44 protein-coding genes and 1 tRNA gene (1 of these 45 running past the window's edge) are annotated in these 57,671 nt (G+C 56.7%); 12 read left to right on the forward strand and 33 right to left on the reverse strand.

From position 1 onward, the window contains the following. Positions 1 to 317 precede the first annotated feature (317 nt). Positions 318 to 6,218 (forward strand): EAL domain-containing protein, encoded by a 5,901-nt coding sequence (locus H6F75_RS14765; RefSeq protein WP_190753236.1) that lies wholly within the window; start codon positions 318 to 320, stop codon positions 6,216 to 6,218. A gap of 140 nt (positions 6,219 to 6,358) precedes the next feature. Here the strand turns inward: H6F75_RS14765 and shc are convergent, their stop codons facing one another. Beyond that, a complete protein-coding gene (gene shc, locus H6F75_RS14770; protein ID WP_190753237.1) occupies positions 6,359 to 8,329 on the reverse strand; it encodes a squalene--hopene cyclase in 1,971 nt (656 codons plus the stop codon). A gap of 139 nt (positions 8,330 to 8,468) precedes the next feature. Continuing rightward, on the reverse strand, positions 8,469 to 9,032 hold the full coding sequence (locus H6F75_RS14775; RefSeq protein ID WP_190753238.1) for a Uma2 family endonuclease: 564 nt from the start codon (positions 9,030 to 9,032) through the stop codon (positions 8,469 to 8,471). Positions 9,033 to 9,127: 95 nt separating this feature from the next. Here H6F75_RS14775 and H6F75_RS14780 point away from each other — a divergent pair, with 95 nt between their 5' ends. Beyond that, positions 9,128 to 10,297, forward strand: a complete 1,170-nt coding sequence (locus H6F75_RS14780) for a glycosyltransferase (RefSeq protein ID WP_190753239.1) — start codon at positions 9,128 to 9,130, stop codon at positions 10,295 to 10,297. 65 nt (positions 10,298 to 10,362) lie between these two features. Here H6F75_RS14780 and H6F75_RS14785 read toward each other — a convergent pair whose 3' ends face one another. The 4 genes from H6F75_RS14785 to H6F75_RS14800 all read right to left on the reverse strand — a co-directional run bounded on the left by H6F75_RS14785 (position 10,363) and on the right by H6F75_RS14800 (position 14,693). Then, positions 10,363 to 10,815 carry a PIN domain-containing protein gene (locus tag H6F75_RS14785; RefSeq protein WP_190753240.1) on the reverse strand — a complete coding sequence of 151 codons (453 nt, stop codon included), beginning with the start codon at positions 10,813 to 10,815 and terminating at the stop codon, positions 10,363 to 10,365. Beyond that, positions 10,812 to 11,096, reverse strand: coding sequence for a hypothetical protein (locus H6F75_RS14790; protein WP_190753241.1), 285 nt, complete (start codon positions 11,094 to 11,096; stop codon positions 10,812 to 10,814). Before H6F75_RS14790 ends, H6F75_RS14785 begins: the two co-directional genes overlap by 4 nt. A 148-nt stretch (positions 11,097 to 11,244) precedes the next feature. Then, positions 11,245 to 11,916: a hypothetical protein gene (locus H6F75_RS14795; RefSeq protein WP_190753242.1), complete on the reverse strand. Its 672-nt coding sequence runs from the start codon at positions 11,914 to 11,916 to the stop codon at positions 11,245 to 11,247. Beyond that, complete coding sequence (locus H6F75_RS14800) at positions 11,916 to 14,693, reverse strand: efflux RND transporter permease subunit (RefSeq protein ID WP_190753243.1); 2,778 nt, start codon at positions 14,691 to 14,693, stop codon at positions 11,916 to 11,918. Before H6F75_RS14800 ends, H6F75_RS14795 begins: the two co-directional genes overlap by 1 nt. Positions 14,694 to 14,831: 138 nt before the next feature. Between H6F75_RS14800 and H6F75_RS14805 the strand changes: the two genes are divergently transcribed. The 3 genes from H6F75_RS14805 (at position 14,832) to H6F75_RS14815 (ending at position 17,403) form a co-directional block, all read left to right on the forward strand. Beyond that, entirely contained in the window at positions 14,832 to 16,490 is a 1,659-nt protein-coding gene (locus tag H6F75_RS14805) for a cyclic peptide export ABC transporter (protein ID WP_190753244.1), read from the forward strand. A 308-nt stretch (positions 16,491 to 16,798) separates the two neighbouring features. Beyond that, entirely contained in the window at positions 16,799 to 17,017 is a 219-nt protein-coding gene (locus tag H6F75_RS14810; protein WP_190753245.1) for a DUF2281 domain-containing protein, read from the forward strand. A gap of 2 nt (positions 17,018 to 17,019) precedes the next feature. Then, positions 17,020 to 17,403: a type II toxin-antitoxin system VapC family toxin gene (locus H6F75_RS14815; protein ID WP_190753246.1), complete on the forward strand. Its 384-nt coding sequence runs from the start codon at positions 17,020 to 17,022 to the stop codon at positions 17,401 to 17,403. A 100-nt stretch (positions 17,404 to 17,503) separates the two neighbouring features. Here H6F75_RS14815 and H6F75_RS14820 read toward each other — a convergent pair whose 3' ends face one another. The 3 genes from H6F75_RS14820 to H6F75_RS14830 are packed head-to-tail and all read right to left on the reverse strand — an operon-like array spanning position 17,504 to position 20,872. Further along, the gene (locus H6F75_RS14820) at positions 17,504 to 18,592 is read right to left on the reverse strand and encodes a sulfotransferase (protein ID WP_190753247.1); all 1,089 of its coding nucleotides are present in this window, start codon (positions 18,590 to 18,592) and stop codon (positions 17,504 to 17,506) included. Positions 18,593 to 18,600: 8 nt separating this feature from the next. After that, positions 18,601 to 19,989 (reverse strand): aspartate aminotransferase family protein, encoded by a 1,389-nt coding sequence (locus H6F75_RS14825; protein WP_190753248.1) that lies wholly within the window; start codon positions 19,987 to 19,989, stop codon positions 18,601 to 18,603. A 37-nt stretch (positions 19,990 to 20,026) separates the two neighbouring features. Then, entirely contained in the window at positions 20,027 to 20,872 is an 846-nt protein-coding gene (locus tag H6F75_RS14830) for a phytoene/squalene synthase family protein (RefSeq protein ID WP_190753249.1), read from the reverse strand. 398 nt (positions 20,873 to 21,270) lie between these two features. On the opposite strand from H6F75_RS14830, the gene hpnH reads away from it, so the two are divergent. After that, complete coding sequence (gene hpnH, locus H6F75_RS14835; RefSeq protein ID WP_190521168.1) at positions 21,271 to 22,281, forward strand: adenosyl-hopene transferase HpnH; 1,011 nt, start codon at positions 21,271 to 21,273, stop codon at positions 22,279 to 22,281. Positions 22,282 to 22,344: 63 nt separating this feature from the next. Here the strand turns inward: hpnH and H6F75_RS14840 are convergent, their stop codons facing one another. The 5 genes from H6F75_RS14840 to H6F75_RS14860 all read right to left on the reverse strand — a co-directional run bounded on the left by H6F75_RS14840 (position 22,345) and on the right by H6F75_RS14860 (position 28,944). After that, entirely contained in the window at positions 22,345 to 23,541 is a 1,197-nt protein-coding gene (locus H6F75_RS14840) for an MFS transporter (protein WP_190753250.1), read from the reverse strand. A gap of 224 nt (positions 23,542 to 23,765) precedes the next feature. Next, positions 23,766 to 23,945 carry a hypothetical protein gene (locus tag H6F75_RS14845; protein WP_190753251.1) on the reverse strand — a complete coding sequence of 60 codons (180 nt, stop codon included), beginning with the start codon at positions 23,943 to 23,945 and terminating at the stop codon, positions 23,766 to 23,768. Between the two features lie 90 nt (positions 23,946 to 24,035). Further along, complete coding sequence (locus H6F75_RS14850) at positions 24,036 to 26,297, reverse strand: family 1 glycosylhydrolase (protein WP_190753252.1); 2,262 nt, start codon at positions 26,295 to 26,297, stop codon at positions 24,036 to 24,038. 17 nt (positions 26,298 to 26,314) lie between these two features. Beyond that, positions 26,315 to 27,592 (reverse strand): UDP-galactopyranose mutase, encoded by a 1,278-nt coding sequence (glf, locus tag H6F75_RS14855; RefSeq protein ID WP_190753253.1) that lies wholly within the window; start codon positions 27,590 to 27,592, stop codon positions 26,315 to 26,317. A 23-nt stretch (positions 27,593 to 27,615) separates the two neighbouring features. Further along, a complete protein-coding gene (locus tag H6F75_RS14860; RefSeq protein ID WP_190753254.1) occupies positions 27,616 to 28,944 on the reverse strand; it encodes a glycosyltransferase family 1 protein in 1,329 nt (442 codons plus the stop codon). Between the two features lie 899 nt (positions 28,945 to 29,843). Here H6F75_RS14860 and galE point away from each other — a divergent pair. Then, a complete protein-coding gene (gene galE, locus H6F75_RS14865; protein WP_190753255.1) occupies positions 29,844 to 30,851 on the forward strand; it encodes a UDP-glucose 4-epimerase GalE in 1,008 nt (335 codons plus the stop codon). Between the two features lie 117 nt (positions 30,852 to 30,968). Here galE and H6F75_RS14870 read toward each other — a convergent pair whose 3' ends face one another. The 13 genes from H6F75_RS14870 to H6F75_RS14930 all read right to left on the reverse strand — a co-directional run bounded on the left by H6F75_RS14870 (position 30,969) and on the right by H6F75_RS14930 (position 44,925). After that, positions 30,969 to 31,307: a signal peptidase I gene (locus H6F75_RS14870; RefSeq protein ID WP_190753256.1), complete on the reverse strand. Its 339-nt coding sequence runs from the start codon at positions 31,305 to 31,307 to the stop codon at positions 30,969 to 30,971. 52 nt (positions 31,308 to 31,359) lie between these two features. Then, a complete protein-coding gene (locus tag H6F75_RS14875) occupies positions 31,360 to 32,364 on the reverse strand; it encodes a glycoside hydrolase family 43 protein (protein WP_190753257.1) in 1,005 nt (334 codons plus the stop codon). Between the two features lie 83 nt (positions 32,365 to 32,447). Further along, positions 32,448 to 33,254, reverse strand: a complete 807-nt coding sequence (locus H6F75_RS14880) for a phytanoyl-CoA dioxygenase family protein (protein ID WP_190753258.1) — start codon at positions 33,252 to 33,254, stop codon at positions 32,448 to 32,450. Between the two features lie 414 nt (positions 33,255 to 33,668). Continuing rightward, positions 33,669 to 34,517, reverse strand: coding sequence for an MBL fold metallo-hydrolase (locus tag H6F75_RS14885; RefSeq protein WP_190753259.1), 849 nt, complete (start codon positions 34,515 to 34,517; stop codon positions 33,669 to 33,671). Between the two features lie 132 nt (positions 34,518 to 34,649). Next, the gene (hflX, locus tag H6F75_RS14890; protein ID WP_190753260.1) at positions 34,650 to 36,395 is read right to left on the reverse strand and encodes a GTPase HflX; all 1,746 of its coding nucleotides are present in this window, start codon (positions 36,393 to 36,395) and stop codon (positions 34,650 to 34,652) included. Between the two features lie 38 nt (positions 36,396 to 36,433). Next, a complete protein-coding gene (locus H6F75_RS14895) occupies positions 36,434 to 36,649 on the reverse strand; it encodes a hypothetical protein (RefSeq protein WP_190753261.1) in 216 nt (71 codons plus the stop codon). Positions 36,650 to 36,655: 6 nt separating this feature from the next. Continuing rightward, complete coding sequence (galK, locus tag H6F75_RS14900) at positions 36,656 to 37,714, reverse strand: galactokinase (protein ID WP_190753262.1); 1,059 nt, start codon at positions 37,712 to 37,714, stop codon at positions 36,656 to 36,658. Positions 37,715 to 37,716: 2 nt separating this feature from the next. Continuing rightward, the gene (locus tag H6F75_RS14905; protein ID WP_190753263.1) at positions 37,717 to 38,820 is read right to left on the reverse strand and encodes a M24 family metallopeptidase; all 1,104 of its coding nucleotides are present in this window, start codon (positions 38,818 to 38,820) and stop codon (positions 37,717 to 37,719) included. 238 nt (positions 38,821 to 39,058) lie between these two features. Further along, complete coding sequence (galT, locus tag H6F75_RS14910; protein WP_190753264.1) at positions 39,059 to 40,159, reverse strand: galactose-1-phosphate uridylyltransferase; 1,101 nt, start codon at positions 40,157 to 40,159, stop codon at positions 39,059 to 39,061. After that, positions 40,071 to 42,044, reverse strand: coding sequence for a glycoside hydrolase family 2 TIM barrel-domain containing protein (locus tag H6F75_RS14915; RefSeq protein WP_190753265.1), 1,974 nt, complete (start codon positions 42,042 to 42,044; stop codon positions 40,071 to 40,073). Before H6F75_RS14915 ends, galT begins: the two co-directional genes overlap by 89 nt. A 522-nt stretch (positions 42,045 to 42,566) precedes the next feature. Next, positions 42,567 to 42,638, reverse strand: a tRNA-Thr gene (locus H6F75_RS14920). A 112-nt stretch (positions 42,639 to 42,750) separates the two neighbouring features. Beyond that, a complete protein-coding gene (locus H6F75_RS14925) occupies positions 42,751 to 43,272 on the reverse strand; it encodes an NYN domain-containing protein (protein WP_073611208.1) in 522 nt (173 codons plus the stop codon). Positions 43,273 to 43,896: 624 nt separating this feature from the next. Continuing rightward, the gene (locus H6F75_RS14930) at positions 43,897 to 44,925 is read right to left on the reverse strand and encodes a DNA/RNA non-specific endonuclease (protein ID WP_190753266.1); all 1,029 of its coding nucleotides are present in this window, start codon (positions 44,923 to 44,925) and stop codon (positions 43,897 to 43,899) included. A 293-nt stretch (positions 44,926 to 45,218) separates the two neighbouring features. Here H6F75_RS14930 and sodN point away from each other — a divergent pair, with 293 nt between their 5' ends. Both sodN and sodX read left to right on the forward strand, forming a co-directional pair. Beyond that, positions 45,219 to 45,692, forward strand: a complete 474-nt coding sequence (gene sodN / locus H6F75_RS14935; protein WP_190753267.1) for a superoxide dismutase, Ni — start codon at positions 45,219 to 45,221, stop codon at positions 45,690 to 45,692. Between the two features lie 129 nt (positions 45,693 to 45,821). After that, positions 45,822 to 46,193, forward strand: coding sequence for a nickel-type superoxide dismutase maturation protease (gene sodX / locus H6F75_RS14940; protein ID WP_347710654.1), 372 nt, complete (start codon positions 45,822 to 45,824; stop codon positions 46,191 to 46,193). 11 nt (positions 46,194 to 46,204) lie between these two features. On the opposite strand, the gene H6F75_RS14945 is transcribed toward sodX, so the two are convergent. After that, the gene (locus tag H6F75_RS14945; protein ID WP_190753268.1) at positions 46,205 to 46,801 is read right to left on the reverse strand and encodes an HAD family phosphatase; all 597 of its coding nucleotides are present in this window, start codon (positions 46,799 to 46,801) and stop codon (positions 46,205 to 46,207) included. A gap of 407 nt (positions 46,802 to 47,208) precedes the next feature. Between H6F75_RS14945 and H6F75_RS14950 the strand changes: the two genes are divergently transcribed. Next, positions 47,209 to 47,739 carry a DUF4149 domain-containing protein gene (locus H6F75_RS14950; RefSeq protein ID WP_190753269.1) on the forward strand — a complete coding sequence of 177 codons (531 nt, stop codon included), beginning with the start codon at positions 47,209 to 47,211 and terminating at the stop codon, positions 47,737 to 47,739. An 86-nt stretch (positions 47,740 to 47,825) separates the two neighbouring features. Here the strand turns inward: H6F75_RS14950 and H6F75_RS14955 are convergent, their stop codons facing one another. The 3 genes from H6F75_RS14955 to mdh form a co-directional block, all read right to left on the reverse strand. After that, a complete protein-coding gene (locus H6F75_RS14955) occupies positions 47,826 to 48,809 on the reverse strand; it encodes a DnaJ C-terminal domain-containing protein (RefSeq protein WP_190753270.1) in 984 nt (327 codons plus the stop codon). A gap of 169 nt (positions 48,810 to 48,978) precedes the next feature. Further along, entirely contained in the window at positions 48,979 to 50,328 is a 1,350-nt protein-coding gene (locus H6F75_RS14960; RefSeq protein WP_190753271.1) for a cytosine deaminase, read from the reverse strand. Positions 50,329 to 50,762: 434 nt separating this feature from the next. Continuing rightward, on the reverse strand, positions 50,763 to 51,734 hold the full coding sequence (gene mdh, locus H6F75_RS14965) for a malate dehydrogenase (RefSeq protein ID WP_190753272.1): 972 nt from the start codon (positions 51,732 to 51,734) through the stop codon (positions 50,763 to 50,765). Positions 51,735 to 52,071: 337 nt separating this feature from the next. Here mdh and H6F75_RS14970 point away from each other — a divergent pair, with 337 nt between their 5' ends. Continuing rightward, entirely contained in the window at positions 52,072 to 53,343 is a 1,272-nt protein-coding gene (locus H6F75_RS14970) for an EAL domain-containing protein (protein WP_190753273.1), read from the forward strand. 16 nt (positions 53,344 to 53,359) lie between these two features. Here the strand turns inward: H6F75_RS14970 and H6F75_RS14975 are convergent, their stop codons facing one another. Beyond that, positions 53,360 to 53,878 carry a host attachment protein gene (locus H6F75_RS14975; protein WP_190753274.1) on the reverse strand — a complete coding sequence of 173 codons (519 nt, stop codon included), beginning with the start codon at positions 53,876 to 53,878 and terminating at the stop codon, positions 53,360 to 53,362. Positions 53,879 to 54,234: 356 nt separating this feature from the next. Further along, on the reverse strand, positions 54,235 to 55,560 hold the full coding sequence (locus H6F75_RS14980; protein ID WP_190753275.1) for a PhoH family protein: 1,326 nt from the start codon (positions 55,558 to 55,560) through the stop codon (positions 54,235 to 54,237). A 360-nt stretch (positions 55,561 to 55,920) separates the two neighbouring features. Here H6F75_RS14980 and proS point away from each other — a divergent pair, with 360 nt between their 5' ends. Next, positions 55,921 to 57,671: the 5' portion of a proline--tRNA ligase gene (gene proS, locus H6F75_RS14985; protein ID WP_190753276.1), read on the forward strand. 64 nt of this gene lie beyond the right edge of the window; only the first 1,751 of its 1,815 coding nucleotides appear in the window; its start codon is at positions 55,921 to 55,923; its stop codon lies off the right edge, out of view.

Raw genomic sequence — 57,671 nt, forward strand, 5'->3', positions numbered from 1 at the left:
ATGGCGTCGATGACCTTTTGCCTCAAATCGAGGCTGTAGGGTTTGGGCATAGCACTTGGAGGAAAATGTCTCTGCTTATAGCTTACGTCCTAACTCACATGGCTGTAGCTATATTTGAAGCGCCATCTTTCGTTTTTGGGTGCCTAACAACGAGCAGGGTTTCTAACCAGTAATCAACATTACACATTTATCTGGCAAGAGTGATTTAAGAGCGCTAGCCTTGACTATGGGCTTAAATCAGGGGGCGGATAAGCTCCACCCTGCCCGGTATCGCCTCACGGTAGACAAGACCGGGAAGACTAGGAAGAGCATTCAATTTGACTCATCCGATGATTGAGCTGCCTGGATACCAAGTCTTAGATCAGCTGCACGTCGGGGTTAAGAGCTTAGTCTACCGCGGGCGGCGGGTGGCTGATGGCCAGACGGTGGTGATCAAGGTGTTGCGCAGTGAGCGGCCAACGCCGGACGAGCTGATGCAGTTTCGTCATCAGTTTGCGATCGCCCGCAGCCTCCACGCGCCCAACATCGTGCGGCCCTACGAGCTGCGGCCCTACCGCCAGAGCTACGCGCTGATTTTAGAAGATTTCGGCGGCATCTCCCTCAAGCAGTGGCTGGAGCAACGCCGGGATGAGGGTAGGGGCGAACTGGGGCTGCTAGAGTTTCTCGACATTGCCCAGCAGCTCGCCGATATCCTGAGGCATCTAAACGACCAGGGCATTATTCACAAAGACATCAAACCTAGCAACCTGCTGATTCATCCCCAAACCCGGCAGGTGAAGCTGACCGACTTTAGCCTCGCCTCTCGCCTGCCGCGCGAGGCAATTTTCGGACAGCGCCACAGCCTGCTAGAGGGCACCCTGGCCTACATTTCGCCTGAGCAGACCGGGCGCATCAATCGCGGCGTCGACTACCGCACCGACTACTACTCCCTCGGCATCACCCTCTACGAACTGTTGACCGGACAAGTGCCCTTCAGCGCCGACACCCTGATGGGCCTGGTGTATTGCCACATTGCCAAGGCCCCGCCGCCGCTCGCCAGCGTGAACCCGAGCGTACCGGCGGTAGTAGCGGCCATAGTGAGCCGGCTGATGGCAAAAAATCCGGAGGATCGCTACCAGAGCGCAGTGGGCCTACACCACGACCTCGAACGGTGCCGCCACCAGCTCGAGCAGACGGGGCAGATTGTTGCCTTTGCGATTGGGCAGCGCGATCGCAGCCATCGCTTTCTAATTCCCGAAAAGCTCTACGGTCGAGGGCAAGCCGTGGCGGCGGTGCTGGCCGCCTTTGAGCGCGTCAGTGCGGTTGGGTCGACCGACAGCGAGATTGTGCTGGTTGCGGGCTACTCGGGGGTGGGCAAAACGGCCGTGGTCAATGAAGTGCAGCGGCCGATCGCCCGTCAGCAGGGCTACTTCATTCAGGGTAAGTTTGATCAGTTTAAGCGCAATACCCCCTTTGCGGGCTTTTTGACCGCTCTGCAAGCGCTGATGCAGCAGTTACTCAGCGAACCTGAGGCACAGCTTCAGGCCTGGCGCACCAGCATTTTGACCGCCCTAGGCCCCAACGGCCAACTGCTGATTGACGTCATTCCTGAGCTGGGACAGATTATCGGGCCTCAGCCCCCCGTGGTAGAACTCTCCGGCCAGGCGGCACAGCATCGCTTTAATCGGCTATTTCAGAACTTTGTTCGGGTGTTTGCCGCACCTCAGCATCCCCTGGTAATGTTTTTAGACGACTTGCAGTGGGCCGATCTAGCCTCGCTTCAGCTGATGAACCTGCTGGTCGGCGACCTCCAGTGTCCTCACCTGCTGCTGATTGGGGCTTACCGCGACAACGAGGTGAGCCCGGCCCACCCGCTGATGCTGACCCTAGACACCCTGCGCCAGGGCGGGGCCACCATCAATACCATTACCCTAGAGCCGCTGTCGGCTCTGAGCATCAACCAGTTGGTGGCCGATACCCTGGTCTGTCCAGTGCTTCTGGCCCAGCCCCTGGCCAATTTGGTCTACCAAAAGACCGGCGGTAACCCGTTTTTTGCCACCCAGTTTTTGCGGGTCTTGCACCAGGAGGGCATCATCGTTTTTGACCCGGTACAGGGGGCCTGGCAGTGCGATCTGGGGCAGGCCCGCCGCGCGGCCATCAACGAGGATGTGGTGACATTTATGGCCCAGCAGCTGCAAAAGCTGGGGCCTTCCACCCAGGCCGTGCTGAAGCTGGCGGCCTGCATCGGCAACCCGTTTAATTTGGGCACGCTGGCGCTGGTGTCGGAGCTGCCCGAAACTGACGTGGCGATCGCCCTGTGGAGCGCCCTAGAACTGGGGCTAGTGCTGCCCCAAAGTGAGCTCTACACTCTGTTTTTAGAGCCGGAAGGGAGCCTAGAGCCAGCCCTGCTGCCCCTAGACCGATCGAATCTGAACTACCGATTTCTGCACGATCGCATTCAGCAGGCTGCCTATTCGCTGATTCCGGCCGATCAGCGCTCCCAGACCCATCTCACTATCGGTCGGCTGCTCTGGCACAAATCGTCCTTGGCCCAGCGCGACGAGCAGCTGTTTACCATCGTCAACCACCTCAATGAGGGGCAATCGCTGCTGACGGCCGCCGCCGAACGGGAACAGCTGGCCCAGCTTAATTTGCAGGCGGGTCGTAGAGCCAAAACGGCCACGGCCTACTCGGCAGCGCTGGACTATCTGCGCCAGGGTATTGCCCTGCTGCCAGCCAATACCTGGGGGCAGCAGTACGATCTGACCCTGACCCTGCACCAAGAGATCACCGAAGTCGCCTACCTCTGCACTGACTTTGAGCAGATGGAGCATTGGGCCGACCTCACTATTCGCCACGGCTACAACCTGCTCGATCAGCTGCCTGCCTATGAGATGCGGCTGCTGGCCGACCGCGCCCAGGGCAACTATCTGGCTGCGGTGCGCACCGGGCTACAGGTGCTGCGTGTTTTAGAAGTTGACTTTGCAGAACAGCCCACTCCGGCTGAGGTGCAGCAGGCTCTGGCCAACACCCGCCAGCTCTGGGCCGGGCAGGACCCCCTCAGTCTGCTGGCTCTGCCGAGGATGGCGGCGGTGCAGCGGCTGGCAGCCATGCAGATCATGACCAAGCTCACCGCCCCGACCTACCGGGCGCTACCGGCCCTGATGCCCATGCTGATGGCCAAGCAGGTAGAGTTTTCCATCCGCTTTGGCAACAGCCCCATCTCAATTTTTGCCTACGCGGGCTACGGCATGGCGCTCTGCAGCATGGGTGAGATCGAGCTAGGTTATGGGTTCGGCCAGCTGGCGCTGGGGCTGCTAGAGCAGCTCCAGGCCACCACTGGCGAGAGCCGAGCCGGGTATCTGGTGCACAACTTTATCTGCCACTGGCGTGACCCCCTGCGGCAAAGCCTGCCCGCCTTTGTGCAGGCCTACCAGAGTGGGCTGGCGACGGGCGATCTGGAATGTGTTGTGCTCAACGCCCAGGCCTATAGCCACTATGCCTATTTTGCCGGGCAGCCCCTGGAGGATTTGGCAGCGGAGATGGCCGCCTACCGCCAAACCCTGCGTCAGCTCAAGCAGGTGTCGCTGAAGTGTTTAGAAATTGTGCAGCAGACGGTGCTCAACCTGCTGGGGGAAGGGAACCCCTGGTGCTTGAGTGGGTCGGTATACGATGCGGAAGCGTCGGTGCGGTTTCACCTGGAGCACAGCGATCGCACCTCCCTTTTCCACTACCACTTCAATCAGACGGTGCTCTACTACCTGTTTGGGCAGATTGAGTCGGCGGCCCAGGAGTCCGATCAGGTAGCCGCTTATCTGGATGGGGGGCGGGCTCAGTTTCCCTTTGCCCTCTACGCCTTCTACGATGCCCTGATCCAGCTAGCGCTTTGGGACCAGACCGCTGCTGACCACGCCACCCGATGGCCGCGCATTCAGCAGCAGCAGGAAAAGCTGACCCAGTGGGCCGACTCTGCGCCCAGCAACCACCGCCACCGCTGGCAGCTGGTTGAGGCTGAAATTGCCCGAATCGAAGGCCGCTACCTGGAGGCGATGGAGGCCTACGATGGGGCGATCGCCACCGCCAAAACCCACGGGTTTATTCAGGATGAAGGACTGGCGAACGAACTGGCGGCTCGGTTTTACCTGGCCTGGGGGCGAGCCAACCTAGCCCAGCCCTACCTGCGTGCGGCCTACCACGCCTACGCCCACTGGGGGGCAAAGGCCAAAACTCAACAGCTCGAAGCCCTCTACCCCGAGGTGTTGCAGGCGACGGCGGGGCTGCCCGCGCCGGGGGTGCTCAGCGCCAGCGATGAGATCAGCAGTTGCACTAGCGATACCGCCGCCCTTGATTTGGCCGCCGTGGTTCAGGCGTCCCAGGCTATCTCCCAGGAGCTGCGGCCCGATTATCTGATCGTCACCCTGATGCAGCTGGTTCTAGAAAATGCCGGGGCCGAGCGCGGAGCCTTAATTTTGCGCCAGGCCGATCAGCTCGTGGTGGTAGCCCAGTGCCTCAGCGGCGAAACCTGCCGGGTGGATCTGGTGCCCCTGCAAACCAGCCGCCGCCTGCCGGTGAGCCTGATTCACTTTGTCGATCGCACGGCTGCCCCTCTGGTGATTGACGACATGCGAGTTGAGCCGCGCTTTGCCGCCGATCCTTACCTGGTGCACCATTCCCCCAAATCGGTGTTGGGGCTGCCGCTAATTCAAAAAAACCAGACGATGGGCGTGCTTTACCTGGAGAATAGTCTAACTACGGGAGCGTTTACCCGCGATCGCATCCAGGTGTTAGACATTCTCTGTGCCCAGGCGGCCATTTCCTTTGAGAATGCCAATCTCTACCAAAACCTGGAGCTGAGCAACCGCACGCTACAGCAGTCGCTCGAGAATTTGCAAAAAACCCAGGCGCAGCTGATCCAGGCCACCGATAAGCTTCAGCATGACGCCCTCTACGACGGCCTCACCAACCTGCCCAATCGCGCCTGTTTCCTCAATCTGCTCAAACACGCCATTCAGATGAGCACCCAACACCCCAAACGGCTCTATGCGGTGCTGTTTATGGATCTCGATCGGTTCAAAAACATCAACGACAGCCTCGGCCATTTGGTCGGCGACGAGTTTCTCAAGTTGGCCAGTCAACGGCTGCAACACTGTGTAGGTGCCGCCGCCGTGGTAGCGCGGTTTGGCGGTGACGAATTTGCCATCTTGCTCGAAGATTTGCCGCACCCTGACGATGCCCTGGCGGTCGCTCAGCGCATTCAAGACCAGTTTTCGCTGGCCTTTCGGGTGAGCGATTACGAAGTCTTTTCTACCGCCAGCACGGGCATTACCTACAGCACCCTCAACTATCAGGTGGCCACCCACGTGCTGCGCGATGCCGACATTGCCCTTTACCAGGCCAAGGCCAAGGGCAGAAACCAGTACGTGGTGTTTGACCCCGCTATGCAAACCCAGATCACCCAGCGGCTCCAGCTGGAGAGTGACCTGCGGCGAGCCATTGAGGCCCAAGAATTTTGTCTCCACTACCAGCCGATCATTTCTCTAGCTACCGGTCAGGTGCGCGGATTTGAAGCCCTAGTGCGCTGGCAACACCCCACCCGAGGGCTAATTTCTCCCCTAGAGTTTATTCCAGTGGCCGAAGAAACCGGGCTGATTGGCCCCATCGGCTGGTGGGTGTTAGAAACCGCCTGTCAGCAGCTCAAGCATTGGCAGGCGAACTCCCATGCGGTGCCGCTAACCATGAATGTCAACCTGTCCGCCATGCAACTGAAGCAGCCTGAGCTGATCGAGCGTCTCGAGGCAGTGCTCCAGGCCACCCAAATTCCCCGCCATTGTCTCAAATTAGAGATTACCGAAAGCTGCATCCTCGACACCTTCACCTCCGAGGCTCAGTCGCTCAAGCACCTCAAGGCTCTGGGCGTGCGGCTCTGCATCGACGACTTCGGCACGGGCTACTCGTCCCTCAGCCGCCTGCATGAATTTCCCATCGACACCCTCAAAATTGACCGCTCCTTTGTGCAGCGCCTGAGCCCCGTGGGGCTAGACCCCCAAACCTCCTTGGAGACGGTGCAGATGATTCTCACCCTGGCCCACAGCCTGGGTATGGACGTGGTTGCTGAGGGTATTGAAACCGCCGCCGAACTCGACATTCTCAAAGCTCTAGGGTGTGAATCTGGCCAAGGCTATTGGTTTGCCCCGCCCCTAGCTACAGCGTCTGCGGCACAGTGGCTGCACCTCGGCTGAGGGAGAGTAGTAGTTTGCTAAGCTAAAGGTGACCGGTTAGTAGGGGCTCAAGGTTCAGGGTCTCAGGTGCAAGGCAGGTCGTGAACCCGACACCCAATACCCTAAACCCCGGCTGTTAGAGCCTGTCACAATCAGCTTGGTCAGGAATTAGGGGCATAGTTGAGGTGATAGTGGCCTAGGGCCATCAGCGGAAAATGGTGGCGGTAAAGGTGATAGCGAATATAGAAATGGCGGGGAAAGCCGGTGCCGGTAAACTCCTGCTCGTCCCACGTGCCCTCAGGGGTCTGAGTTTGAATCAAGTAGCGAATGCCCTTGTGAATGGCCGACTTGGCGGCGGCACTAGAACTATCGGCGTCGATTAACCCTAGCAGCGCCCAGGCCGTTTGAGAGGGCGTGCTCGGCCCCTGGCCCTTGAGAGCGGGGTCATCGTAGCTGCGGCAGGTTTCGCCCCAGCCGCCGTCGGGGTTTTGGCAGCTGACGAGCCAGTTAACCCCGCGTGCGATTGCCCCTTGACAACGCTCTGGCGCAATTAACGCTAGGGCCGATAGCGCCCCGCTGGTGCCGTAGAGGTAGTTGACACCCCAGCGGCCAAACCAGCTGCCGTCGGCCTCCTGTTCGTCGAGCAGAAAGGCTAGGCCTCGTTCGAGTCGCTGAGCGGTGAGGTCGCTGGCGTAACGGCTGGCAAGGTTGGGTTCACGGCAGAGGCGACCGTGCATCTCCAGCACTCGGGCGGTGATGTCGGCGGTGCTGGGATCGATCATGGCCTTGAGGTCGCCGTAGGGAACGGCGTTGATCCAATCCTGATCGTTGTTGATGTCGAAGGCGGCCCAGCCCCCGGTTTCGCACTGCATGGTGGCTACCCAGCGCACGGCGCGGGCGATCGCCTCTCGCTTCAGCGCCTCGTCGGGCAGGGTGACGTCTTGCAGAGCCATAGCGACCACCGCTGTGTCGTCCACATCGGGGTAGAAGCGGTTCTCAAACTCAAAGGCCCAGCCCCCCGGCTTGCCCTGGGGATTTTTCACCACCCAGTCGCCGTAGTCAAGAATTTGCTTGTCGAGCAGCCATTCGCCCGCCTGCACCAGGCTGGGGTGGTCGGGGGCGAGGCCCGAGTCGGTGAGCGATCGCATTCCCAAGGCCGTGTCCCACACGGGGGAGACGCAGGCCTGCACCCAGTAGGTGTCGTCAGTCTCCACAGCAAAGTTGTCGATCGCCTTCAATCCGCGCCGCACTACCGGGTCGTTTACGTCGTAGCCGAGGCAGCGCAGGGCCAGCATCGAGTTCAGCATGGCGGGAATAATGCCGCCCCAGTCACCGGTGGCTTCCTGCCGTTCTAGAATCCACTGCTCGGCTTTGCGAAGGCCCTCGTCGCGAAAGGGGGTGAAGTTGATGGATTCTGCAAACTTAAACGCGCCATCCAGCCAAACAAAAATATCGCTCCAATCGCCAGCTTTAGGCAGTTCCCAGCGCACGTTGGCGATGCCCTCAGCGTAGAGTTCGTCCAGGTTGACGGCGGGCTCAATGACGTAAACCGGCTTTTGGTCAAAGACAATCAGCAGCGGCACGGTGCTGCCCCGAGCCCAGCTGGAGAGTTCGTAGATGGTGAAGGGCGAGGGTGACTCTAGCAGCATCACCCAAGCGGGCAGAGAGGGCAGGCCACGCCAGTCGTAGCAGCCGATCAGCGCCAGGTGCAGCTTAGTGAAAATGCGGGTTTTGCTGATGCCGCCGCGCTTGAGAATAAAATCTTTTGCCTTTAGCAGGGCCGGATCGCTGGCGGGCACGCCCAGCACCCGCAGCGCTGTATAGGCCTCGACGGAGGTGCTGAGGTCGCCACCGTCGCCGTAGAACAGTTCCCACCCGCCGTGGTCGCGTTGGTGCGATCGCAAATAGTGCTCCGCCTTGGCCAGGGGGCGAGCACTGTCGGTGCCCCAAATCTTGTGCAGCAGAATGATTTCGGCGGTAATGGTGACGTTAGACTCTAGCTCGGCCCACCAGTAGCCGTCAGGGTGCTGTAGGGCCAGCAGGTAGTTTTGCGCAGCGGCGATTCCCTCAGGGATCGCGTCGCGAGTCGCCGAATCAAGCCCGGTTAGCTGCTGCGGTTCTTGCGTCTGCATTCACACCCCTCACGTTAGAAATCTGCGGTCAAAACGCTATGGTCACTGGGGCAGCATAATGCAAATGCTCCCGCCAGGGAAAGATCAGGGACTTGTAACTAGGCTGTGGCCCGACATGCGCAGCAATTGACTAAGCCATTTAGAAAAAGCTGCCTATTTGACAGGAAAACCCTGGCAGCAGCGGTGATTCGAGATTGTCCGTTGCCAGTAGCGTGCCAATTCGCTGGAGCTGAGCGGCTTGACGGCGGTAGACTTCAACCTGTCGCAGCCGCCAGTTGGTAATCCAATATTCCTGCACGCCCTGTTGGGAATAGAGTTTGAGCTTGGCTTCGCGGTCGCGCCGCTCGTTGGTACTGCCTTCAGAGAGCACTTCCACAATTAGCTCGGGTGCACCGCGCAGATGGCCCTCGTCATCCATTAGGGCGGCTAGGCGATCGTGGGAACCCCAAATCACATCGGGAATGACGTTGTCGGTATCGGTAAAAATTAGTCCTGGAGTAATCAGCGGCTCACCCAAACCACTCTCGTCTGAACAACTCAATAACTGAGCATAAATTCGGCCAATGGCGCGTTGGTGACCAGAATGAGGGGCGCGAGTCACGAACAGCTCTCCATCAATGATTTCATAGCGCTTCCATTCGTCGGCGGCCAAAACCTCCAGATCGGCAGCTGTCCAGCGAATTTTGGGAGTGGCCTGAGACATGGGAGCCTCCTAGAGTTGCCTTTTGCTTTAGCTTAGCGTCGTCAGCCAGCGCGATCGCCTCTATGATGCGTAAGAATTAATCGCAGACAATGGGAATGGCAATCTTAGCGTTGAGCTTGACGAGTCTGGCGCTCCTGATCTGGATTGGGATGCTGCTGTTCTGGGGGCAGTTTTGGCGCGCTGACCAGCGGCTTGATGGTGATCTGGTGCCACTGGCTGCTTGGCCCAAGATCGCGGTGGTGATTCCAGCCCGCAACGAGGCGGAGCTAATTGGGGTGGCGGTGCGATCGCACCTCAGCCAAACCTATCCCGGCAGCCTGCAAGTATTGCTGGTGGATGATCAGAGCACTGATGGCACGGCAGCGGTGGCGCAGGCAGCGGCGACTGCGGTAGACCAGTGCGATCGTCTCACGGTGCTCTCGGGCGCAGCCCTTCCCGCTGGCTGGGCTGGCAAGCTTTGGGCGATGGAGCAAGGGTTTCGCTACCTAGCGTCGCAGCCTACCCTACCCGACTACGTGCTCTTTACTGATGCCGACATTGAGCACGATGCTGCCAGCCTGCAACAGCTGGTGGCTAAGGCCGAGCGCGATCGGCTTGACTTGGTATCGCTGATGGTGCAGCTCCGCTGTGAAAGCTTTTGGGAACGGCTGCTGATTCCGGCGTTTATCTTCTTTTTTCAAATGCTCTACCCCTTCCCCTGGGTGAACAATCCTCAAAAACAGACGGCGGCAGCAGCGGGAGGTTGCGCTCTGATCCGCTTCAGCGCCCTTCAGCGCATCAACGGGCTTCAGTCCATTCGCCAGGCCCTGATTGACGACTGCGCGTTGGGAGCAGCGGTCAAGGCCAATGGCCCAATCTGGCTCGGCCTCAGCACCACCATCCACAGCCTGCGCCCCTACCCCGATCTGCACAGCATCTGGACGATGATCACCCGCAGCGCCTACACCCAGCTCAACTACTCACCGTGGCTGCTGATCGGTACGGTCTTTGGCATGCTGTTGGTCTATCCGGTCGCTCCCCTAGGGGTAGTTTTGGGAGTGATCTGGGGCGACCCTGCCCTGGCGCTGACGGGGTTGGCGGGATGGCTGCTGATGGCTCTAGCCTATTGGCCAACGCTGAAGCTCTATGGCGGCCAGCGATCGCTGGCGCTGGCGCTGCCGTTGATTGCTCTGCTCTACACGCTGATGACGTTAGATTCGGCACGGCGGCACTGGGCGGGGCAGGGCGGGGCCTGGAAGGGACGGGTTTATAGCGATCTGGGGTAGGGGTTAGCTTCGGTAGTTTACGCAAGGCGATGATCGAAGCTACTAGCTTAGGATGGTGGATATGGTTAAGTAGGGGAAATATCCTGCCACAAACTAGCTGTAATAAACCTAGATAGATGACCTATGTTTGTCGTTGCAATCACCACATCTGTAATGCCTAATGTCATAGCCTGAGCGATTAGAATCATGTCACCATCAATCGTTTTATCGCCTGCTGTCGGCTGTCCCTGCTGCCGAGCCTGTGCCCAGAGTTCAGCTCCTTGACGCATAGAAGCGGTTGTAATCGGCAAATATTCAAGCAGCTGGGACAAACTATTTAACCGTGCAAGCCCTTTCTTTTTGTTCGCCCGTAGTAGCTCACGACGAACTTCATAGTCCGCAATTTCTGGAACAATAATACGGTTTCCTGCCTTGATATGAGATTGAAGCCACTGATTACAAGCGACACCCTGAGGGGAGAACCTTGGATTAGTAATTAGCCCAATTGGGCCTGTATCTAATACGACGGCCCAATTCACCAAGTAATACCTTTCATCTCAAGCGGGAACAACTTGCGACCGGAAAGTCGATCTTCATCTAGTACCTGGAGCAAATGTTGACCTGTAGTCTGTTGATCTTCAACATCCTCATCTTCGATCCAGGACTGAAGTATGTCGACAGCTTCAGCCCCTTTCTGTTGGAGCAGAATTAATTGGGTCAGAAGTTGCAGCGTCATAGCCTCAACCGATAGACCTTTTTGCTCGGCTTCCTGTAAAAGGTACTGCTCTAGTTCAAAGGGAAGGTCCAGGATTAAGGTCATAGGTCTTTTGAGACACTTTCATTAATTAATTTTAACTCTGCTTAGCTGAAGCAGCGAATCCATTCCTGTCTCAGCCTTGAGGTTGCTAACTCGGCATCATAGGCATTGGCCATAATTATCTTTGGATCCTCTACTTTAGAAGCGGTCTTCACTGTTGAAATAGGAGCAGCGTGACCTGCTCCAGGGCTTTGAGCGCTTGGATTGAGCCGCTAATAAACTTTAGAGCCGCAATGGGGCGTTTCAAAAAGCTGCGGGCAAGAGTGTCAGCGCGAAGGCTACCGTCCGGGCCGATCGCACCCGAAATATCCGGCAAATCGTGGCTACAATCGTCGCTAATTACTCGTAGAACGGCGACTTTGGCCTGGGGCATGGCCTCCAGCAGTACGGCACTTTCCATATCGACTACATCGGCCTGGTAGCGATCGCCCAGCTGCCGTTTTTCATTGACTGTGGTGATGACGCGATCGCACGTTACCCCCTTCCCCACTGGGGCACCAAGGTGTTGGGCTAGCTCATCGGTGAGGATGCGATCGCACTGATAGCCCTTCGAACTATCCCCCTCAGCAGCATCCCAAACCTGCTCAAGCAAAATGGCGTCGCCGACCGAATGCTGGGGCGACAGGCTACCGCCCAGGCCCATCAGCAGAATCTCCTGGGTAGCGAAGCGAGAGTTGTCTTCCCAGCTTTCTAAAAAGGCCCGAAACGCCACTGGTCCCGCCGGAACGGCAACCACCGGGGGTGCATGGGGAACCGCCTTCAGGCCCCGCATCACCGCCTGATATTCGGCCCCAGCGGGCACAAGAATCACCTGAATTGGCATTAGGCTGACCGTTTAGTGAGCTTGAGCCAGCCATCTTCGAGCAGGGTGTAGAGCACCGGCACCACCACCAGACTCAGCAGGGTTGAGGTTAGCAGCCCGCCAATAATGGCTACGGCCATGGGCTGCCGCAGCTCGGCCCCCGCCCCAAAACCGAGGGCGATCGGCACCATACCCAACACCGACGAAACGGTGGTCATAAGAATGGGGCGCAGCCGCACCAAGCCCGTTTGTTTAATGGCGTCAGTGCGCTCAAGCCCGGCTCGGCGCAGTTGGTTGATGTAATCCAGCAGCAAAATCGCATTTTTGCTGAGCAATCCCAGCAAAAATAGCAGGCCCAACAGCGAGACAATGCCAAAGTCGCTGCGGGTGATCCACAGGGCCAGCGTTGCCCCAACTACCGAGAGCGGCAGTGACAAGCCCACCACCGCCGGTTCTAGCAACCGCCCAAAGGGCACTAACAGCACCAGCAGCATGCAGATCACGGCCAAAATTAGGATACGGCCAAAACTACCCAGTACTTCCCCAGCCCGGGCCGAGTCGCCCGCCAGGTCGATGCGCACACCGGGAGGCACCACCGATTCCGCAATTTCTACTACCTGGGCGGTAGCGTCGCCCAGGGCATTGCCGTCACTCAGGTTGGCGCTCACGATGGCGACCCGCTCCCCATTCTGACGGCTGATCTCTACGATCGCATCGGCGGTGTTCTCGGCTCCCGAAATGCGCACATCGGCAAAACCGGGTAGCGCTTTCATCTGGGCCTGAATTTCAGCGGCGGCGGTTTGCAGCGCCGTCAGGTCTTCGCCCACTAGGGCCACCTGGAGGGGTTTTTCGCCGCCGGTATCGACAAACTGAAGGTCTTCAACGCTGGTTTCCAAGCCCGCCCGCGTGGGCAAATCCTGGCGGAGCTGAGCCTGCACGGCGGCGGTGTCGCGATCGCGCCCCTCCCGCAGCTGAATGTATAGACTGCCCTCGTTGGGGCGCCCCCGGCCGCCTACGGTAGTCAACACCGACTCGACTTCGGGCAGCTGAGCCACCGCCGCCTCCAGGTCATCAGCCTGCTGGAGGGTCCGTTGCAGGAGCTGCGATCGCCCTGCTGCTGCTGCCGCCTCTGCTGCTGCCGCCGCCTGTGGTGCACTCAGACCCGTTGGTAGCTGTCCGGGCGGTGCTAGCTGAGCTCCACCGGGGCGCTGGGGCAGGGGCACCCGGTAGTTCAGCAAAAACTGCCCCTGGTCGAGCTGGGGAATAAACCCCTGGGGAATCAGCGGAATAATTGCAATGCCTGCGACCAGGCTGGCGATCGCCAGCCCCACCACAATCCAGGGATGGCGCAGCGACCAGGCGAGCAAGTGGCTGTACTGCCGCTCTAGCCAGGTGCTCCTCCCCGTCTCCGCTAGGAGTGCGGCAACTGCGGGATTCGCGGGCTCGGGAACAGCGGGCTCAGGAACAGCGGGCTCAGGGGTAGCGGGGGCAGCGGCCTGGGGCGAGCCAGCGGCCTTGAGCCAATACACCGCCAGCACTGGGTTCAGGGTGCGCGCCACCAGCAGCGAGAACAGCACTGCCGCCGACACCGTCAGGCCAAAGGGTTTAAAGAACTGTCCTACGGTGCCGCCCATCAGCGCCACGGGCAAAAATACAGCCACGATGGTCAGCGTCGAGACCGTCACCGTCAGCGCAATTTCGTCTGTTGCCTGCAGAACTGCCTGTTGCGGAGTCGCCCCCGCTTCCAGGTGGCGCATGATGTTTTCGACCTCAACGATCGCATCGTCGACAATGATGCCAATCACGATTGCCAGCGCCAGCAGCGTAATGGTCTCCAGGTTAAAGCCATAAATGGCCATCACGATCGCCGTGCCCAGCAGCGACAGCGGAATCGACAGCGCCGTAATCACCGTGGCCCGCCAGCTGCGCAAAAAAGCCAAAATTACCAGCACCGCCAGCACGATCGCCTCCACCAGCGCATCGATGGTAGCCTCGGTCGACGCGCGAATGAATTCAACCTGGGTGGCGGCCAGGGCAATTTCTATCTGGGGCTGCTGCTCGCGGATCTCTGCGATCGCCGTCTCAACGCGATCGACCACCTCCAGGGTGTTGGCCTCGCCCTGCTTCACCACCTGCACCGCCAGTGCCGCTTCCCCGTTAAACCGAATTAGCGTTGGCGGGTTTTGTAGCTCTGCCAAAAAACTGCCCTCACCGCTGGCGGCGGCTCGGCTGCCAGTGCCGCGCAGGTCTACCCGCAGCACCCCAGGAATATCGCGCAGCGTCGGCAAGATTTCACCTTCAACCAGTGCCGCCAGCTCAGCCGGGGGCAGCTCTTCACTGGTCAGGGCATAACTAATCGCTGTCGCCTCGTTCAAGTTGAGCGGAATAATCTCATAGTCAAACCCGGCCGCCAGATCAGTCTGGTCAATGGCCTGCTCGACTGCAGCGGTGGTCTCCTCCAGCGCGGCGTTCACCTCAAAATTTAGCCGCAGAATCGCCCGCCCCGGCGAGGTGGTTGAGTCGAGGCGAGACAACCCGGCCAACGGTTGCAGCTGGGCCTCCAATGGCACGGTGAGCTCGGCTTCTGTCTCAGCTGCCGTCTCAATGGGGGCAGTAGCGTTGACGAGCACCACCGGAAAGGTGATGTCGGGAAACAAGGCATACTTCAGAGAGCTAAACGCAAACAGCCCAGCCACCCCAATCACAATCCAGCAGAAGAGCGTCAGCCCCTTGTTGCGCAGGGCAAATCGAGAGAGATTTAATCGTTCTCGCAGCTGGTTGAGGTTGAGGCGGGGCATCACTTTAGATCGGAGAGAAACGCAGATATCATAGCTTGTTCAACCGGTTGATCAGCCCGGGCTTGGGCCTGTCGCCCGCAGCGCCGATCGCCATCCAGGCTCCCAAACTTTGGGTGCACCACCATTTGCGAGACTGCCATGAGCTTAGTTTTATTTCTCTTGCAAACCTCTGGGCCAGCCCTGGGAATTGCCCTGGTCACCGGCCTGGTGAGCGGCGGCTGTAGTGCGGCGCTGATTGCGCTGATCAGCTACACCATCGCCCAGGGGGTGACCGGGGGGGGGGTAGCGGCGGCGTTTGTGGGATTGGGCGCGATCGCCCTGACCACAGCGATGGTGTCGCGCATTTTGCTGGTGCGGTTTTCCCAGGCGGCGGTGGTGGAGCTTCAGCTCCAGCTCTGTCGCCAGATTTTAGCGGCGGAGCTGAAGTCTTTAGAGAGCCTCGGATTGCCCAGCCTGCTGGTGCTGCTAACGGAGGATATTCAGGCGATCGCCGCTGCCGCTGGGGTTTTGCCCGTTTTGATGATCAATATCGCGGGTACTATCGGCTGCATGGTCTACGTGTCATGGCTGTCGTGGCAGGTGCTGGCCCTGGTGCTGCTGATTACCCTGGTGGCTTCGTTTAGCTGCCGCTGGTTTTTGGTGGCGGGGCGGCGCGGTCTAGCCGCTGCCCGCGACCACCAGGAGCGGCTGTTTCAGCATTTCCGCAGTCTGATTGAGGGTATTAAGGAGCTGAAATTGCACTACCTGGGCCGCCAGGACTTCTTTGCGATCGACCTCCGACCCACGGCGCTTCAGGTCAAGCGCTACAACCAGCAGGGGTTGAGCTTGTTTGCTGTGCTCGACAGCTGGGGCAAGTTCATCTACTTCTTTGCGGTGGGGCTGGTGCTGTTTGCCCTGCCCAATTGGGTGGGCATTAGCCCCAACACGCGCATCGCCTACGTGCTGACGTTTACCTATCTGCTGGGGCCGATGGAAAACCTGGTGAACAAGCTGCCGCTGCTGGGCCAGGCCAGCGTGGCCCTCGATAAGCTCAAGACCCTGGGCCTGAGTATTGATGCCGCGATCGCTGCCGCTACCGTGCCACCTATCGATCCAGACTGGCAGCGGTTAGAACTCAAGGGCGTGACCCACAGCTATCGCACCGATCAAGAGGGCACCGAATTTACCCTGGGGCCGGTGAATCTAACTGTGCACCCCGGTGAACTAATTTTCATTATTGGCGGCAACGGCAGCGGTAAATCGACCTTGGCGAAAGTGCTCACTGGCCTTTACCGCCCGCAAGCGGGGACGATTTGGCTCGATCAGCAGCCCATTGATGAGCAGAATCAGGAGTGGTACCGGCAACATTTCTCAGCAGTGTTTGCCGATTTTTACCTATTTGATCGGCTGCTGGGGCTGAGTGGCGAGGCCGACGATAGCAAAGCCCAAGACTATCTAAAAAAGCTACAGCTCAGCCACAAGGTGAGCATCGACCAGGGCCGATTTTCGACGGTGAATCTATCTCAGGGGCAGCGCAAACGCCTGGCTCTGCTCAGCGCTTATATGGAAAACCGGCCTATTTATCTATTTGATGAGTGGGCTGCCGATCAAGATCCAGCTTTTAAGCAGGTGTTTTATACCCAGTTTCTGCCCGACCTTAAGGCCCAGGGGAAGACGGTTTTCGTGATCAGCCACGACGACCACTATTTTTATGTGGGCGATCGCATCCTCAAGCTCAACTACGGTCAGATCGAGTTCGAGCAGAGCCCCACATCTGCAAAGCTAGGCGTTATTCAGTCAGGCGGTATGACAGAGTAACACCGCACAACTGTTGAAGATCAGGCGAGGACTTCATTAATAGGAATGCTTATGGTTGGCTGATCTGAAGTGCGATCGCAGCAAGTCTATCTTTTCTAGGAGTACTATATCGGTAAAGCATTTCCACTCCGGATATAACTATAGGCAGTTCGCAAAGCGTTCACACTAGCTCAATCAGGACGAAGTCTAGCAAAATATCGCTGCCGCATTTCCGCCGAAGAGATGGAGTTAAGGAAAGACGACTACCGCAATTGAGTCCGCCATCATAAAAGTATTTTACGTTCACCCATTCCCTAACAGTAACGCCGATGATCTCACCCCAGCTCATTGCTACCCTCGATAAACTTCCTCCCAATCTTCAAACTGAAATTCTCCACTATGCAGAATATCTAGCAGCCAAATACACTCCTACTCCGCAGGCAGAGACTGCCCCAAAGATCTATCGCCAAGCCGGAACTATGAAAGGGATGTTCACCATGGCCGAAGACTTTGATGCGCCCCTAGAAGACCTCAAAGACTATATGTAGCTATGACGCTTTTGCTCGATACCCATACACTCATCTGGTTTCTCGATAACGATATCCGGCTTCCAGCTAGCACTCGCCGCCAGATCGAGACTACACCCGCTGTCTCGGTCAGTGTTGCCTCGCTGTGGGAAATCGCCATTAAAGCCAACATTGGTAAACTCGACTTGTCTGCCCCATTTAGCAACATCGAGCCAAATATAGTCACTCTTGGCATTACTCAACTGTCCATCTCCTTCAAAGACCTAGAAATTTATCTGTCTTTACCTTTGCATCATCGCGACCCTTTCGACAGAATTCTTATTGCCCAAGCTATAAGTTATTCTCTATGTCTCGTTAGTAAAGACACTCAAATGGATGCCTACTCTATTCAACGTCTCTGGGAGTAATCCAAAAAAAGGATGGTTTTGCTAAATTGCCTGCGATCGCTCTCTTCCCAGCAAAACTTTTACCTTGAGCGGCATCTTGGCTAATGAAAAGTAAGCTTCTTTAAACCGTCTCTAGACTATAGCCCCACTGTTGAATGTAAGAATTCCAGGCATTCTCGATCGCACTAACCTTTTCAGGCTCTAGAGAATACTGGTTTTGCTGGTAGTCGTCTAGACCCGCCAAATAGGTTTCAAAATAGGGGCGCGCCGCCTCAAAATCGGGCAGCTCTAGCTGCTCAAACAGGCGCTTTAGCACCGGCAGTGGCTCGCTCTGCAAATCCTCAAAGCGCACCTCGGCAAATTGCTCTGGGGGCAGATCGGCCATATCGGTTTTCAGCGCTTCTAACAGAAACGGGTAGCTCTCTAACACCAGCGATTCAATCGGTAGCTCGCCGTAGTCTTGTAGGGCCAATTCGGGCAGCAGCCTCGTAAAATAGTGCCGCGCCGAGGGAAACACCCGGTAGGGGTTGCGGTAGATGTGAATGAACTTGGCCCCCGGCCACAACTCCCGCAGATGGCGAATGTAGCCCGTATAGACCGGATTTTTAATCAGCAGCGGCCGGTGCCCCTGGTGCACCGAGACCTTTCGCAGCAGCAGGCGATGTAGGCGTTTCCACCGCTCCACATCAGCGGGCGCACCGCCAAACACTTCCCGCCGAAAATGCGCCTCAAACTGCCGAGGAAAATACATGCCGTGGTAGTACGACTCCGCCCCCATCGTCGCCAGGGGAATGGAATCTTCCTGGGGCGAGGTGGGTGTGACCGCCACATTGTCGACGTAGCGATCTTGGGGCAGAGCCTGCTCTAGTAAGGGTTCCAGCGATCGCACAATACCCAAAATATCCCACGGCATCCCTGTTGCCAGCGGAGTGATATAGCCAAATGCTGGGCCCTGTGCCATGACATTGTGCAGGTGGGTAGTGCCCGATCGCCAGTAGCCGACAATAAAAACAGGGTCGGGCATCGGCTGCTTTTGGGCCAGGGCAAACGCCACCTGTTCTACGGTCGAAAAGGGCCAGCGGGCCAGTGACACCGCTAGGGCTAGAGCCACCTGGGGGCAGCGGTTAGCAGCAGGAAATCCATTTTCGAGCAGCAGCCTAAGCAGGGTGGGTGGGTTGCTGCCGCACAGCGGATGAAACAGGCTGGCCATGGCTGGGGCTATCGGGCTCCGGCTTTGGTTTTCATCGCCTGGGTGGCCAGGGTTTTGCCAAATTCCCAGGCGGCACCCGGCACCCGGTGGGCGTCGGCCACTACATCGGTAACGGCCTCGACAATCCAGCGGCGATCGCTCTCCTGCAGGGTCAAAGGCGGAATAAACTTGACCACATTCATGCCATAGCCCGCCACCTGCGACAAAACTCGGTGGCGGGTAAACAGCGGCACCGTAATGATCTGAGAAAACAGGCCCCGGTTGGCGGTTTCGAGCATCTTCCACGACATTTTTAGGGTCAGGCTCTTGGGTTCGCCAAACTCCAGCGCCATCATCATGCCCAAGCCCCGCACTGCTTTCAGGCACTCGTACTGGCCCACCAAAGGCTGCAAATCGGCCACAATCTGCCGCCCCATCTGGGCCGCATGGTCAATCCAGCCCTCGGTTTCGAGCACCTCTAGGGTGGCTAGACCAGCGGCCATGGCCAGGTTATTTTTGCCAAAGGTGCTGCCGTGGACCACGGCGCGATCCATGCGGTTGAACACTTTGTCGAAGATCCACGACCGACAGGCCACGGCCCCCACCGGCACAAACCCGCCTGAGAGGGCTTTGGCCATGCAGAGCAGATCGGGCTCGACGCCAAAGTGCTCGACGGCCCACCATTTGCCCGTGCGGCCCAACCCGGTCTGCACCTCGTCGGCAATGAACAGGCTGCCGTATTTGCGGCAGAGCGCCGCCGCCCCCGCTAGGTAACTAGCCTCCGGAATCCACACGCCGTGGCCCTGGATGGGCTCGGTGATAAAGGCAGCCACGTCCTTGCGAGACAGGGCCTTTTCCAGAGCGGCCAAATCCCCAAACGGCACTTCGATAAAGTCGGGCAGAAAGGGGCCGAAACCCTCACGAAAATGCGGATCCCCGGTGGCAGATAAGGATCCTAGAGTGAGGCCGTGATAACCCCCTTCGCAGTAGACAATCTTGCTGCGTCCGGTAGCGTGGCGGCTAAACTTAATCGCCGCCTCAACGCTTTCGGTGCCGGAGTTGGCGAAGAAGATGCGGTCTAGTCCCGGCGGTGTGATCTGCTGAAGCTTTTCGGCCAAGAGCCCCGACAAAACCGACACATCCAGCTGCACTAGGTTGGGCAGTTCGGCGCTCAGCACATCCTGCAACGCTTGGACGACTTTGGGATGGTTGCGCCCCAGGGCAAAGACGCCAAACCCGCTGAGCAGGTCGAGGTAGCGATCGCCCTGGTCGTCAAACAAATAAGGCCCCTCCGCGCGCACGTAGTGGCGATCGAACCCGATCGTTTTGAGTACGTTGACCATCTGCGGGTTGAGGTACTGCGCGTGCAGCGAGAAATTGTCTCGCTGCCGCTCGGCGATGCGATCGAGAATGTTCATGCACTAGCGGGGTAAAGGGGGGCGGTATGCGGTCTAACTAGACTTTAGTCATAAGTTCGACCGATTTGCCAACGCCGAGCAGCGGCGTTACGATCGCCATCACATCGGCCCGGCTGAGCTTTTCTCGGCCCTGGGCCAGGGCATCGATTGTGGCCGTAGCCAGGGCGAGGGGAATGCGGCAAAACAGCAGGGCTGGCCCCTTGGGCAGGGCTTGAGTGTAGGCATCGGCCATCTTGAGGTTGCGGCGAGCGTAGTGCTGCATGTCATCCGCCGTCCAGCCATCCGGGAAAAAGTCAACGCCGCGATCTTTGTCCTCCAAGTGGTTGCGCAAAATATTCACCGATTGCAGGCCGCGCCCAAAGCCAATTGCCTCCATTCGGCTGGTTTCGGTGCCGTCGTACCAGGCCCAGAGGTCAGACAGCATCAGCCCCACGGCCCCGGCCACGCTAAAGGTGTAGCGATCGAGATCGGCTTCGGTTTTGATCCGCCAGTTTTGCTCGGCCCAGTAGGCCATGCGATCGGCCATCGCGGCAGTGGCGTCCCAGATCCGGGGGGCGATCGTGTCGGGGGCCAGCAAGGCCCACTCGCCGATGCGCAGGGTCACCTCTTCGAGCTGTTCGCCATGACCTTCTAGCCCAGTCGCAAAATCAGCCACCGCTGAGGATTCTGTGCCCGCTTGCAAGTTGAGGCTAATTTGGCGCAGCAGCCTGATCTTGGTGCTGCCGTCTAGGGTCGGATGGTCTTCAATCTGGTCGATCGCCCGCATGCACAGGTACGCAGATGCCACCGCTTCCTGAAGCCCAGGAGGGAGTAAGCTGATCGGAATAAAGAATGTTCGGCTGGTCTCCTTCAGCAGGTCCAACGCAGATTTAATCGACGGCATTGAGCGCTCTCCTCACGTTGCTTGGGCTTTCAACCATACTGGTTGACTTTGATTCTGTAAGCTTTAACAGAGCATTAACGGTGAATCAACCCGGATGGATGGTATCTGGGGCTACTAAGCATCTAGGGTACCTGTAGTCGGTTACTTAGCCACGGGCAGAATTACCCGCATCTTACACCGTCGGCCTCAGCGGCATGCCCTGAGCCAAAACCCCTAATGAAGATCGGGGTCTAAGCGGGCACAGTATGGGGCCAAAGACAACCGTTTTTGCCAAAATGAATTACGGTAGTTGGGTATCACCATCAGGGTTCGACGCATCAGCTGCCGCCGTGACCTAGGCTACTGGCCCAGTTAACGGTTATGCTGACGAATCCTCACCAATCGAGGAGTGAAGAGACATGGCAATCAGTTTGCAGCAGGCCCTAGGCGTGGGGCAATATCTTGTCACCCAGCGCCTCAAAGGGCGCAAGCAATATCCTCTGGTGTTGATGCTAGAACCGCTGTTTCGCTGCAACTTGGCCTGCTCGGGCTGCGGCAAAATCCAGCACCCCAAAGAAATTTTGAAGCAGAACCTGTCTCCCGAAGACTGCTTTGCGGCGGCGGAAGAATGCGGTGCCCCGGTGGTTTCGATTCCCGGTGGGGAGCCGCTGCTGCACCCTCAAATTGACGAGATTGTGCAGGGCCTGGTAGCGCGCAAAAAGTTTGTCTACCTCTGCACCAACGGCCTGCTGCTCGAAAAAAGTCTCGACAAATTCACGCCCTCGCCCTACCTCTCATTCAGCGTGCACCTCGACGGCATGAAGGATCTGCACGATCGCTGCGTCGATCGCAATGGCGTCTTCGATATTGCCATCAGCGCCATCCGGGCCGCCAAAGCGCGGGGCTTCCGCGTCACCACCAACACCACCGTGTTTGAGGGCACTGATCCCCAGGAAATCCAGTCTCTGTTTGACTATCTCACCGAGCTGAAAGTAGACGGCATGATGGTGTCGCCGGGCTACAGCTATGATTGGGCCCCCAACCAGGAGCACTTCCTCAAGCGCGACCAGACCAAGGCGCTGTTTCGAGAAATCCTGGCTCCGTTTACGGCGGGCAAAAAAAAGTGGGAATTTAACCACAACCCGCTCTTTTTAGATTTCTTGACGGGGCAAAAAGACTACGACTGCACCCCCTGGGGCAGCCCCAGCTACAGCGTGCTAGGTTGGCAAAAACCCTGCTACTTGCTAAACGAAGGCCATTACGAAACCTTTCAGGAGCTCCTCGACAATACCGACTGGGAGAAGTACGGCCACAAGAGCGGCAACCCTGAATGCGCCGACTGCATGGTGCACTGCGGCTACGAGCCGACGGCGGCAGAGGCGGCCATGCAGCCGCAGAATATGCTGCGCGCTATGGGTAGCCTGTTCTAGCTAGTAGCAGAAGAGCGAACTGTATCCCCCTGAGTCGCACCGGCGGCTAGCCTTGGCCTTGGTTTAAGGCTGCTCGGCTACCTCTCGGGGCGAGCGGGTGAGCCAGAAGTGTAAGCCGCCCATGGCGATCGCCAAAGGCAGCATCAACAGGGGAATCACCCCCAGGTCCGACCGACTAGCTACCCAGCCCAGCCCGGCCGGAATCAGCGCCGCCCCTACACTGGCGGCACTGGTGGCAAAGCTCACGGCAGCGGGCACTAGAGCCGCTGGCAAGCGCTTGGGAATCAGCCAAATAATGGTGGGAAAGATGGCTGCCAGGGCAAACCCAACCAGGGGCAAGCTAATCAATGGGTTGGGCAGCTGCCACCAGCACAGCAGCCCGACCAGGAGCAACCCCAGGGACAGGGTGATAGTGCGGATAGCGCCCAGCGATCGCAGCCAGTAGCCCAGCCCAAAGCGCCCCACCGTCAGCCCCAGCCAGTAGGCGCTAACGCTGTAGCCCGCTAGCAGCGCTGGCGTTGAGCGATCCATCACCTGCACGCTGTAGGCCCAGTTGCTCAGGGAGGCCTCAATTCCCACATAGACAAACAGAAACGCTCCAAACAAAAAGACGAGGGGGGTACGCAGCGCTTGCTTTAGGTGTGCCCCCGCCGGGGACTCCTGTTCGGCAGGTGGTTTCACCAGGGAGGGGTAACGGTAGACCAAGGCGGCGAACAGGCCCACCATCAGCAGGCTGATCAGGCTGGCCAGCACGCCGTAGACCTGCCGCCAGCTCAGGCCCAGCGCTAGCAGCGTCGTCGCAATGGCCGGGCCGGAGAAGGCCCCAATGCCGTAGAAGCCGTGTAGAGCCCCGAGCAGATGGGCGCTGCGAGCATCTTGCACCATGGCCGTGTTGATGCCCGCATCGATGAAGCCAATGCCCAGCCCCAGCAGGGTGCCCGCCGCCACCATCAACAGCCAGAACGGAGCCAGGGCATAGGTGAGCAGCGCTAAGGTCAGCAAACTGGCCGCCCCCAGCAGCATGCGCCCCAGTCCCAGCCGCTGACTCACAAGGCTGCTGGTGAGGGCTGCCGTGATGTAACCGCTGATTTGACTGACAAAGAGCAGCGTGACGGTGGCTGGGGTCAGGCTGTAGGCCGTCAAGATAGAGGGCAGCAAAACCCCTAACCCTGCTTCGGCAATGCCGATGGCAATAAAGGCGTAGAAGTAAATCGCTACGCCAATCCAGAGGGGCGGCAATGGCTTTTTAGCAAGGCGCATAGACAATCCTCCAGAGATGCAGTAGGGCCAGGAGCGGCGATCGCAAGGTTTCAGGTTAGTCGGGCGCTGACGGCAACGACAACTGGGGGGATGGTAGCGATCGCCTGAGCGTCCTGGAACCATTAGGAGATTGCTGCCTTTTTTTCAGCAAAAAGCCCCACCGTCTGGGGCCGGGTAAATCGCTCCTGAGCTGAGTCACTATCTCGGCGCGAGCTGACTTCGGCCTACTTCACCCGTTTGTCTGAGCGGGTGCAAGAGTAGGCTGAAGCCAGCCCCACCGCCTCGGCCCTAATCGTCACCGAAGACGGCCACTCGGTTGCCAACGCCGACGTGATTTCTTCAGAGCAAGGCAACATCAAACGGCTGCTGGCCGACAGTGCCCTGGCGGAAGTAGCTGCGACCATCTCTACCCGGCCGAACGGCTCAGTACGTTGATGTTGAGCCGATGTTGAGCCGCTAGGGAAAGGGCTTATTAAGAGACGAAGCCAATGTCCCTAAACCTGAACTCGATCGCACTCATGCAGATACTGGGCGATCGCCCGATCCAGATTTGGCAGCAAAATCCCACGTTCGCTGCTGAGCACACTATAGGCGGGGCGAGATGCCGCATAGCCAAAGCTGTCGATGGAGCAGGATTGAATGGCGGAGGCATCTAGTCCGGCGAGCTGCGCTGTTTGACGAGCGAGGTCAACCCAGGCGATCGCCCCTGGATTGGCTAGGTGCCAGATACCATGCTCTCCATCAATCAGCAAGTCAAGGCTGGCATTCACCAGATCGGGAACATAGGTGGGGGACACGATCGCATCCTCCGCCGCTAAAAAGGGCTGTCCTGCCTTCAGGGTGCGGAGGGCAATCGTCAGGAAGTTGTAATCGTCCCAGGGGCCAAAGAAAGCACTGGTGCGAATGACTAATGAATCGGGATGGTGGTGTAGCACCTGCCGTTCTGCCTGGGCCTTGCTGTGGCCATAGACGTTCAGCGGCGCGACGGGATCGCTCTCCAGGTAGGGCTGTTGGCGATCGCCATCAAACACCAGATCCGAGGAAAAAGTGATCAGCCCAATATGCCGCTGCGCACAACTCTCCGCCAAAATAGCGGCCCCATCGGTATTAATGCTGCGGCACAGGTGAGACTCCCGCTCTGCATCATCGACGCGCACATAGCCCGCCGCATTGATCACAGCCCACGGCTGCATCTCCGTCAGCACCTGCTCAACCATGGCTGGATTGGTAACATCCATATCCTGTCGACTCAGCAGGCGGTAGGGAATGCCCCGTACGTCACAGATGCGAGCAAAGGCTTGACCGAGCGTGCCGGTCGCTCCGGTGATCAGGAGGGGGGAGGGGGTGATGGGTGGATGGGTAGATGGGTGGGTGAGTGGATGGGTGGATGGAAAATTAGCAGAATCTTCTGAGGTGTGGGTATGGAAACAGGAAATAGGGGGATAGAGAAGCCGATCGCTCCGCTGCCACCAGCCGGGAACTTCCAGGAGGGGGTGATTGTAGGGCTCGCCGTGGGAGAGGTGGCGGAGCATGGTGGCGATCGCTGTGGGGCGGGGTGAGGGCGATTGCAGCGTGCTGTTGCATGGGGGGCGCACGTCAAAGACACCCGGCTCGTAAAAGCACTCGTCGCGGGTAACGAGGCTGTTCCAGTCGTAGGCACCAAGAAGCGACCAGGCGGTGACGGCCCGCAGGTCTACCCCCTCCTGACGCAGGTGCTGAGCGGCATCCCAAATCTCCTTCAGCCAGCGCAGTTGTTCCTCCCGAGTGCAGCCCAGGTGAACTTCGGTGATGGCGATGGGCTGGTGGTAGCGATCCCACACTTCTTTCAGCAAAACATTGGGGGGACAAATGCCTTCCTCGCAAACCCGCACCGCTTCCACGTCAGCATATTGGTGCTTGCCGTTGCCGCCGTGGGTGTGGGGCGGGTAGCGATCGAGGCGTTCATCGAGGAAGCGATCGCTGGTCAAATAGCGATTAATGCCAAAAATGTCGGGCGGGCAGGGATGATCGAGAAACCAGTCTAAGTCCGATTCCTCAGCTCCGCTCTGCCGCAGATAGTTCCATAGTTCATGGCTACGATCCACCCGACCGCAGAGTAGATCAAAGGATAGCCATCGCCGCTCATTTTCAAAGGCAATTTGATAGCTCAACAGCGGCGTGCCAAACGTCTTGCCCAGATCTTCGGTCTGCACCAGTTTTGCCGCCGGGTTGATGCGACGAATGGCCTCCATGGACAGGGCAACCCCACGGCACTGATTGATCAAAGCTCGAATAAAGCTCTGATCGTCCTGGGCATGGGGATACCAGTGGCCATACAGCCCGCTAAAGCGGGCGGTGGTCAGGGGTTCGTTGACTGGGGTGTAATATTCCAGCCAGGGGTAGCGGGTGGCAACGGCCTGGGCAAACTGAGCCAGGCCGTTGGCAAACTCCGGGTCTAACAAGCTGGTGTGAGGCGGGCCGCTGCCGTGGTGTACCAGGCCAACAATGGGACGAATCCCGATATCGTCCAGGTACGCTAACCGTTGGTCTGCCCAACTCCAATCGGCTAGCTCCGGGCCATTGGGCGCAGTGCGCTCCCAGAGGACAGGATAGCGGATGGCTTCAATGCCTAAGGTGGCAAAGCAATCGAGGTCTTCTATGCGGCTATAGTGACCGTTGCGCTGAAGCTGATCGAAGTAGCGATCGCCCACCCGGTTCACGGTACATTCAACACCACCCCAAAGTTCTAGCTTGGGTGAAACTTGGTCTACACTCATCACACGCTTACTATTGCTCAACGAGATTTGCCATTTTGTTCGGGTTTGCCTGCCGCTACAGGGGTAGCAGAACGGCTGGCACCATTGCTGGCAGCAGCTTTGAAAGCGCCATTGCCATTGGAACCGTTAGATCCGTTAGACCCATTGAACGTGGGGGTGACTGGTTGCTTGGTGGTCAAGCTTTCCTCCTTGGGGTGCCAGCTAGAGCGATTAGACAGTTGGGCATGAAGCGCCAGTGCCTGAGCCACCACCTGATCCATGTTGTAGTACTTGTAGGTGGCGAGCCGCCCGACAAAGTGAACCCCCGGCTCGGCATCGGCTAAAGCTTTGTATTGCTTATAGAGTTCGGCATTTTCGGGGCGCGGTACGGGATAGTAGGGATCGCCCTCGGCTTGGGGATATTCGTAGACAATACTGGTTTTGGGATGTTCCTGCCCGGTCAAGTATTTGAACTCGGTAACTCGGGTGTAGAGGTGTTCGTTGGGATAGTTGATGACGGCCTGGGGCTGATGCACATCCTCATTCAACGTTTCATGTTTAAAGTCGAGGGAGCGATAGGGCAGCTTGCCGTAGCAGTAATCAAAGAAGCCATCCACCGGACCGGTATAAATCATTTCCTTGTAGGGAATGACATTCTGAATTTCCCGGTAATCGGTGTTGAGCATGATTTTGATGTTGGGATGCGCCAACATTTGCTCAAACATGCGGGTGTAGCCGTGGAGCGGCATGGCCTGATAGGTATCGGTGAAGTAGCGATCGTCCCGGTTGGTGCGGGTGGGAACGCGAGCGGTAACGGATTTATCCAGCTCGGAGGGGTCAACGCCCCACTGCTTGCGAGTGTAGTTGCGGAAGAACTTTTCGTAGAGTTCTCGCCCCACTTTGCTCACCACCACATCCTCAGAGGTGCGAATGTACTCTTTAGTCTCGGCTAGGGAGGCTAGAAATTCCTCAACCTCAAAAGCGGTCAGCTTCAGTCCGTACAGCTTGTTAATGGTGTCCAGGTTGATGGGAATTGGGACTAATTGACCATCCACACTGGCTAAAACTCGGTGTTCGTAGCGTCGCCATTCGGTAAATAGAGACAAATATTCAAATACATCACGGGAGTTGGTATGGAAGATGTGGGGGCCATATTTATGAACCAAAATCCCGTCTTCATTGTAGTGATCGTAGGCATTGCCACCAATGTGGTTGCGAGTATCTACAATCAGAATTTTCTTATTTTCCTGAGTTGCTAAGCGCTCTGCTAAAACACTGCCAGCAAAGCCAGCACCAACAATTAAATAGTCAAACATGAGGTCACTCCTTGCAGTGAAAGTTAGATCGCTAGCTGGTCAACGTTGGCTGCGATCGCCGTTGGATACTTGGTCTTGGACGGGGTGGTCTGGCGGGCGTTGGTGGCGATCGCCTCCTCAATCCGGTCATTCATGGCCTGCCAGGTCAAATCCCAAGAGGTTTGAGCTAGCCGGGCATCAACTCGGTCGAGCCAGTCAGACGGGGTCTGGCTCTGGCTGAGAGCAGCGGCGATCGCCTCCACAAACTCCGGCACCGTATCGGCAATGTGAACCAGGCTCTCGTCGCCGTAGGGCCGCACCACATCTTTAATTGAGGTGGAGACCACAGGTTTTCCACCAGCCAGGTATTCTGGCGTTTTGGTCGGGCTGATGAAACGAGTAGACTCGTTGCGGGCAAAAAGCAGCAGAGCCACATCCCAACCGGCTAAATAGTGAGGCAACTCCTGATAGGATTTGCCTCCTAAATAATGAATGTTGGGCCGTTGGGGAAGAGATGCCGCGTCAATTTTGACAACCGGGCCAACCATGACCAAATGCCAGTCAGGCCGAGCCTGGGCGATCCCATCCAACAACTCCAGATCCAGCCGTTCATCGATCACCCCGTAAAATCCCATACGGGGATGGGGGATCTCTGCCTGATCGTGTGGCTCGGGCAGGGGCTGTCGAGCTTGAGCAAAGTGAGCGGCATCAATGCTGCTGGGGAAGGCATGGACACTTGAATGTTGGTGCTGCTTAGCTTCGTAAAGGCTGTGTCCACCGGTGAATACGAGGTCGGCCATCTCAAACAAACGAGCTTCCCAGGCTTGCAGTTGGGGATGGGCGCCTTTGAAAGCGGAAAGCTCGTCCATGCAGTCATACACCACAGCAGACGCGGGCAAATGATGGGTAAACGGCACTGCCATTGGCGTGTAATACCAGAGGATCGGCTGTTGAATTTGAGCTTCCGCAAACAGGGCATTCAGTAGCTGTTGTAGGGAGAGCGTAAATTCCTCGTCGCTCTGGCTTTCGGAAATATGGGGAACAACAATCCACACTCCAGAATCACGCCTGCTAATGTCGAGCCAGGAAGTCTCGTCGGGAACGGCGATCGGCTCCTCCACGATAAAGACGCGGCGGGCCTGAGCACAACGGTTGAGCAGATGCTGGGGCCGCTGATATACAAAATCCCACCGCAGATGGGAGAAGCAAACTAAATCTGGTGTTCCAGGTACTGGGGGTGTTAACTCCGTACCTTCAGGCCACCGTAAACTAAGAGATGCGGCGCTTTGCTCTAAATAAGGTTGATCTTCTATCAGTTTCTTCTCTGACAACCTTCTATTAAAATAGCTCTCCGAAATATAGTGGGTTGACATCTTCACCTCCCAATTCACAGGTTTAACAAGCTGGTATTTTCAAAATCGAGGTTCGTTTTTGGAGCTAAGACAGGCGAAATTCAAGGTGAAATTCCATGGCTTGCACAGCTATCTATTGAAAACAACCATCATTTTTTTCAATTTTGAAAAGTATTCGCTCCTAACCGCCACTTCAGGTTTCACTAAGGATCTACAGTAGGGGCTGTCACCTTCAGAGTAGGGGGTTTGTTTCCATTAGGAACATCCCTTTCGGTAGAAGTTTGTGAAACCAAAAGTAGTGTGTCTACGCTATTTCTGGAGATAACGGCTCAACTAGGTTGACGAGAGTTGCCATCTGCGGGAATTTTTGCGATATATCTGTGATACAGCGATGTGCTGATTTATCAACAGTTGCAGCAGTTACAGCAGTTGCTGGAGTGCGATCTGCCAAAAAATGATCCGTAGTTTTTCGCCCCCAGCGAGGAGCTAGAGTTTTCGCCCAGATGCGATCGCTTGTCAAAACGTCGAGGGATCCTTGCCTTTGATGGACTTTTGCTGTGCCCTTACCCCACCTCATGCCGAGTGGCTATTGAATTAAGTAATTACTTCTAGAGTTAGAGGAATAAGTAGCTGGTTTTTATTACTCTATCGAGCTAGGGCTAAGGGCTGGTTGGTAATCTTTAGCAATGATTGATAAACATTAATAGCATGTTCATTTTTTAAAAGACCTTAATCAGTTTCTTTAGATTGTTTTAATGCCAGAGAACGAAAACAAAACACTTGCGCGTTAACTTCCGCTCTCAACCCTGAATTTTTCTGAAGATTAAGCCGGACTTAGTTAAACCAAACAGATACTTTCTGGGTATAGAACTTAAAAGCACGATTGAAAACGCCATTTCCATTTAAATGTAGGAAACACCATGCCTGAGAAATCGATGATTTTAGTGACAGGAGGGGCGGGATACATTGGTTCCCATGCAGCCCTGGCTTTGCAACAGGCGGGGTATGACCTGTTGGTGTTAGATAACTTGTCGAATGGGCACCAAGAGCTTGTGGAACGGGAATTGCAGGTGAAAGTGGTGGTGGGCGACATCAGCGATCGCCCCTTCCTCGACCACCTTTTTTCTACCTACCCTATTGCCGCTGTAATGCACTTTGCTGCCTACATTGCCGTCGGGGAATCGGTCACCGATCCGGGCAAGTATTACCGCAACAATGTGGCGGGAACATTAACGCTGTTAGAGGCGATGGTTGCAGCTTCGGTGAAGCAATTAGTGTTTTCGTCTACCTGTGCGCTCTATGGCACTCCTAAATTTGTGCCGATTACCGAAGAGCATCCTCAAGAACCCATGAGTCCCTATGCCACCAGTAAACAAATGGTGGAACGGATGCTGGCAGATTTTGATGCGGCTTACGGGTTAAAGTCGGTTCGCTTTCGCTACTTCAACGCGGCGGGAGCTGATCCGGATGGACGGTTGGGCGAAGACCATGCGCCGGAAACCCACCTCATTCCGCTGGTGCTGCTGGCGGCGCTGGGCAAGCTAGAGAGCATCGCTATCTTCGGCACAGATTATCCAACCCCTGATGGTACCTGCGTTCGCGACTATATTCATGTTGCAGATTTAGCTCAAGCTCACGTTTTAGGTTTGCAATATTTGCAGAACGGTGGCGACAGCGATGTGTTTAATTTAGGAAACGGCAGTGGTTTCTCTGTTCGCGAAGTAATTGAAGCGGCTCGTCAGGTGACGCAGCGGGAGATTCAGGTGGTGGAGCGCCATCGCCGCCCCGGTGATCCCCCTATTCTGGTCGGCAGCAGCGACAAGGCCCGCAGCGTTCTGAACTGGCAACCAAAATATGCTGATCTCAACGCCATTCTCACCCATGCGTGGCAATGGCATCAGCAGCGACACGGGAGCGATCGCTCCTAGTAATACCTACTAGCCCTAATTCTAGGTTGACGCCTCGTAGGGGCATTGCATGCAATGCCCCTACAAATTGGAGGTGTATAGATAGGATTTATTACAAAGTTCCTAACAAGGGGGTTTTTACCACCGAACGGTCAGCACCACGGAGTCTGCTTCTGCTCGCCAGCAGTGGGCAATGCCGGGCAGCCAGAGGGCATAATCTCCCTGGGTGGCCAGCATCATCTCGCCATCGGGAAACTGTAGGCAAAAGCGACCGCTAATCAGAACAGAAAGGGTCGTAGTTTCAGCGGGTTCTGTCCATTCGGAGCGGCGATCGCCCTCCTTATGAACGCCCCATTTTACCTCCACTGTCGAGCTTGAGCGGGGACTGATAGATGGGGAAATAAACGAACCGACAAACCATCCTCGCCGTTCTTCTCCATCGCTATAGGCGTTGCCCGTGGTTACGTTCCTTAGCATCCCAATACCCTAGCTAATATTCCTGGTTGAACTGTGTGAGGGTATAGAGTGCTCACTGCACAATTCCACCAACAGTGTCTTGTGGTGTCCAGGTTGGCCCGTGACAGCGCGGTCCTTCTGCTGTCCAAAGCAACCGATCGATGCACATCCGTCGTGCCGTCATTGCTGGATCCCAAGCATGGTAAACCATGTACTCAGTGGAGCTGTCAGGATGCAGGGCGATCGAGTTATGGCCCGGGCCTAAAACGTAGCCGGGATGCGATCGCAACACCCGTGGTCCCTGCTCATTCCCACTATCTGAATATGGCCCTAAAACGTGATTGGCAACGCCATAGTCAACCCCGTAGCTCTCGGTTTCCCACCGTCCACCGCTGTAAAAACAGTAGTAGCGATCGCCCCGTTTACGCACACAGGGGCCTTCTAGGGTATGCCAGTCGTAGGTGCCACCATACATGGGGCGATCGGCCAAAAACCGTTGCCAGTCGTGGCGGGCTCGCAGAACGACTTTGGGTGCTCCGGCGAGGGTTGTCATGGTTGAGAGGCGATCGACCATCAAGGCTGTGCCTGCCCGCACCCCCTGTTCCGTATCCAAAAAATCTTGGGCATAGAAGAGATACCACTGCCCATCGTCATCCTGAAACGGGCTGGGATCAATGGCAAACGCACAGGAATTGGGATTGATTAGCGGCTCGCCCGCATCCTGATAAGGCCCGAGGGGGTCAATGCTGGTGGCTACCCGCAGCTGATGATTTTTATCCCCATGCCCAACGGAGTAGTAAAGATAGAAGATGCCTTCGTGATAAGCCACTTCCGGTGCCCAAAAGTTATCCCCCAAAGCGGGATCAGGCCGCAGCAGAGCGTTTTCGGCAGGCTGCCACTGGATCAAATCCTCGGATGTCAGTAGTGGAAAGACTCGCCGCTTGTGCAGCTCATCTACCTCTCCAGCCGCTTCCGCTGGCCCCGTGCCGATCGCATAATAAATCCCCTGGTATTGCCACACAAACGGGTCGGCAAAATACTCTGGATAGACCGGATTGGTATAGGTTTGCGGAGCCATTGTTGAACCGGGGCTAAGGTTAGCGATCGCAGGAGGCAGCGCTCAACAACCTCCTGCGATCGCCAAACTCGCGCTCCCCGCGACTAATATTCGAACTTTACGTAGGTTTCCGTGGCGTTGTCGGCTAACTGTTCTACGGTGTTGCACCGGAGCAACTGCTGCTGTTGCGGTGACAACTCATTGTAATAGCCTTGCTCCAGGGTTAAATCTACCTTATGGGTGTGAAGCCAGTGCATGACGTACCCCATCACTATCATGGGGCGGGGTTCGGGAGTGGTGTTGGGAGTGCCGCGGTGGAGAGCTAAGGGCGATCGCACCATCACATCTCCCAGCTGCATATGAAATTGCTCCATCTCAATTTCGCCCGCTCGAAGTTTGACTAGCCCTTCTTCGCGAGACATCACATGGGTGCCCCGGGCCATCTCAAAGGGGCCGTTGTCGGCGGTAACTTCGACCAGGGGAAAGTTGACCGCCAGGGCATACAGCGGTGTCACAATCTGGTCGGAAAATAGGGGGCGAAAGTCGCGGTGAATGTCCTGATATTCAGACCCCTGCATGGGAATATCGGCGGCCAGCTGTACCAGCTTGTATTCCTGATAAAAGACGCGATCGAGGATGCCTAGAATGGTTGAGTTAGCGAAGACTTCAGGATTGGCAAAGGGGGCAACCCAGGGCAGAGTCACATAGCCGCGCGCAGTGCCTCTAGGGGCGACGCCACCCGGCTGTTGCTGCCGCTTCTGAAATAAGGCATCGAAGGCGGCTTTCCATTCGTCAATCAGGGCGCGATCGAATAGCCCGCGAATGATGCAAATTCCATCTCGGTTTAAGTCTTCTGCAAGCTGATCTAAGTCGGTTGTGCTAAACGTTGTTCTTTGAATGCTCTGAATCATTGCGCAATCCGCTAAATGGGGGAGTTAGGGATAACATCGTGCTGCCAAAGATCCACAGCAGAACAAAATGTAACCCTTGTTATATTTCTATTCTCCCCATTGGTAGAGGCGAAATGCCTGTGATTTTGACGATCTTCAAAAATCTCAATTTCTACTGCGGAAAAACCCGATAGTCTACGATTTTTACGGTGGGGATTGTATAAAATGTTCCTACCGTAACCTCAGTTCGGGTTAGGCATAGTTAGCAATGTTTCCCGGCAGCCCTCTCCCCCAGCCCCTCTCCCACGAGGAGAGGGGAGCCGGAAGCGCTCAAAGTCCCTCTCCTTGAGGGAGAGGGATTTAAGGAGAGGACCACAACGCTAGCCAGGCAAAGGCACGCAGCGGTTGCAATGCCAGGCTTATCCCGAACTCAGGTTACCGTAACGAAAACTCTTGGGGTGAAGCCTGAACGAAGGCGTCCAACTCAACGGCATCATGGCTACAGAAAAGGCGGACGTCGTTGTGGTGATCGCACGACAACTGCCACAGCCGATCCTGATTCTGTAGCCGGGCGGTGCGATCGGCTTCCATCATCCACTGATAGGCTCGCAGCCCTGGGGTGCAGTGTCGCTGCGACGGGTTCATTTCGTCCCGATAGAAATAGGCGTCGCCAGCGTGCAGTAACCAGCCTTCAGCGGTTTGAACGGCAATTCCCGCATGGCCGTGGGTGTGCCCTACTAAGGGAATGAGCAAAATTTCTGGAGGGAGTCCGGCTAGGTCACGAACAGCCTCAAAACCAAACCAGGGTTCTCCTACCGCTCTGTAATGTTGCCAGTGCTTGACCTCATCCCACTGGTTGGGGCGATAGCGCCGACTGGCGATAAACCCCTGGCGATCGCGGGCCGTTTCTATCTCGCTTTGCATTACGTGAACGGTTGCTTCGGGAAAATCTTCTAGGCCACCAGCATGATCAAAATCGAGGTGGGTCAAAACAATGTGACGGACATCGCTGGGGGAAAATCCGAGGTGCTGAATTTGCTCGATGGCGGTATATTTGCGGTCAAACTGGATGTTGTTGAAATGGATGAAAAACGGGCTGAGTCGGGAGTAGGGAGCCTGCACATCACGCAATCCAAAACCGGTATCAATTAGAACCAGTTCGCGATTGGTTTCGATCAGCAGACAGTGGCAAACGAGATGGGCGGTGAGGCTGCGACTGAAGCCGTCGAAGAGGGAGCCGCCGAGGGGACACATGCAGCCACAATTGAGGTGATGAACGCGCATAAGCTTTTCCTCCAGTTGGTCACATTGAAATGAGGGCATTGGGCGATGTGGATTTTTGCGCAGGGTTTGGCTTGAGGGTCCTTCGTCCCGCAGGCTCTCGGCTGGGAGACGGTAGCCCGTCCCTCAGCCCTTTTAGCCAAAGCGGTGAGCCGGGTCGGGCTGCTCCGCATCGGTAGGGTGATCAGGTTTAGGCGGTGTTATGTCGTGGACGTCGATGAATTGGACGAGGCGTTGGCGGAGGGTTTCCAAGCCCAAGCGTTCAGTCGCAGAGATGAAGAGGGCCTGAGGGTAGGTTTGTTGGGCCAGGGCGAGGGTCTCGCTATCGGTGCGATCAACCTTGTTGAAGACGAGCAGCACATCGTCGGGGGATGAGGGTAATTCGTCCAGAACGTTTTGGACAGACTGGATGTGGCGTTCCCAGGCGGGGTGGGACAGATCGACGACATGCAAGAGGGCGTCGGCTTCAGTGACTTCTTCTAAAGTGGCGCGGAAGGCATCCATCAGGGCGGGGGGCAGGTGGTGGATGAAGCCCACGGTATCGGTGAGGAGGAGATCGCGGCGATCGCCCGTGTCGGGGTTCATGACGGTCAGGCGGCGAGTGGTGGGATCGAGGGTAGCGAACAGCTGATCAGCGGTATAGACCTCGGCCTGGGTGAGGGTGTTGAGCAGGGTAGATTTGCCGGCGTTGGTATAGCCGACAAGGGCGATCGCCGGCATAGCCTGCTGCTCGCGCTGATGGCGCAGGCGGGCGCGGTGGGCCTGAAGCTGATCGACTTCTTGCTGAAGCTGGTTAATGCGCCGCTGAATGGTGCGGCGTTCGGTTTCCAGTTTGGTTTCGCCAGGGCCACGGGTACCGATGCCTGCCCCCAGGCGCGACATGGCCTGGCCGCGCCCCCGCAGCCGGGGCAGCATATATTCCAGCTGGGCCAGTTCTACCTGAAGTTTGCCCGCCTGCGATCGCGCCCGCTGAGCAAAGATATCTAAAATAACCTCGGTGCGATCGACGACAAGTAAACCAATCTGTTCTTCCAGGTTGCGAGCTTGGGTGGCAGAAATATCACGATTGAAGACAATCAAATTGGCTCTAGAACGCTGGGCTTCTAGGGTCACCTCTTCCACTTTGCCCTGGCCGATCACCGTTTGCGAGTCGGGGCGCGATCGCTTCTGCTGCACCATGCCAACCACTTCCCCCTGGGCGCTTTCCACTAAACGCACCAGTTCGCTAATACTGTCCTCAAACTGTTGCTCAGTCATGCCGTTGGCCATTACGCCCACCAGCAAAACGCGATCGTGATCGGCTTGCACCGCTGGCGCGTTGGATAGGTCAAATCCGGCCTGCTGGATGTCGCGTTCCCATTCATGAATGCGATCGCCAAAATCTTCTTCAAACAGGGTATCGGGGGCGATCGTCTCTACGGTCCAGGGCTGTTCTGGATCGGGGACGATGTGGGCCAGGTGTACCTGCTGGATGGCGGCATCGACGTTTCCCTTGCGGTGTCCTTTGGGGTCGGCCACGGTCAGCACCACCAGGGCATCTAGTCGTTGGCGCATCAGGGCGACAAATTCGCGGGTGTCTGGGGGCTGAAACTGAACCGTGATGCAACGGATGCCGCTGAGGCGATCGCCACTGCGGCGGGGCAAATCGGTTTCGGAAAGCGGCGTTTGCACAGGCGTGCCGACGCCCACCCGGATAATTTGTCCTCGGCGGTTAACGTAGCCGCTGATGGGATGGTGAATGGTCTGGCTGAGCGTGGTAAGTTGCTCGGCGATATCGGGGGTGAGCAGGCGATCGCCCGGTAAGCGTTGCTCATAAAGCTTTTCCAACTGTTTAATATGGCTGGATTTGATCCCTTGAAGATTGCCGTGAACAGTTGCCATGGTGGTCCTCGCGGTTGGTGGCTAAAGTGTTGGTGGGGTTAGAGCCAATCGGTCAGGAAGGTGTCGTCTTCGAGGGACGATGGTTGCTCGTCGGCTGGCATGAGTTCGGTTTTGGCTGGAGCCGTGCTCCCCAGTTTGATTTGCTCTTCCAGAAAAGTGAGGAACAGATCAGCTTCTTCGATGGCCTCTTCAATGGCCCCTTCGATGAACTGATGCCCAGTTTCTAGGTGGTTTTGAGATGGTTCGCTGCTCATGGCGGTTTAGCTAACGAGAAGACGGCCGTTGTGTCCAGTGTGGTTGTAGCGTTCGAGGGTGGAGTGGGCGATCGCCCCCCCTTTTCCCTTGGCGACTAGGGCAACGCAGGCGCCGCCAAATCCGGCGCCGGTGAGGCGAGCGCCAAAGACATCGGGGGTGGTTTGAAGACTATCTACCAGCGCATCGAGGGCGGGGACAGAAACTTCGTAGTCGTCTCGCAGACTGGCATGGGAGGCGTTCATCAGCTCCCCAAAAAGTTCTGGGGTGATGCCCTCTAGGGCTTGCAGTACCCGGTTGTTTTCGGTGATCACGTGACGGGCCCGCTGGCGGAGTGGATCAGGCAGTGACTCGGCTTGCTGGGGGTCGGTAATATCGCGCAAGGCTTTGACGCCGAGGTGTTGGGCAGCGGCTTCACACTCGGCGCGGCGCTGGTTGTAGCCGCTGGTGGCGAGCGATCGCGCCACACCGCTGTCGATTACGACAATCTCTGCGCCTGTGGGGAAGGGCAGAATGCGGCGATCGAGGGTGCGGGTATCGAGGAACAGCATGTGGTCGGTATCAGCCAGGCTGGAGGCCATCTGGTCGAGAATGCCGCAGCTGACCCCGGCATACTGAATTTCGGCCTGCTGGCCGAACTGGGCGATCTGTACGTCGTCCAGGGGGAGGTGGAGGAGCGATCGCAGCCCCCGCAGGGTGGCTACTTCCAGCGCTGCACTACTAGATAACCCGGAACCGATAGGGACGGACGACGTGACGAAGATATTTAAAGGCGGAATTTTGTGTCCAGCCGTTTCTAGGACACGAATGCAGCCGTCAACGTAGCTGGCAAAGCCTTGGGGAGCGGCCCCAGCGGGGTCGAGGTCAACCTGCTCCTCCAGTTCAGCGGAGTAGAAATGGTGGCGATCGTCGGGACTCAAGCCGATGGCAACGGCAGTGTGTTGGGGAATGGCGGTCGGCAGCACAAACCCATCGTTGTAGTCGGTGTGTTCACCCAATAGGTTTACCCGTCCGGGGGCACGGGCTTCAACCTCGGGGGCAGTGTTGAAAATTTGACTGTAGTCCATAATTAACGCTCCAGGGGAATCGGTCGGAGTCGTTCGGCAACGTCCTGGTGGGGAAAATGAGGGTCAAAACTCAGGTTCTCCAAACTGTTATCCGGGTGCAAAACAAAGGTGTCCTCAATTTTTGCCCCCGGAATGCTGGGGTTCCAGGCCAGTGCAGTGGGGGCCACGAGGCGATCGCCCGTCTCTGCGGTAGCCACGACATCCCGCGCCCCATAGCCAGCGGTTCCCCCCTGGTGGTGCTCCCGAATCGCGTTGGGGTACCCCTGTTGTTCGTAGGCCGTTGCCAAGGCATGATAAACGGCATTCAGCGGCGTATCCACTTGAGAATGATTGAGCGCAACGGCTTCAATCTCAGCAATGGTGCGATGGCGTTGCCGGTCCGCTTCGGATAATTTGTCAAAGAAAACAAAACGGGTCAGACTGACGATCAGCCCATGACCTCGCGCACAAAATACCAGCATCGCCTGTCGGCCCAAAGTTTCACCGCTGGGTAAGGGGTGGCGGTAGAGGGGGAGGCGGCGATCGCCCGCTGCCAAGGTCAGCGCTGGATGAAGGCCCCTGGCCCACATCGCTGCTGCCCCGGCTCCCGCCAGCTGATGCTCTGTCCAGGTCCGTTGGGTCTGGGTCAGAACCTCGGTCATGGCTTCGCTGGCCAGTCGTCCCACCTGGCGGTACCGATCCAGCTCGCTAGGCAACATTACCCATCGCCGCTGAATGAGAGATGCAGGCAGGGTCGCTTCAGTAGAGCCTCCCGACGGCTTGTCACTCAACACTTGACCACCCTGGGTCGCTTCCTGCACAAAGGCTTGGCGCTCAGCACCCTGTGCCCACGGACTGACCTGAAGTTTGTAGGGAGAACCCTCTGGCAGTTCCTCATCCTTGAGCCGCTGGGCCTCGATTTCATCGGTCAGTACCCAGGCATCGGTGGAGGTCACCAGTACCTCAGCGACCCCCGCCTCAGCAGCCAATAGCACGGTGTTGGAGCCCCCAGCCGTTGCCCAAGCAAACCAATCAGTTCCCCGCAGGCGAATTCCGGCGGCGTCCGTTTCCTGGAGCGTGTTCCGCAGCACGGCTAATTTTTCAGAAATTTCTTCTAACCGATTCATGGCAAACCGTTGCTCTGTTCAGTGGTCAGTGATAATTCATTACTTAGGCGACTTCTGAAAAACAGTCTCCCTAATGGTGGGCAGTGCCCACCCTACAGCGGCGGCGGCTTCTGGCCAAAGTAAAGACCTCCCTTAATGCGACATCTGACATGAGAAACCCCAATTCAAAACAGGCACCTCGTAGGGGCATTGCAGTGCAATGCCCCTACCAATCAGGCGTAGCCAGGTAGGACTCGTATTAGACATGCGTGACTTCTTCCAGCTCAACCTTAACGGCCTGTAATTCCTTAGCTTTTTCTTCCGGCAGCGCATCGTTGGCAAACATGCCCGCCGCCAGTTCCGTTCCGGCCAAATACTTAAGCCTGTCTGACGTGCGATAGGGTGGATAAAACTGGGCGTGAAGGTGCCATTCCGGATGCTCTTCCCCGTTCACCGGAGCCTGAAACCAGGCCATCAAATAGGGAAATGGACGCTGCCACAATCCGTCATACTTCAGGGTCACCGTCTTGAGCGCTCTGGCTAAGCTCGCTCGTTGGTCAGCGGTTAGATCCATAAATGTTGCCACGGGATGAATCGGTGCAATCCACACCTCGTAGGCATACCGCGCGCATACCGGAATAAAGGCGATCGCCCACTCATCCCGATACAAAATCCGCTGATTGTCCTCAATCTCAGCTTGAATCAAATCCTCCAACAACCCCCGCTGGTGCTGCTGATAATACTCCTGCTGACAGGCTCCCATCCGAGCTGGGACCGGAGGCACAAAAGGATAGGCATAAATTTGTCCGTGAGGATGGTGTAGCGTCACCCCCACCTCAACCCCTTTATTCTCAAAGGGCAGCACGTATTCGATTTGGGAGTGCTGGCTGATGGCCTGGGTGCGATCGCCCCACACCTGAAACAGCAGCTCAATATGATCCAGCGGTAGCGAACTCAGCGCCGCCTGAGGATTTTGGGTAAACACCACCACCTCGCAGGCGCCATTGGCAGGCACTGTATCCACAATTTCACGCGGGGAATCCGCCGCTGACGGAATCAGCGACGGAAAGCGATTCTCAAATACCGCGATGTCGTAGTTGCCCTGGGGTAACTCGGTGGGAAATTGCGGGTTTTTGGTGGGAGCCAGCGGATTATATTTTGGAGGCGGCATAAATGTCCGCCCCTGGCGATGGCTCGCGTAGGCCACCCACTCCCCCCGCAGCGGATGCCAGCGGAGGTGAGGGTTGGCCTGGACGGGGTCGCTGCTCGGACTAGGCGCAGTTATTCCCGCCGCAATGGGTGATCGGCTGTACAGGGTGAGGTTGCGCCCATCTGGCTTCAAGAGCGTCTGAGAGTGCATGTTCTATGTGGGCCTGGGCTACTTTTACAGGCTCTTGCAGCATAGACGGGGCATCCTCTCCCATCCCCCTACCTAAAGTGGCAGATGCGATCGCCCAAATGGGGAACTTTGGCGTGCGATCAATGTATAACAGCCCATTTGCCTCCTGGAAGGTATCTGTCAGCTGGGTGTAGCAGAAACCGCTGAACATTTCCACCTGATTCACCGTTTGCAGTAGCTCCGCATACTGCCGCTGAAACTCCAGTGCGTTATCTGAGCGCGCATATCCCCAGGTGTTGCTCTGCTCTTCGGGTTTGGTACAGGCAATGCCGCCAAACTCCGTCAGCATGATTGGCTGTCCCTGGTGGGGGTAGCCGTCTAGGGTTAGCACCCGACCGCCGGGACGCTGGCGATCGAATAGATCCGCCAACTTCACCTCAGGCCCATAGCGTTTTGCCAGACTATGGGATTGCGTGTCATAGTCGTGGATTGCCAAAATATCGGTAGCCGTACTTTCCCAACCATCATTCCCAATCACCGGACGGGTGGGATCAAGGGTTTTGGTCAGGTGATACAACGCCTGGACACAGTGGCGATGGGCCGGAGTTGCGGTCAGGTCGGGCACGCCCCAGGACTCGTTAAAGGGCACCCAGACAACAACGCAGGGATGGCTAGCATCCCGTTCGATGACCTCCGTCCACTCCTTCGTCAACCGTTCTACTGCCTTAGGGCTAAAGCGGTAGGCACTGGGCATTTCTTCCCACACCAGCAGCCCCAGCACGTCGGCCCAGTAAAGGAAGCGGGGATCTTCAATCTTCTGGTGCTTACGCACGCCGTTGAAGCCCATTTGCTTAACCAGTTCCACGTCCTGGCGCAGCGCTTCATTAGAAGGGGCCGTCATCAGTGTGTCTTCCCAATAGCCCTGATCGAGCACCAGCCGCAAATAGTAGGGATGCCCGTTGAGCATGAAGCGATCGCGCTGAATATTTACCGTCCGCATGGCGGTGTAGGATTGCACCTCATCCACCAATTGCCCCTGACACCAGAGTTGAATCTGAGCATCAATCAGGGTCGGCTTCTCAGGACTCCACAGCAATGTATTGCGATAGTCATCAATACCGGGGTCGGATAGAGCGATACGGCGGTGAATTTCGCCATTCAGCACCTCATACATGTCGTTGACTAGGAGCTGCTTGCCCACCGTCAACCGCACCTTTAGGTGCATTTCCTTTTGCAGGTCGCCGGAGACAAACCCTTCAAAGCCAATCTCCCAGCGCTCAAAGTGGGGTGTCCATTTGATGCGATCGATATAGGTGACAGGGACTTTTTCCAACCACACCGTCTGCCAGATACCGCTGGTGCGGGGATACCAGATGCTGTGAGGTTCCCGCTGCCAGTCCTGCTTACCCCGTGGTTTTGCCAAGTCAGTGGGGTCGTCTTCGGCCCATACGGTCACCGTCTGCTTGCCATCTGGGCGCAACACGGACGTAATATCCATCGAGAAGGGTGTGTGCCCGCCCTCGTGGTCAACCATGAACTGGCCGTTTACCCAAACCCGTGCCCGATAGTCGACAGCTCCAAAGTGGAGAAGGACGCGATTGCCCTCTGCCGCCACCTCAAACTCTCGTTCATACCAACAATTTGGATGGAACCCCGTGTCATGAATACCACTGCGGATAGATTCGGGAGCGAAGGGAACTTCGATATTCTGACCCCACGATGTAACATCGCTGGGTCGTGCAAAGTGCCCTTCGTCATCGTAGGTAAACTTCCAAGTGCCATCCAGGGAAGTCCACTGAGAACGCTGTAGCTGAGGACGGGGGTACCCTGAGCTTGCCTGCGCCTGAAGGGTGGGGGTTAAGTCGCAGGGATATTCTTCTTCAAGACATTTACCGAAGAAATTCATGGGGGTCTCTAACCAAACTGCCTGTGTTCAAACTGCTGCACTAAGGATGCCCTCTTAGCACTCCTTAACTACCTCTATTCTCGCAGTTATTTCACTCCATAACCTGGATTTAATTCCTGGCGGCGCCTCCAAAAATCCTTGAGGAGGCTGTCTTGCCGTGAGACTGCGGAGATAGAATAACTGGACTCTAACTCGTTAGGACGAGTAAGTGGCTTAGCCCCTGATGAAATGGAGTCAGATCTTCATCGAGTGGGCAGTGCTCGTTAATCAATCTAAATACAGATATAGCCTTTGCTATTAACTTAGCTGACCTAAAACGGTTGCCGAGCTAACGAAAGCTTGGGTAACTTAAGCGATGAACCAATGAGGCTAAGTGCTAGGAATTTGTGGCGCTAGCTCAGTAGGGGTGCGATCGCGTCTATTATGCCGAATCAACATCGCATCCATGGGCCAGGGGAGTCGCTGGTTAGTTAAGAGCTATCCTTTTGGATCCAAATCCGCAAAAGGAAAGTTCTTGCTAAAAGCCGATGGCGGGATTTGAACCCGCGACCGCTCGATTACGAATCGAGTGCTCTACCACTGAGCCACATCGGCATAGATATTTACAGTTAGCTAGTATAACAGGGTCGGGCGATCGCACGATCGAGTCGTTTCCCAGGGCAGCGAGGCTAGGCAAAGCAGCACAACCCTGGGACCAACCTGACACCTAGTCTTTCTCAATGTACTTGCGAACGCTGTTGAGGTCGATGTAGCGATCGGTGGCGTTGCGCAGTTCACGAGCAATCATCCCTTCTGTCGAGACAACCGTTATGTGGGTGTTTTTGGAGCGCAGCAGCTCAATAGCCCGCTCAAAGTCGCCGTCGCCACTAAAAAGAACAACCTCATCGTACTGATCTACGGTATTGAACATGTCGATGGCAATCTCAATATCGAGATTAGCTTTTTGGGAGTATCGCCCGGAGGTATCGTCGTAATACTCCTTGAGAATTTTGGTCCGTACAGTGTAGCCAAGGCTGATCAGCGCATCCCGGAAACCGCGCTGGTCTTGAGGATCTTTCAGCCCGGTATACCAAAAGGCATTTACTAGGGTAGCCCCACCGTCAAGGCTAAGAAAATATTCGAGTACCCGCTTTGGATCAAAGAACCAGCCATTTTTTTGCTGGGCGTAGAACATATTATTGCCGTCTACGAAAATCGACAAACGCTTCAAACCGTATCTATTTGCCATAAATATGAATAATAATCAACTTAACGAGTCATCTATCTTATAAGCAGTGTAGATGCTGATTCTAGTTAACTCAGTAGACTAATCACTCAATCAATAGTGAGATCTGACTCAAGAAAGCTAGGCCTAGCCAAAGCATTCATATAGAGAACAAGGCTAAGAGTGTAGCCGTTTCTATCAAAAAAATCTAGAGATTAGTTAGGCTTAAAGGTAGAAAAGTTCGCCTGGTAAGGGGTGAATGGGCTAATCCACGCTGCTAAAACTAACAAAATTTCAGGGATTAACTTTACAGCTTCTTAAGTAAAAGTTGAAGGAATTCAACACCTTAGACTGCACTGAAGCCCTGTTAGTAAGCCTTAAGATGAGTGGATCTACTGTTTTCACCTGAAGTAAACGCACTCTGTCAAATCAATAATGTGAATTTGACAAAATAAAGCCAAAATCTACCTTGTTCTTAGCAGTTGTATCAGGGAACAACTGTCCAGCTGAACTGGCTACGCCCGCAAAATCGCTCTAACGCAGTTTTAATAACTAAACCCAATATCATATTGAACTAAGCCTAAAATTTAACTTTATCTTTTTAACTATAGTATACTGCCAATTCCAGATCTGGAATTAGGTACCCACTCATGGGAGCGGGTCGCTGGTGCGGGCCTTAAGAATGGCCTGAAGCTCGGCGGGTAGATTCTCAAAGAAGCTATAGCCAGTGGCTATTTCAATGCGTTGGACTGAGGTTTGGTAGCGACGCCAGTCAGGGCTGACCTGGTTGCTGTTGGGCAGGTCAACGGCAATTATTTGACTGTCACTGCCAATGCCTAAACCTCCGTCGGGGAGGCGATCGTACACCACGATGATTTTCCACAGGCGAGAGGGTATGACAATGGTGCGGTTGCTGATGCTGCCCTGGCTGCCGTAGGCGCCAGCAAACACGTGCAGGCTGTGGTCGTACTGGTAGACCAGCGATCGCCCATATTCCTCCAGTTCCCGCCAGGTGCCACGGTTGTTGTCAGGGGCCTGGGGAATGATGTTGGTCATCAAAAAGGTGGCAGCGTTGTCGCTTACGCTGCCGGTGCGATCGCCCGAGGGCACCACGTGGCCGCGATCGTAGCCGCTGCCCCGATAGTCGTTGGGAAGAACCTGGTAAAACCCAGCGGGCAGCGCTCCGTCGGGACGAAAGTCGTCCTGGCGATCGGTGGAGCCCAACCAAGCGGCATCGACTTCCCAACTGGCCCAGTTGAGCCCGTTGCGATCGCGGCTGTAGCTGAGTGCGTATTGATTGCGCTGAATTAAATAGTTATTGGGGTTGGTGGTCGCCGCCTGACTGGGGTTACCCAACGCCAGGTGGGGGTTGCTAGAGGGTGAGGCCGGTGGATCGACAGCCGGTGTTTCGGCGGGCAGCAGCTCGCAGGCTCTACCGTTGCCGTCACCGTCGAGGCCGTAGGGATCGCCCCCAAAGGCATCGAGCACTGCCTGAGCTTGGGACTGGCTAGCGAAGTCGCCACAGTTGCAGTCGTCATCGACGCAGGGAGGTAGGGTTGATACATCTACAGGGGTAACCCAATTAAGCATCGACAGCAGGTTCCCACAGCCTGCCAGCCCCAACGCCAGGACCACCAACGACAGTCGGCTCCAGAGACGCCGTCGAGAAAATATCATTGCCAACTGCCTCATAGTTAAGCGGCCATTCCCTTGAAGATAATCATACAAATGTACTGAAGCCGAGCCTGAGCACAACTGCCCGCCTTGCCAATTCTGGCCGATCGACCGCCAACAGCAGGGGCGGAGGTTGCGGAAGGGCTCAATAGCGTTAACAATATGAAACGTGGCCTGGCTTATCCCCCCGCCCGGCATAGGAATGTTTCACCCCGTCGGGTGCGGGGCTACCGCTCGGGCCAGGTGCAAAAAATTCTCGCTTTTTGCCCGTATTTCTATTCATTACCAGGATGATTATGCTCAACCAAGCAATCGCTAAGCTACAGGCATGGTTCCCCGCCGCCGCCGTCCACGCGCACTGCGACGGCCCCTGCGGCGTTTACGACCCCTCCTCGGCTCGCATTGCCGCCGAAGCCGTGCTGTCGATGACCAAAAAGCTGGTCGACCTTGAGGTGCCCGCCAGTGGTGATAAGGCCGCTTCCGTTGCCTACCACAACACCTTCGCCCGCTATACCGCCATCAAAGAAGAGCAGGCCCAAATCACCAAAGATGAGCTGTTGGTGCTTTGGACGGACTACTTTAAGCCTGTGCACCTGGAGCAGTTCCCTGACCTACATGACACCTTTTGGAAAGCCGCTAAACTCTGCTCTGCCTGCAAGGTCGAAGTCAGTGTGCAGCATGCCAACGAGCTGATGGAAGCCGTGCAGAAAATCCACGGCATTTTCTGGGCAACCAAGAACCGTGATGTGTCTTGGTACACCGCTAGCTAGAGGAGATGGGGAAGGTGAGGAAGATAGGGGGATGAGGGGGTGAGGGAGATAAGGGGGCTTTCCCTGACCTTCCCCACCCTCCTCACCTCCCTGACCTTCCCTACCTTCTTGCTTCCCACCCTCCCCGCCGTGACTTCCCCGTCGTTTCAGCCGCCGTCGCAGTTGCGCAACAGTCAGCTCACCGATCTGGTGCTCTGGCTGCTGCGCCAGCGACGGCGGTTTCGCATTGTGGGGACTTCGATGCTGCCTTTGTTAGAGCCGGGTACGGAGGTGTTAATCAACCCCTCCGCCTATGGCCCGCAGCGACCCCAGCCAGGCGATCTGGTGGTGGCCGAGCATCCTCGCCAGCCGGAGTTGCTGCTGATCAAGTGGGTGGTCTATGTCGATGCCGACGGCTGCTTTTTGCAGGGGCTGAATGCGGCGGAGAGCACCGACAGCCGCGAGTTTGGCCTGGTGCCCTGGGCGGGGCTGGTAGGCCAGGTTGTCTGCCGGCTGCCCTGAGGGGAGTGGAGCTAGGAGAAGCTTTTCACAATGGCCATGACTTCGGTGGGAGAGTGGACGCGGTAGGCGTGAATGCCGAGGGCGCGGGCCGCTTCAACATTGCGCGCCCCGTCGTCGAAGAACGCTACGCTGTTGGCGGGGGCATCGAGCGCTGACAGCACATGCTCAAAGATGGCTGTACTGGGCTTGATCAGACCGATTTTGTAGGACAAAAATAGCTGGTCGAAGTAGTCAAAAAAGTCGTAGCGATCGCGCAGTCGTTCGTAGTGGGCGGGGTTGGTGTTCGACAGCAGCGATAGATGGTAGCGGGATTTGAGGGCCGTGAGCACGTCATTGCACTGGGGTAGCGGTGCCCGCACGATCTCTAAAAACTCATGCTGAACGACTGCGGGGGCGATCGCTAGACCAAAATCTTGCACAAAGGCGGCAGCAAAGGCATCAAAGTCGGTGCGGCCGCTCTCAAAATCGACGACGCAGGGGGCGCTGACCCAAAGGCGGTGGATCTCCTCGATAGTGATGGGACGACCCAGCAAGTCTTTGACTCGCTCAAGCCACTGTAGCTCGATCAGCACCCCACCCATATCAAACACAATGTGCGTAATGGCCATCGTCGTTGCTCCGCTGAAAATTGACCAGCCTTACCTTACCGGGCTTTGTTCTTGCTTTGCCTTTGTGGCAGTGATTGGGGTCAGATTTAGTGGGCGTCTCGGCTAGATATCTGTGGGCCGATTAGGGATGATTGAGATATTACCGCTTGTGACAGGAGATTACGTTTTTTCTCGGCTGTTGCTGTTGCCGGACTCCTGCGATCGCCCCAAAGCCGCAACGGTAGAGCCTTTCGTCTTTATGTCACAACGTAACGGCCGGATTGTAACAGCATTGCCGAAAGAATAATTCACACTGGCGGCCAATAAAGTTCGCTAGGCTGAAATCATTGATAAATAAGGAACTCAGCCCAAAGCCCCGAGTTTCTGACCCAGCACTTCACCTATCATCCCTCACTAGGCATATATTCATGAATTCGCTATCTCACCCCACCGCTAAACCCACCCCCTGGATCGGGGCAGTTGTGTTTGCGCTCATGTTTTGGTTCAGCAGCAGCCTGCTAATGGATTTTGTCATCATGCCCGGGCTGTTTGTTGGCGGCATGATGAGCCAGCCCGATTTTGGTTCGGCGGGCTACGCCATGTTTTGGGTATTTAATCGTCTAGAGCTGCTCTGCGCTGGCGTTATTTTGACCGGTCTATTGGCGGCTCGACAGTCTCGCCCCCAGCGCCCCGTGGTGGCCAGCGGCCTGCGCAGCCGTTGGGCCGTAGAGATCGGGCTAGGCCTGTTGGCCCTCACCCTGGTGCTGACCTATGCGATCGCCCCGGCCATGGCTGCCCTGGGTGCTTCCCTAGACCCCTTTGCCGCTACCGTTGAAGTACCCGGTGCGATGAACCAGATGCACGGGCTGTACTTTGGCTTAGAGGCCGTCAAGCTGCTGGGCTGTGGCGCGCTACTTAGCTTGCTCTACGGCGACCTCAGCCGAGCTGAGGAACTGTAGGTTCTTTGCCCTAATCTTTATCCAAAAGCCCCCCAATTCTTCATTAGAGAATTGGGGGGCTTTTAGTTGCGCTCGTTTTTAACAATTTACAGGCGCGTGTTGGTCAGGCTTTGGCGTGGGTTAGTCGTGCGGCCATCGCGAATTTTTTCGTACAGCTGGCGCTCGGTGTCGCTGAGGCTTGTCGGTGGCGTAATCACCACTTTGATCAGCAGATCGCCGCGATCGCCCTTGGGTCGAGGCCAGCCCTTGCCTCGCAGCCGCAGAGTTTGACCCGAGCGCGTGCCCCCAGGTAGGTTCATGGTCACGCTACCATCGGGGGTAGGCACATCAATCTTGCCCCCCAGCACCGCCTCATCGGGGGTGATGGGTACCTCGGCCGTGAGGCTGTCGCCCTCTAAGGTAAAGAAGCTATGCCCCTCTAGCTGCACCACTAAATAAATATCGGCGGGCTGCTTGGTGTAGGGGTTCATCGGCCCCTTGCCCTTGAGGCGAATCTTGCTGCCCTGCTTGGCCCCCGGTGGAATGCGCACCTCCACACTGTCGTTGCCAATGCGCAGGCGCTTGTGGGCACCGTGGAAGGCTTCGCTAAAGGTGAGGCGAATGCTGGCCTCTTGATCAAAGGATTGGTTAGGGGCGGCTTCGTAGCCAAACCCAGGCCCACCTGCCCCACCCCCCGGAGCACCATAGGGATAAGAGCGAGCACTGCCGCCGCCGGGGGTAGCAAAACGACCCAACAGCTCGTTGATGAACTCGTCAAAGCTGCCGTAGTTGCTAAAGTCAAAACCGCCCATGTCGCCGGGGCTGCCGTAGGCGGTGCCGGCTCCGGCTCGACTAGCCTGCTGCCAGTATTGACCGTACTGGTCGTACTTTTTGCGCTTGTCGGCGTCGGAGAGCACCTCGTAGGCTTCGCTCACCTCTTTAAACTTGGCCTCAGCGGTTTTGTCGTTGGGGTTCACATCGGGGTGGTACTTGCGGGCCAGCTTGCGAAAAGACTGCTTGATCTCGTCGGCACTTGCCGTGCGATTGACCCCCAGCACCGCGTAGTAGTCTTTAAAGCCCGTAGCAGCCATTCCAATCCTCCTAAAAACCCGCGACTCAAGTGGTGACTATTGTCCATAGCCAGCTTGGGGCTGGGAAGGGCGACCGCCGCTTCTGCCAGACCCACATCTACCTCTGGGTTTAGCGTAGCAAACCCCACGCTCCAGGGAAGTTCGGTTTTCCAGGTTGGGGCGGGGCTAATTAGGCTACCCCCACCACCGCATCGAGTTCGGCGTAGTCGGGCAGGGTAGTGTCGATGGGGCTACCCTGGCGCAGGACGATGCGATCGCCCTGGGGCCGCGACAGCAGCTCGCTAAAGCTACGGGCCTTGAATACCACCAGATCCGCCGGGCGGCTTGTGCCAATTAGCCCCGCCTCTAGGCCCATAATCTGGGCTGGGGTGCGGGTCACGGCTTGGGGCCAGTCGCCAATGGGGCGATCAAGCTGGCCAATGCGCACCGCCTGGGTAAACACCTCCACCATGTCGTGGTCACCGTAGGCAAAGAACGCGTCGCGGCAGTTGTCGCTGGCCAGGGCTACGGCCACTTCAAACTGACGCAGCTCAGGCAGCAGGGTGACGCCGCGATAGCGGGGCATGCGGCCCGGTTGGCGATCTTGCAGGTAGAGGTTACACATTGGCAGGCTGACGACGCTGATGCCGGTTTGCTTAAGCAAAGTCAAGGTATCTTGGGCGCGATCGCTCGCCTGCACCGAGAGACTACAGCAGTGGCCACAGTTGACCCGCCCAGCAAAGCCTCGCCGCAGTTTGGTCTCGGCCACCACCCGTAGGCCTTCGGCCTTGGGGTCAAGACTTTCATCGGCGTGAAAGTCGATGTCCAGACCCCGGGCCTCGGCCAGGGCAAAGGCGCGATCGATCTGAGTTTCCAGACCGGGTTGGGGATAGATGACTCCGCCTAAAACGCCGCCGTATCGGGCAACAGTATCCGCCAGATGTTTGCCCTCAGGGCGATCGTAGTAGTCCATCGACACTAGGCACACGGCCTGGAGCTCGATCTTGCCCCTCCATTCCTGCCGCAGCCGATCGAAGACCGCAAAGCTGATCTCCTCTTGCCCGTTCAAGCAGTCCAAATGGGTTCTAACGGCCTGAGTGCCGTGGGCATAGCTGCACCGCAGACCAAAGTTCATGCGGGGGTAAAGGTCTGCGGCACTCCAGTGGCTCTGGTCGGCATCGGCCGCTTGAAGAGCTGAGTTAAAGGTGCCATCGGGGTTGGGGTTGCGAAACCAGGTGTGGCCTTTGTCCAAATGGGTGTGGCAGTCGGCGAAGCAGGGCCACACCATGCCCTGCCGCAGATCCCAGCTGGGCCATTCGGAATCGATGGGCTGACTAGTGGGGATAATTGCCGCAATGCGACCATCCTGAATTTCCAGGTGGGCAGCGACTAATTCTTCTGATATTGGAGGGGCGGCTAGAGCTGCGATCGCATTCCAGGTCACCGATTCGTCAACGCAGGCCAGGGGCAGTCGAGCATTTTGGAGCCAGTAGTGAGCCGAAGACTGTTGCAAAAACTGGGGCAGGGCGGTTGAATTCATAGTATTGGACTAAACAGCTGATTGAGATCACCGCCGCAGGGCTTCGGCATCACCGAGGTATAGAGCGTTTATCACGGCAGTTTTAGCCCTACCAACCTACAGTGAGACTAGAGCCTGAGAGTCTAAGCCCCAAGATTCTAAAGTTAGATTCGGGAATACTTAGAGCACACAGTGTTTCTATCCTTAACCTGTAAGGTAAACGCCATGGTTGACAACACAGCTTCTAAAATTTTCTGGCAGTCTGGCGCTTCGGTTTTTGGTTTTCTGCTGCTGGTGATTCTACTAGCCTGAAAGGGCAGCGCTAGATGTTTCAGGTCGAGCTAAAGCAAATTTGGCAATTCTGACGCACACCCTAAAACCTCGCAAGGGCATAGCCCGCTACATCTCTATTGACTAGCAACTGGGGATTCCGCGGATAGGATTTCCCAAAGAAATTACGGATTTAACAAGGCTAGGGCCAGCGGTATTTGCTCCTTTACGGAGGCCGCCGATTGCTCTAGGGCCGCCTGCTCAGCTGGCGTAAGCGATAGCTCTAAAACGTCTTCAATTCCCCCCTGGCCCAGGCGGCAGGGCACGCCTAGGTAGAGATCACTCAGGCCATACTGGCCTGTCAGATGAGCGGCTATGGGCAGTATGCGCCGCTGGTTGAGCAGCATTGACTCTACCATGACGCAGGCCGAGGAGGCTGGTGCGTAGTAAGCACCCCCCTGCTTGAGCAGCTGCACAATTTCAGCACCGCCGTTGCGGGTGCGATCGATCAGCGCCTGGAGACAGGGTGCAGGAATTAGCTCAGCCACCGGAATGCCGTTGACGGTAGTGTAGCTGGGCAGGGGCACCATTAGGTCGCCGTGGCCTCCCAGCACCATGGCTGAAACATCCCGCGGAGGCACTCCCAACTCCCAGGCAATGAAGGTTTGAAATCGGGCCGAGTCGAGCACTCCGGCCATGCCCATCACCCGCTGGGGAGGCAGGTCACTGGCTTTCCAGGCTAGGTAGGTCATGACATCGAGCGGGTTGGTGACTATAACCACGCTGGCCTGAGGCGATACGGCCAGGGCCTGGCGCAGGGTGTCGATCACAATCTTGCCGTTGACCTGGGTGAGATCGTCGCGGGTCATGCCGGGGCGGCGGGGCAGTCCAGCGGTAATTACCACAATGTCTGAGTTGGCGGTGTCATGGTAATCGTTGGTGCCCACAATGGTGCGGTTGTGCCCTTCGCAACCCGCCGCCTGGGATAGGTCGAGGGCGACACCTTGAGGGCGACCCTCAACAATATCGACCAACACCACATTGGCCAGGTCGCGCTCCAACAGACGCTGGGCTAGGGTGCTGCCTACGTTGCCCGCCCCCACTACAGTAACCTGGCCAACCGAATTGCAAGCAGAGGGGGTAGAAAAGGCAGTCATAGCGTCAACACAGCGAAGGAGGGTATGGGGCTGGCCCCTTGTGGTGTCTTTGGCCTAAGGATGCTTCGATAGGCTAAAGACGCCGTCCATATTCTGGCGGATGCTAGTTAATTTATCCTGCAATTGTTGTGATTTAGATCATAGCGGTGGGTGACAGCTACATGATGAAGCTGTGATTGGCTAGGCTTTTTAGAAACGCTCACCGACACTTCATACTGGGGTTATGAACGCCCTTCTAAAAATGGGAGATGCTAGAGCAACCCCCTGAAAAATCGTGCTTGCCATGAAAATCTTTCCTGCCTTGTCTTGCTCCATATCCCCCGGTTCATTGCCTCCTATGGAACCCGCCTTTGAAGACAGCGACAGCACTAGCCTAGTGGCCGACATGGCGATCGCCCCTGACTGCAATGTTCGACTATTTGCGGCCAGTGAAACGATTTTTGTCGAGGGCAGCGCCGCCGATAAAGCCTACATTATTGAGTCGGGCTACGTTGAGATTTTCGTGGGTTCTGGCAACAATTCAATTCAGCTCAATGTTCTGGGGCCAGGGGATATTTTTGGGGAAATGGGCATTATTGACGCCTCGCCTCGCTCGGCCTCGGCTAAAGCTCTTAGCCCCTGCCGCTGTATTGTGGTATCGGCAGCTCGAGTAGCTGAGCGCATCGAGTCGTCGTCGCCAATGGTGCGGCTGTTTATCTCTATGTCGCTGCATCGCAACCGAGCCTACAATACCTACATCAAGGCTCTGGCAAACCCTCACATGGGTCTGCCCAGCCCCGCTATAACTGAAAAAGCCTACGCTAAAAGTCAGCAACACCAGCAAATTTTAGACGACATCAAGCTAGAGTCTGACCTGCAAAATGCCGTCCACAACGATGAGCTGTCGTTGGTGTATCAGCCCCTTCTTAATCTCACTACAGGAACCATTGTGGGCTTTGAATCGCTGCTGCGGTGGCAGTGCCCTCAGCGCGGCTCTGTGACTCCTCTACGGTTTATTAGCTTGGCCGAAGAAACCTCGCTAATTTTGCCCATGGGCGACTGGATTTTAGATCACTCCTGCGCCGATCTGCGCCGTTTTCAAAAGCACTTGGAAAGCCGAGGTCAGAACCGCGCTGGCTTTTTTATTAGCATTAACATCTCAGTACGTCAGTTCCAGCAGCCTGACTTTTTTGAGCGGTTAATTGCCTGCACTCAGCGCCATGGCGTTGAGGCCCAGCAGATTAAGCTAGAGGTGACGGAGCGGATCTTTTTGAATGAAGCTGAGGCCATTGACTCCATCGGCAAGTGCCGCGCCGCCGGATTTGAGGTTTCCCTCGACGACTTCGGCACCGGCTACTCTAGTCTCAACTATCTAGAGCGCTGCGAGATCGACTGTTTGAAAATTGATCAGTCGTTCATTCAAAAGTTGTGCAGCAGCGATCGCGCCAAAATTTTAGTCGGCTCGATTATCGATATCGCTCGCCAACTGGGTCTGCCCACCGTGGCTGAGGGCATTGAAACCCCTGCCCAGATGGCGGCTCTAAAATCGATGGGCTGTGACATTGGCCAGGGCTTTCTATTTAGCCCTCCCTTGCCGCTAAATGAGGCCCTGGCTCTGCTAGATCAGTAAACTTGAGCTAGATTCGCTAGCTGTTGCTGTAGCGCGATCGCCCCGTTGCCAGTGCCACCTGCCGAGTTGGCAACACACCCTTTTGGGCCAGGTAATCTTGCAGCTGTTGAGGTTTCATTTTGCACAGGTCTTTGGCCAGTTCTTGCACCTGCAATCGACCGCTCATTCCCGCTAAACAGGTGCGCAATGTGCCTAAAATCTGCGGCTCGGCCACTAGCACCAGAGTATTGAGATCATAAGCATTAATCAATGCTTCCATCTGCGACCCAATGGCTTGGGCAAAGCGGCGCTCAAACTCAACTAGGTAGTTGTCCCGGCGATCGTCGTAGCTGTGGCCTCGGCTGCCGCTGCCCCGGTTGCGACTGGCTTTAGTGTTAGCCCCCAGGTCTTGATTGGAAACTTCTGCTGCTGAATTTAGCAGTTGGCAACGTTCGATCAAATCGGGACCCGATTCTAACTCTGGCACTGCCACGGGCTCAAGGGTCAAAAACTTAGCTTTGGCACCATCTACTACGGCTACAAGAAAGCGAGTCATAAAGAATCTCCCGTTGCTAGATTTGGTGGCATCCTAACAAGTTAAAAAGACCCTATGGGGCGCAAAGGTAAAGGTTAACTTCTTTTCGAAAATGGTCAAGGAATGCCGATAATTTAAGGGTATTTCTGTTGTCGTCAATGCCGTTTAACGTTGATTTAAGTAGTGTTTAGTGAATGAATATGAAGCATATTCATAAAGATCGCCTATCGCTGATCGATGGATTTCGATCGCAAGGCTAACTGGCCTAATGGCTCAAACCCAATAGCGCAGAGCAAAAAAGTGGAATATTTAAGCTCAATCAAACCAGGCGATCGCCAGTGAGCGGCCTTAGGTTGGCAACAGTAAATCGGCAAGTTCTACAACAGCATCGCGGCCCGCTCAGCCAGGCCCGATCGCTCCCCTTTATTGAGCGTTATGTGCCCAGCTAGGGCTTCATCCTTAAACCGCTCGACGACGTAGGTTAGGCCGTTGCTAGAGGCGTCAACATAGGGGTTGTCGATCTGGTCGGGGTCGCCGGTCAGAACGATTTTGGTGCCTTCCCCAGCGCGGGTGAGAATAGTTTTGACCTCGTGGGGGGTGAGGTTTTGGGCTTCATCGACAATCAGGAACTGCTTGGGAATCGAGCGCCCCCGAATGTAGGTCAGCGCCTCAATCTGCAATAGCCCCTGGTCGATCATTTCTTCGTGGCCGCGCCGCCAGTGTTCAGGGCGACCCCGCATGTCCTGGGTGCCAAAGATGAGGTCGAAGTTGTCGTAGAGGGGCTGCATCCAGGGGTTGAGCTTTTCGCGCATATCGCCGGGTAGGTAGCCGATGTCGCGGCCCAGGGGCACGATGGGGCGAGCGATTAGCAGGCGCGAGTAGAGGCGCTCGTCGGCGACTTTTTGCACCCCGGCGGCGATCGCCAACAGCGTTTTCCCCGTGCCCGCCTTGCCCACCAGGGTCACCATCGAGATCGAGTCTTGCAGCAGCAGCTCAAAGGCAAATCGCTGCTCGCGGTTGCGGGGCAGCACCCGCGATACCCCAGCGTGGGGTAGCTTGCTGAGGGGCACCAGCTTGCCGCTGCTGCCCTGCACCATCGCTAGTGCTGTGTGGTTCGGGTTTGACTCATCGACCAGGGTCACGGCCTGGTTGGGGTGGAGGGGCACATCGAGCTTTAGGTAGCCGTTGCCAAACAGCTGGCTCATGGCCTCGGCGGAGGTCATCACCTCCAGGGTGCCGGTGTAGAGGTCGTCGTAGTCAATCTTGTCGGTTTCGTAGTCTTCGGCCACCAGCCCGACGGCATTGGCTTTAATGCGCAAGTTGGTATCTTTGCTGACCAGCACCACGGGCATGTCGTGGTGGTGTTTGTACTCCATTGCCACGGCGAGAATAGCGTTGTCGCCCTGGTCGCCCTCCAGCTCGGCGGGCAGCTGCCGTAGGGTATCGCGGTGGCATAGGGCCACCTTGAGGGTGCCGCCCTTTTCTAAAGGAATGCCTTGCACCAGTGATCCCTGCTGGCGCAGCTCGTCTAGAGTGCGCGACACATAGCGGGCGTTGCGGCCGGTGTCGGCTGTGCCTTTTTTGAAGCGATCGAGTTCTTCAATGATGGTGATGGGTAACACCACATCGTTGTCCTCAAACCTGAACATTGCCATCGGATCGTGAAGCAATACGTTGGTGTCGAGGACGAAAACTTTTTTCATAGATGAGCAATAGTTGAGACGGTACGCCTAACCCAGACCTTGAGGATGCAGGATATTGCAGCGTCAGTCTCTCGGCGAGGCTATTTTCAGGAACGATGGGCAGATGCCGCTTCCCTTGCAATGCAACAATTCTGGTTGAGCTGCGGGAAATAGTCGAAGACCGGCCAAAGGCCAACGCCCAGCGCCAATTCTAGAACGGCTGCTTAGACACTGTAGCGGATTTCTCTACCATTCCCGATAGGCGCCAGCAGGTAATCGAGCGCCAAACAGTTCCGGCTGCACCGGTCAGGTGATGGAAGGGCTGCCCGTCCTCGTTTACTATGGCCTATGAGCCCTCCCCAGTCACCGTTGGAGACCCCCATGCGTCTATCCCAAATGCTGTTTGTCACCCTACGAGAAGATCCGGCAGAGGCCGAGATTCCTAGCCACAAACTGCTGCTGCGGGCGGGGTACATGCGTCGTGTTGCCAGCGGGGTCTACGCCTACCTGCCCCTGCTGTGGCGAGTGCTCAACAAGATCTCAGATATTGTGCGCGATGAGATGAATATTACGGGCGCGCAGGAGTGCCTGCTGCCCCAGCTGCAACCGGCTGAACTGTGGCGCGAGTCGGGCCGGTGGGATACCTACACCAAGGCTGAGGGCATTATGTTCTCGCTGATCGATCGCCGCCAGCAGGAGGTTGGACTTGGCCCCACCCACGAGGAGGTGATTACTGCCATCGCCCGCGACATGGTGCGCTCCTACCGGCAGCTGCCCCTGCACCTTTACCAGATTCAAACCAAGTTTCGCGATGAGATTCGGCCTCGCTTTGGCCTCATGCGCGGGCGCGAGTTCATTATGAAAGACGGCTACTCGTTTCACACCAGTGAGAGCAGTCTGAAGGAAACCTACCAGGAGATGTACCAGGCCTACAGCAACATTCTGCGCCGCTGCGGGCTGGAATTTCGAGCGGTGGATGCGGACTCTGGGGCGATCGGCGGGTCGGGCTCCACTGAGTTTATGGTGCTGGCCGAGGCGGGCGAAGACGAGGTGCTCTATACCGAAGACGGTAAGTACGCCGCCAACGTGGAGAAGGCCGTGTCGCGCCCAGTAGATTCGGTGCCCTCTACCTTTACTAAGTTTGAGAAGCTGGAAACCCCAAACACGCCCACGATTGAATCTCTGGCAAAGTTTCTCAAGTGCTCACCCACCCAGATCGTCAAGAACGTGCTGTATCAGGCGGTGTTCGACAACGGCCGGGTGGTGCTGGTGCTGGTCAGCCTGCGCGGCGACCAGGATGTCAACGACGTGAAGCTCACTAACGAACTCACTAAGCTGGCCGCCGACTACGGCGGTGCCGCCGTGATCTCCCTAGGAGTGCCCGACGAAGACGCCCAGCGCCAGTGGGCCGCCAAACCTCTGCCCCTGGGCTACATGGCTCCCGACCTGGGCGATGACTATATTAACGGCGGCAAAGAGGTGGAGCCCAAGTTTCTGCGCCTGGCCGATCGCACCGCCACCGACCTGAAAAACTTCGTCACCGGCTCAAACGAGGCGGGCTATCACGTGGTGGGCGGCAACTGGGGCAAGGAATTCACCCTGCCCAAACAAGTGGTGGATGTGCGCAAGGCGGCGGCGGGCGATCGTGCCCTGCATGACCCCAGCCAAACCCTGCAAACCGCGCGGGGCATTGAGATTGGCCACATCTTCCAGCTGGGCACTAAATACTCCCAGGCGCTAGGGGCCACCTTCACCGACGAAAACGGGGCCGAGCTGCCCCTGGTGATGGGCTGCTATGGGATTGGTGTGTCGCGTCTGGCCCAGGCGGCGGTGGAGCAGTCCTACGATAAAAACGGCATTGTCTGGCCGGTGGCGATCGCGCCCTACCAGGCGATCGTGGTGATTCCCAACATGGGCGACGATTTGCAGGTCGAAGCCGCCAAGGCGATCTACAAAGAGCTGCTGTCAGTGGGAGTCGAGGCCCTGCTCGACGATCGCGACGAGCGGGCTGGGGTCAAATTTAAAGATGCCGATCTAATTGGCATTCCCTACCGTATTGTTACCGGCCGGGCCTTGGGGGATGGCAAAGTGGAGGTAGTCGATCGGGCCACAGGCATTGTGCAGGAGGTGGC

It is taken from the genome of Nodosilinea sp. FACHB-131, assembly GCF_014695395.1.
Taxonomy (GTDB): Bacteria; Cyanobacteriota; Cyanobacteriia; order Phormidesmidales; family Phormidesmidaceae; genus Nodosilinea.

Excerpts from the sequence above, each read along its gene's own strand:
- shc (WP_190753237.1), bottom strand. The coding sequence starts at position 8,329 with ATGCAGACGCAAGAACCGCAGCAGCTAACCGGGCTTGATTCGGCGACT.
- H6F75_RS14775 (WP_190753238.1), bottom strand. The coding sequence starts at position 9,032 with ATGTCTCAGGCCACTCCCAAAATTCGCTGGACAGCTGCCGATCTGGAG.
- H6F75_RS14780 (WP_190753239.1), top strand. The coding sequence starts at position 9,128 with ATGGCAATCTTAGCGTTGAGCTTGACGAGTCTGGCGCTCCTGATCTGG.
- H6F75_RS14790 (WP_190753241.1), bottom strand. The coding sequence starts at position 11,096 with ATGACCTTAATCCTGGACCTTCCCTTTGAACTAGAGCAGTACCTTTTA.
- H6F75_RS14795 (WP_190753242.1), bottom strand. The coding sequence starts at position 11,916 with ATGCCAATTCAGGTGATTCTTGTGCCCGCTGGGGCCGAATATCAGGCG.
- H6F75_RS14800 (WP_190753243.1), bottom strand. The coding sequence starts at position 14,693 with ATGCCCCGCCTCAACCTCAACCAGCTGCGAGAACGATTAAATCTCTCT.
- H6F75_RS14805 (WP_190753244.1), top strand. The coding sequence starts at position 14,832 with ATGAGCTTAGTTTTATTTCTCTTGCAAACCTCTGGGCCAGCCCTGGGA.
- H6F75_RS14810 (WP_190753245.1), top strand. The coding sequence starts at position 16,799 with ATGATCTCACCCCAGCTCATTGCTACCCTCGATAAACTTCCTCCCAAT.
- H6F75_RS14815 (WP_190753246.1), top strand. The coding sequence starts at position 17,020 with ATGACGCTTTTGCTCGATACCCATACACTCATCTGGTTTCTCGATAAC.
- H6F75_RS14820 (WP_190753247.1), bottom strand. The coding sequence starts at position 18,592 with ATGGCCAGCCTGTTTCATCCGCTGTGCGGCAGCAACCCACCCACCCTG.
- H6F75_RS14825 (WP_190753248.1), bottom strand. The coding sequence starts at position 19,989 with ATGAACATTCTCGATCGCATCGCCGAGCGGCAGCGAGACAATTTCTCG.
- H6F75_RS14830 (WP_190753249.1), bottom strand. The coding sequence starts at position 20,872 with ATGCCGTCGATTAAATCTGCGTTGGACCTGCTGAAGGAGACCAGCCGA.
- hpnH (WP_190521168.1), top strand. The coding sequence starts at position 21,271 with ATGGCAATCAGTTTGCAGCAGGCCCTAGGCGTGGGGCAATATCTTGTC.
- H6F75_RS14840 (WP_190753250.1), bottom strand. The coding sequence starts at position 23,541 with ATGCGCCTTGCTAAAAAGCCATTGCCGCCCCTCTGGATTGGCGTAGCG.
- H6F75_RS14845 (WP_190753251.1), bottom strand. The coding sequence starts at position 23,945 with ATGGTCGCAGCTACTTCCGCCAGGGCACTGTCGGCCAGCAGCCGTTTG.
- H6F75_RS14850 (WP_190753252.1), bottom strand. The coding sequence starts at position 26,297 with ATGAGTGTAGACCAAGTTTCACCCAAGCTAGAACTTTGGGGTGGTGTT.
- glf (WP_190753253.1), bottom strand. The coding sequence starts at position 27,592 with ATGTTTGACTATTTAATTGTTGGTGCTGGCTTTGCTGGCAGTGTTTTA.
- H6F75_RS14860 (WP_190753254.1), bottom strand. The coding sequence starts at position 28,944 with ATGTCAACCCACTATATTTCGGAGAGCTATTTTAATAGAAGGTTGTCA.
- galE (WP_190753255.1), top strand. The coding sequence starts at position 29,844 with ATGCCTGAGAAATCGATGATTTTAGTGACAGGAGGGGCGGGATACATT.
- H6F75_RS14870 (WP_190753256.1), bottom strand. The coding sequence starts at position 31,307 with ATGCTAAGGAACGTAACCACGGGCAACGCCTATAGCGATGGAGAAGAA.
- H6F75_RS14875 (WP_190753257.1), bottom strand. The coding sequence starts at position 32,364 with ATGGCTCCGCAAACCTATACCAATCCGGTCTATCCAGAGTATTTTGCC.
- H6F75_RS14880 (WP_190753258.1), bottom strand. The coding sequence starts at position 33,254 with ATGATTCAGAGCATTCAAAGAACAACGTTTAGCACAACCGACTTAGAT.
- H6F75_RS14885 (WP_190753259.1), bottom strand. The coding sequence starts at position 34,517 with ATGCGCGTTCATCACCTCAATTGTGGCTGCATGTGTCCCCTCGGCGGC.
- hflX (WP_190753260.1), bottom strand. The coding sequence starts at position 36,395 with ATGGCAACTGTTCACGGCAATCTTCAAGGGATCAAATCCAGCCATATT.
- H6F75_RS14895 (WP_190753261.1), bottom strand. The coding sequence starts at position 36,649 with ATGAGCAGCGAACCATCTCAAAACCACCTAGAAACTGGGCATCAGTTC.
- galK (WP_190753262.1), bottom strand. The coding sequence starts at position 37,714 with ATGGACTACAGTCAAATTTTCAACACTGCCCCCGAGGTTGAAGCCCGT.
- H6F75_RS14905 (WP_190753263.1), bottom strand. The coding sequence starts at position 38,820 with ATGAATCGGTTAGAAGAAATTTCTGAAAAATTAGCCGTGCTGCGGAAC.
- galT (WP_190753264.1), bottom strand. The coding sequence starts at position 40,159 with ATGCACTCTCAGACGCTCTTGAAGCCAGATGGGCGCAACCTCACCCTG.
- H6F75_RS14915 (WP_190753265.1), bottom strand. The coding sequence starts at position 42,044 with ATGAATTTCTTCGGTAAATGTCTTGAAGAAGAATATCCCTGCGACTTA.
- H6F75_RS14925 (WP_073611208.1), bottom strand. The coding sequence starts at position 43,272 with ATGGCAAATAGATACGGTTTGAAGCGTTTGTCGATTTTCGTAGACGGC.
- H6F75_RS14930 (WP_190753266.1), bottom strand. The coding sequence starts at position 44,925 with ATGATATTTTCTCGACGGCGTCTCTGGAGCCGACTGTCGTTGGTGGTC.
- sodN (WP_190753267.1), top strand. The coding sequence starts at position 45,219 with ATGCTCAACCAAGCAATCGCTAAGCTACAGGCATGGTTCCCCGCCGCC.
- H6F75_RS14945 (WP_190753268.1), bottom strand. The coding sequence starts at position 46,801 with ATGGCCATTACGCACATTGTGTTTGATATGGGTGGGGTGCTGATCGAG.
- H6F75_RS14950 (WP_190753269.1), top strand. The coding sequence starts at position 47,209 with ATGAATTCGCTATCTCACCCCACCGCTAAACCCACCCCCTGGATCGGG.
- H6F75_RS14955 (WP_190753270.1), bottom strand. The coding sequence starts at position 48,809 with ATGGCTGCTACGGGCTTTAAAGACTACTACGCGGTGCTGGGGGTCAAT.
- H6F75_RS14960 (WP_190753271.1), bottom strand. The coding sequence starts at position 50,328 with ATGAATTCAACCGCCCTGCCCCAGTTTTTGCAACAGTCTTCGGCTCAC.
- mdh (WP_190753272.1), bottom strand. The coding sequence starts at position 51,734 with ATGACTGCCTTTTCTACCCCCTCTGCTTGCAATTCGGTTGGCCAGGTT.
- H6F75_RS14970 (WP_190753273.1), top strand. The coding sequence starts at position 52,072 with ATGGAACCCGCCTTTGAAGACAGCGACAGCACTAGCCTAGTGGCCGAC.
- H6F75_RS14975 (WP_190753274.1), bottom strand. The coding sequence starts at position 53,878 with ATGACTCGCTTTCTTGTAGCCGTAGTAGATGGTGCCAAAGCTAAGTTT.
- H6F75_RS14980 (WP_190753275.1), bottom strand. The coding sequence starts at position 55,560 with ATGAAAAAAGTTTTCGTCCTCGACACCAACGTATTGCTTCACGATCCG.